The organism is Actinacidiphila glaucinigra, from assembly GCF_900188405.1.
GTDB classification, from domain to species: domain Bacteria; phylum Actinomycetota; class Actinomycetes; order Streptomycetales; family Streptomycetaceae; genus Actinacidiphila; species Actinacidiphila glaucinigra.
On sequence record NZ_FZOF01000027.1, the window covers coordinates 57,546 to 115,216 of the forward strand.

The following is a 57,671-nucleotide window of genomic DNA, read 5'->3' on the forward strand; positions in this document are numbered from 1 at the left end:
CGGGCCCATGGGCTCTTCGAATGAGCCGGGCAGGGTCCTCGCGTCTGCGATGCGGTCGAGCCGGAAGGTCCGGTCCTCACCGATCTGGGCGTCCTCGCCCGTGACGTACCACCGGCCCGCGTGGGCGACGATGCCGTACGCGTGCAGCGTGCGTTCGCTGCGTCGTCCGTCGCGGTCGGTGTAGCGGATCGACAGTGGTCGGCGGTGGCGCACCGCATCGGCAATGGCGAGCAGCACCTCGGCGTCCGGGGTGTCGAACTCGCCGGGCTGATCCGTGAAGGCGAGAGTCTCCAGGAGGAGGTCGAGCCGACGGGCGAGGTGCTTGGGCAGCACCCTGCGGATCTTCGCCGATGCCGTCTCGCTTGCCGTGCGCTCCGTCGTCGTCAACCCTGCCCGGCGACCGGCGACCAGGCCGAGCAAGACGGCCAGCGCCTCGTCGTCGCTGAGCATGAGCGGGGGCAAGCGGTATCCGGGGGCGAGCCGGTATCCGCCGTAGCGGCCGCGCACCGATTCCACGGGCACGTCCAGGTCGATCAGCTGGCCCACGTATCGCCGCACGGTGCGCCCTTCGACACCGAGCCGGTCGGCGAGTTCGGCCACCGTCCGGGTGCCGCCCGACTGCAGCAGCTCCAGGAGTGTCAGCACGCGGCCGGTGGGGCGAGGCATGTTCGCAGTCTAACGACTATAGAGGACCGATTCTGTCCACTATTTCTCCTAGTCTGCGGGCTGTACGCCTCCAGCACAGCCAAGGAGATCCCATGGACTTCGTCTCTGTCCGCATCATCACCAGCGACATGACGCGCCTCGTCGAGTTCTACGAGCGAGCCACAGGGGCACGGGCGACGTGGGCCACCGCGGACTTCGCCGAACTCAGGACCCCGGGCGCCACGCTCGCCATCGCGAGCACCCGCACCGTTCCGCTGTTCGCCCCGGGCTCTGCCCGTCCGGCGGACAACCACAGCGTGATCACCGAGTTCCTCGTCGACGACGTGGACCGCGTTCACCAGAACCTGAGCGGCTTCGTCACCGACTTCGTCACGGAACCCACCACGATGCCCTGGGGAAATCGGTCGCTGCTGTTCCGCGACCCCGACGGCAACCTCGTCAACTTCTTCACCCCCGTCACCCCGGCGGCGATCGAGAAGTTCGCACGATGACGCCCGGCACAACCGCTCACGCGGGAGCCCTGAGACCCCAGGGCTCCCGCTGAACGCGGCCGCCTGATCCGAGAGCGCCACCGGCAAAAGACACCGGAACGGTCTTCTTCCGTCGACGCCGTACTTTCCAGGCCGGTACTGAGCGCCGTCTCAGCGCAGTGCGCTCTCCACGACGGGGAGCGCGAGATCCCACAGGCGGTCCGCCGCCTCGGGGTCGGCGGACCACTCGGCAACTCCCGTGGCGGGCTCCGGGCCGCCCTGGACCACCGACTGCTCCTGGTTGTCCTCGAAGTAGCCTCCCGTCACGCCGTCCAAGAGAGGGGATGCGGCCAGCAGGACGATGGTCGCCGCTCCCTGTTCCGGGGTCTTGGCGTAGTCGGGGATGATCAGGTTGCCGTCCGCGTCCATCACACCGATGGCCTTCAGGACTTCGGGGGAAATGTGGCGCCCGAGGTTCGTGTAGGGGATGGCGCCGGGCGCGCAGGAGGTCGCCGCGATGCCCGCATCGCCCCAGTGACGGGCAATGCCCACCGCCAGGAGCACATCGGCGGTCTTGGACTGCGCGTACGCGAGGAACGGATCGTAAGGCCGGCTCTCGAACTGGGGATCGTCGAAGTCGACACCGGCCCGGAGCTGCGCGCCGGAACTGACGACGACGACACGCGACCGACCCTTCGCCGACAGCGCGGGCCGCAGTCCGAGGGCCAGCGCGAAGTGGCCGAGGTAGTTGGTGGCCAGCTGCATCTCCCAGCCCTGATCGCTGCGCTCGAGCGTGGGGAGCATCATGATCCCGGCGTTGGCGACGAGCATGTCCAAGGGGTCCTCCCAGGCACGGCAGAACGCCCGCACCGACGCCAGGTCGGCGAGATCGATGGGCAGCGCGTCAACCTGGGGGAACTCCTCGAGGATCTCCTTCGCCATGCCCGGGTCACGCGTCGCGATCGTGACACGGGCGCCCGCCGCGGCCAGGGCCCGGACCGTTTCCGCGCCGAGCCCGGAAGCACCGCCCGTGACGATCGCACGCCGCCCCGTCAGGTCGACGCCCGCTATCACCTCCGTAGCGGTGGCCCTCGGCCCGAACGGCGTGGTGATGAGTGACATGTCAATGCCTTTCACAGAAGGGACAAGACAACGGCGCCCCGATCGGACAGCCGTCGCCTGGCCGTTCCGGCGCAGCGGCGGAGGCGTCGACGACATGAGGCACGACCCGGGGACCCGGTCCATCCCGCCATAGGAGGACCAGGCTGCCGAAGAGCACGCCTTTCGTCGCTGTGCACGGACGCGTTACGCGCCTGCCGGCCACCGGTGACCAGCGTTTCGCCGATCGGATCCGGAAGGCAGAGTCGGCTTATCCAGGGATCGACGGTCTCTGGCTGCCGCTCCGACCGTGACGCGGACTCGAAGGCTGGACAGCAGACAGTTGGGAATCTACTGCGCGTGCGCAGGGAAGCGCTCACCACCGGTGACGTCGCGCTCCCGGGCACGGGGCGCCGGTGCCGGGTCCGCCCGGATGCGGCTACCACCGCAGCGCCGCGGCCACGCGCCGTGTCCTCCGTCACATTTTCCAACCTCACGGTGGCCGGGGCGTCTCTAGGTATGGGCGGGGCACCGACCCCCGCGGACAGCACGTCCACCAAACCGGCATCGCACGCTCAGGAGGAACTCCTTGTTCTGGAATCGCCGAGCCCGTCACCGCACGGCAGCACTGTCCCTGGCCGCCGCGGCTGTGCTACTCAGCGGATGCGCCTCGACCGCCCCGGTGACGGTGGACGGGAGCCCGTCTCCGCTGCAGTCGCCGGCTGCCCACCCGCGGGAAACGAGGGCCGTCGTCACCGAGAAGCCGGTGTCCTACGTGCCGGCGGACCCCAAGTACACGGTGCGGACGCCGTCAGGGCATCTTGTCAACGACTGCGTTCCCCGGCGACTGCACCAGTACGTCACAACACTGACCACGGAGGACGGCAAGCACCTCTCCACGCTGATCTTGGGCAAGGGGCCGAACGTCGTCTACTTCGGCCACCAGTACGGAGGCCAGATCTGCAACTTCCTTGATCTTGCGGAGGAGATCGCCGGGCGCGGCTACCGGGTGATGCTTCCGGAGTTCCGCAACCATGTGGCCTCTGAGAAGGCCGCCGCCTCCAGCTCCCTCGATGCGAAGGCCGCGTTCGACAAGCTGAAGGACCTCGGGACGAAGCGGGTCTTCCTGGCGGGAGCCTCCTGCGGCGGAACCACCGCGGCCGTGCAGGGCGTGGAAAGCGGCATACCCATCGTCGGCCTGACCCTGCTTTCCTCACCGGCACGGTGCGACGGCGACGCTGTGGCGGCCGTGAAGAAGATCCAGAAGCCCTCGCTGTTCATGGTCGCGCACGACGACATGCAGGGAGGGCACGAGCGGCAGATCCGGGAGCTCTACGCGGCGTCCGCGGCAACCCACAAGCGCCTCGTCGCGATCGACGGCGAAGAGCACGGGACATTGATGCTGTACGGATCCAAGGAAGCCGACGAGCGACGCGCCATGGTCATCAGCTTCATCCTGAACGCCCTCACGGCAGACAACGAGGTCGGCGTACAGGACTGACGGGACAGCTCACGACACTGGTCGCAGCGGACCTCGCCGGTGAGGGCACTGCGGGCACTGCCGGTCCTGTCGGTTGGCCATGGAGATCAGGCCGTCTCGACGTACCGCTCCCCCGCATACGCCCGCAGCACCGGCACGACCGCCTCCGCGCCCCCCGGCAGCCGGTCGATCCGGTCCAGGACGTAGGCCCGATGACCATCCATCAAGTGCTCGGGATGGGCGGAGGCATGCGCGCCCGGCAGCACCCACACCGTCAGTGAGGGGTGGGGGTCGAGACCGCGCGGCTGCCGTCCGACCGTGACGGTGGCGATCTGAGCCCACCGGAAGAACCTCTCCTCGCCGGCCACCTCGCGCATGCCGATGCCGGTGGCACCGATCCGCAGTTCCATCGGCTTGCGCCAGCGGACGTACGCGAAGCGCACCTGGATCCAGCAGATGAGAGTGCCGAGCATCGACACCGTGATGGGGATCCCGATTCCGGATTCGCCGTCCAACCGGTCGTGGTTGAAGATCACGTACAGGTAGACCGACACGAACAATGCGCTGAATGACAGCGCCCACACCGTCCGGACACGCGTACGCCGGCCGTCGCCCAGGTCGGCTGTGAAGCTCCGTTCCCCACCGGGGACGCTCAGTTCGGGCCCCGCGACGGTCACCGGGATCGGCGGTCGTACGGCGCGCGGTGCCGTCTCGAAGCGGTCGCCGGCGTACTCGGCGAGGGCAGCGGTGAGCCGGCCGACACTCTGGTCCAGGTCCGCGCAGTTCACCAGGGTGTAGCGGTTCCAGGCGTCCAGGCTCCGGTCCTGTCGGCGGGGCAGAGTCACCCCCGGGACCGTCCACAGCAGCAGGCGCGGCGGCGGTGGCGTGGTGTCGCTGTCCGCCGCCTTCTCGTGCCACAGGGAGACCGCGCGGATCTGCTCCCAGGACAGCATGGCGTCGTGCAACGTGAGCCCGTGAGCGTCGATACGCAACCGGAACGGCCGCCGCACCCTGCGCAGTTGAGTCCACCCGTACCCAGCCACCGGGACGGACAGAACTCCCAGCAGCGCCTGACCGGGTTCGGCGCTACGGGAGGCGGACAGCCACACGAGCGCGCCCGTCACCAGGACGATGCCCCAGCCCACCCATCGCCTTCCGCGTCTTCTCAACGTCCGCTCTACCGTGAATTCCACTGGTCCCCGACCCCCTTGTCGTTCCCCGCCAGCGCCATGATGCGTCTCGGCCGCCCGCCGCTCCATCCCCGCGGGCAAGCGGTTGCCCTTCCGTGACGACCATGGGACATCGGCTCCCGCCGGTCATTCCCCCGCCCCGATCCGTTCATCACCGGCCGCCCAACCACCCGCCGACGCAGCACCGCCGACACAGCCCCAGCACGCGAAACACCTACGCCCCGCGCACCGTGAGCCTGCCCCACCGCAGCAACGGGAAGTGACCCTCGGCCGGAACGTAGACGGACAACACGCGGTCGAAGAGCCCAAGCCCCGCGACAACCCTCGTGCCCAGCAACCACGCGCGCCCCGGTGTCGCCCTCGGCGTGAGTCCCAGCGGCCTGCGCCGGAACTCTCCGTTCCGCGATCCGGTGCAGCAGCTCAGTCAGGGCCTGCCTCGCCCGGGCGACGAAGCGGATCCACCGTCACCGGCCACCACAAGATCATCCCGGTGCAGACCAGAAGTAACTCCGCGTTTGCTTGCGATCTCTACATTCCGCTGAAGTAAAGCTCGGTAAAGCACAGGCAATCTGCGCAAATATCAGAAGGCGCCCAACATGACGAACCCTTTCGAGGACCAGGAAGCCACATACCTGGTGCTGATCAACGCAGAAAAGCAGCACTCGCTTTGGCCGACCTTTGTCGACGTCCCCGAGGGCTGGGAAATCGCATTCGGCGAGGCTTCGCGACAGGACTGCCTGGACTACGTTGAACGTACATGGACCGACATGCGGCCCAAGAGCCTGGTCGATGCAATGAGTGGCAACTGAACGCACCGACGTCTGCGGTCCGTTGAATCGCGGCGGACCGCACTCGGGGTCGAGCAGTCGCGAGCGGAGGCCGTCGCGCGCGCTTCACGTCTTCGCCGCTCCCCGAACTCCGATACGGCCCCTCGGTCCGCCGACCGAGGACTGAACATGGACCACAGGTAACCCGACAGGCGCCGCACCGTTCACCCGGGTCGGATTCAATGCGGCCACTCGTTCTTCTGATATCAGCGAGAACGCACCACATCTTCAAAGAAGGTTAAAGGACTCCCCCGGCCGTCACCCGGGCGGTCCACCATTGCACCGCGCCCGCGGCCGGACTCCGAAAATCGAAAGAATCCGGGTCTGCGTGGCGCAGGATTTTGCGCTGATTTCTCGCCGAATATCAAGTACACGGGATGTTCAATATGCCGAACCACGCCAAAATGGCCCTGACCGCGGCCCAAAAAGGCATCTGGTACGCACAGGCACTCGATCCGGAGAGCCCGGCCCAGAACATGGTGGAGTATCTGGACATCGCCGGACCTCTGCAACTCGCATTGCTGCAGCAGGCGTTCGGCCAGGCACTGGCCGAGGCCGAGCTGTCGCATCGGCGGTTCGGGCAGGGCGACGACGGGCCGTGGCAGGTGGCCGAACCGCTGCTTGAGTACCGGTTGCCCGTGATCGACTTGCGGGAGGAGCCGGAGCCGGTGGCGGCCGCTGAGGCATGGATGCGTGCCGACGCGGCCCGCCCCGCCGATCTCGAACGCGGCCGAATCATCACCTTCACCGCGCTCCCGGTGGGCGAGGACAGGACCGTGGTGTATCTGCGGGCCCACCACATCGCGGTGGACGCCGTCGGGTACGGGGTGTGGCTGAACCGGGCGACGGAGATCTACACCGCCCTCGAGGAGGGGCGGGACTGCCCGTTCACGCCGTTCGCGACCCTCGAGGAGATCGTGGCCGACGATGAGGCGTACCGCGGGAGCGAGCAGTTCACACAGGACCGGGCGTACTGGGCGGAGCGGATGGGGGACGCTCCCCAAGCCGTAAACCTGGCCTCACGGACGGCGTCGGCGTCCCATCATGCTCACCGCCGGACCGCCGTGGTTTCGGCTGAGGTCGCGCAGTCCCTCCGGCAGGTGGCCCGTGCGTCGGGCGTCGCCCTGCCCGCCCTGCTGATCGGGGCCGCCGGGCTGTACGTGCATCGGATGGCGCAGGCACAGGACGTCGTCCTGGGACTGACTGTCACGGCACGCAAGGGGTCACGTGTGCGGGGGTCCGTGGCGAGCATGGCCCAAGCGCTGCCGCTGCGCCTGCGCATCGCGGCGGGCATGAGCCTCCGTGAGCTCGCTCGGGAGGCGTCCGCGGGAAGCCGGGGGGTTCTCCAGCACCAGCGCTACCGGTACGCGGACCTGTACCGCGACCTGAAACTCGCCGGTACGGACAGCCACATGTTCGGCCCCGAGATCAACTTCCTTCCCGACGACCGGACACTCCCCCGGTTCGGGCGATGCGAGACCACCGCGCGCACCTACCTGGCGAACGGCGCGGTGGACGACCTGACGATCCTCATCTACGAGCGCGACGCAGGTCTGCGGCTGGACTTCCTGGCCAACCCCGCGCTCTACACCGTAGAGGAGAATGCCGCCCACCAGGCGCGCTTCATTCACATGCTCGCGGCCCTGGCCCGCCTGGAGCCCGATGCGCCGATCGCCCGGCTGGATCTGGCCACCCCGGTCGAACACCACCGCATGCTGGTGGACTGGAACGACACCACCCGGGACGTTCCCCTCGCGACGCTTCCCGAGCTGTTCCAGGCGCAGGCCGCGCGTATCCCGGACGCGACCGCGGTCGTGTTCGAGGACACCCGGTTGACCTATGCGGAGCTGAACGGGCGGGCGAACCGTCTGGCGCGGCTGCTGGTCACCAGGGGTGCGGGGCCGGAGCGCCGGGTGGCCGTGCTGATGGACCGCTCGGCTGACCTCGTGGTCGCCCTGCTGGCGGTGGCCAAGACGGGCGCGGCGTACGTGCCGATCGACCCGGAGTATCCGGCGGAGCGGGTGGCCTATGTGCTGCAGGACGCCAAGCCGGCGCTGGTGATGACCACCGGTGCGGTGGCGCCGGTGCTGCCCGAGGGCACGGCACAGCTGATCGTGGACGACCCGGGGACCGTCGAGGCGATCTCACGCCTCCAGGGCGGAGACCTGACCGACACCGAACGCGGCGCGGCGCTGTTGCCCGCCCACCCCGCCTACGTCATCTACACCTCGGGCTCCACCGGACGGCCCAAGGGCGTGGCGGTCCCGCACGCGGGTGTCGTGAACCGGCTGGCGTGGATGCAGGACGCGTACCGGCTCACCCCGGACGACCGGGTGGTACAGAAGACCCCGTTCGGGTTCGACGTGTCGGTGTGGGAGTTCTTCTGGCCGCTACTCGAGGGCGCCACCCTCGTCATGGCCCGCCCGGGCGGGCACCGCGACCCCGAATACCTCGCCGAGCTGATCCAGCGCGAACACGTCACCATCGCCCACTTCGTCCCGTCGATGCTGCAGGTCTTCGTCACCGAACCCACCGCCCAGGACTGCACATCCCTGCGGGCCGTGGTCTGCAGCGGCGAAGCGCTGCCGGCCTCCTTGCGCGACCAGTTCCACACGGTGCTGCCCATCCCGCTGCACAACCTTTACGGACCGACCGAAGCCTCCATCGACGTCGCCGCCTTCACCTGCGAACCAGGCGCCGACACCACCGGTGTGGTGCCCATCGGACGCCCGATCTGGAACACCCGGACCTTCGTACTGGACGCAGCGCTGCGACCCGTGCCCCCCGGCGTGGCGGGCGAGCTGTACTTGGCTGGTGTCCAGTTGGCCCGCGGCTACCTCGACCGACCGGGCCTGACCGCCGAGCGGTTCGTCGCCAACCCCTACAGCACGTCCGGCGAACGCATGTACCGCACAGGCGACCTCGCCCGATGGACCACCGACGGACACCTCGAATACCTCGGCCGCACCGACCACCAGGTCAAAATCCGCGGCTTCCGCATCGAACTCGGCGAAATCGAAACCGCCCTCCTCACCCACCCGACGGTGGGTCAGGCGGTTGCGGTAGTGCGCGAAGACCAGCCCGGCGACAAGCGCCTCACCGCCTACATCGTGCCAGCGAGCGAACCAGACGGCGGTGCGGACATCGCGGACGTCCGCGCCGGCCTGTCAGCCGTCTTGCCGGAGTACATGGTCCCGGCCGCGATCATGGTGCTCGACGAACTGCCGCTGACGGTCAACGGCAAGCTCGACCGGAAGGCATTGCCTGCTCCGGAATTCGCTGCGGGAGCCACCGGGCGTGGGCCGTCGACGGTGCAGGAGGAGATCCTGTGCGCGCTGTTCGCCGAGGTGCTCGGGCTGCCCTCCGTGGGTGTCGATGACAACTTCTTCCACCTCGGCGGCCACTCTCTGCTCGCGACCCGTCTGGTCAGCCGCATCCGCTCGGCGTTCGGGGTGGAGCTGCCGATCCGGACGCTGTTCGAGACCCCCGCCCCGGCCGCCCTCGCGGGCCGGCTGACCGCTTCCGTTGCGTCCCGGCCCCGGCTGGCGCCGGCCCAGCGACCGGAACTGGTGCCGTTGTCGTTCGCCCAGCAGCGACTGTGGTTCCTCGGCGAGCTGGAAGGCCCGTCGGCCACCTACAACATCCCGATGGCACTGCGGCTGACCGGCAAACTGGACACCGACGCCCTGCGGGCCGCGCTGCACGATGTCGTGGGCCGGCACGAAGTCCTGCGCACGGTGATCACCACCGTGGACGGCCAGCCGCACCAGCGAGTCCTTCCGACCGAAGAAGTCCACATCGCATTGCCGGCCGTCCCCGTAACCCAAGACGCTCTGGAGTCGTGGGTGACCGAGACCGCAGGCCACCGGTTCGACCTGACCAGCGATATCCCCGTGCGCATGTCGCTGGCCGAGGTGGAGCCGGATGAACACGTCCTGGTCATGGTGCTGCACCACATCGCCGGTGACGGCTGGTCACTGGCCCCACTGGCGCGCGACGTGTCGGCCGCCTACACCGCCCGCTCCACCGGCGAGATCCGCGCGTGGGAGCCATTGCCCGTGCAGTACGCCGACTACAGCCTGTGGCAGCGCGACCTCCTCGGCGACGAGACCGACCCCAGCAGCCTCCTCACCGAACAGCTCGCCTACTGGCGCCGCGCACTGGACGGGGCACCCGAGGAACTGGCGCTCCCGACAGACCGGCTGCGTCCGCCCGTCGCCTCCCACCGCGGCGGCACCGTCGACCTGCGCATCGACGCGGAGGTGCACCGGGCGCTGGTCGAGCTGGCCCGAGCGCACGACGCGACCGTGTTCATGGTGGCCCAGGCCGCACTGGCCGTCCTGTTGAACCGCCTTGGCGCCGGCGATGACATCCCCATCGGCACCCCGATCGCCGGGCGAACCGACGAGGCGGTGGAGGACCTGGTCGGATTCTTCGTCAACACCCTCGTCCTGCGCTCGGACCTGACCGGCGATCCCACGTTCCTGGACATGCTGGGTCAGGCGCGTGAGAAGGCCCTGGGCGCGTACGCGCACCAGGACGTGCCGTTCGAACGCCTGGTGGAAGAGCTCGCCCCCACCCGGTCGATGGCCCGCCACCCCCTCTTCCAGGTCATGCTCACCCTGCAGAACAACACCACGCCGGATCTCGAGCTGCCTGACCTGAACGTCGACGTGCTGGCCACCGGCGAGGTACCGGCCAAGTTCGACCTCGACTTCCAGCTCCACGAGAGCGACACCGGCGGCCTGATCGGCTCCATCGTCTACGCCGCCGACCTGTTCGATCACAGCACGGTGGAGTCACTGGCGGAGCGGTTCGTCCGCGTCCTCGACACGGTGAGCGCCGACCCCGCACGGCACGTCACGGACATCGACCTGCTCGGCCCGGACGAGCGTCACATGTTGCTGGCGGAGTGGAACGACACCGCGCACGAGGTGCCGGCGGCGACGCTTCCCGAGCTCTTCGAAGCGCAGGCCGCGCGCACGCCGGACGCGACCGCGGTGGCGTTCGAGGACACCCGGTTGACGTATGCGGAGCTGAACGCCCGGGCGAACCGTCTGGCGCGGCTGCTGGTCACCAGGGGTGCGGGGCCGGAGCGCCGAGTGGCCGTGCTGATGGACCGCTCGGCCGACCTCGTGGTCGCCCTGCTGGCGGTGGCGAAGGCGGGCGCGGCATATGTGCCGGTCGATCCCGGTCATCCGGTCGATCGGATCGCCTACGTGATGGCCGACGCCCGGCCCGCGCTGGTGGTCACCACCCGTGCGGTGGCGTCGCTGCTGCCCGAAGGTACCGCGCGGCTTGTCGTGGACGCCCCGGAGACCGTCGAAGCGATCTCACGCCTCCAGGGCGGGGACCTGACCGACACCGAACGCGGCGCGGCGCTGCTGCCCGCCCACCCCGCCTACGTCATCTACACCTCGGGCTCCACCGGACGGCCCAAGGGCACGGTGGTCTCTCACCACGCGCTCGGCAACTTCGTCGCTGCCATGCGCGATCACCTGACGCTGGACGCCGACGACGCCCTCGTCGCGGTGACCACGGTGGCATTCGACATCCACACCCTCGAGCTGTACGTACCGCTCGTGTCGGGCGCCCGCGTGGTGCTCGCCGACCGTGACACCACTCGGGACCCGCGCGCGCTGGCCGAACTGATCCGCCAGTCGGCGGCCACGGCGCTGCAGGCGACGCCCGCGGTATGGCAGGCCCTGACGGCAGAGGCCCCGGACGCGATCAGCGGGCTGCGGGCACTGGTCGGCGGTGAGGCGCTGCCCCCGTCGCTCGCCCGGCAGTTGACGGCGACGGCAGTGTCGGTGACCAACCTGTACGGCCCCACGGAAACCACCGTGTGGTCGACGCTGGCGACCCTGCGTCCCGGACACGCCAGTCGTGTACCGATCGGACAACCCATCTGGAACACCCGGGTATACGTCCTGGACGCCGCACTTCGGCCGGTGGCGATCGGCATGCCCGGGGAGCTGTACGTCTCCGGAGCCGGCCTGGCCCGGGGATATCTCGACCGGCCCGCGCTGACCGCGGAGCGGTTTGTCGCCAACCCCTACCGCGGGGCAGGCGAGCGCATGTACCGGACCGGGGACCTGGTCCGGTGGAACGCCGGCGGGCAGTTGGAGTATCTGGGCCGCACCGACGACCAGGTCAAGATCCGCGGCTTCCGCATCGAACTCGGCGAGGTCGAATCGGCCCTCGCCTCGCACCCGGCCGTCGCCCAGGCCGCCGTCGTCGTCCGCGAGGACCAGCCCGGCGACAAGCGCCTGATCGGCTACGTCGTCCCCACCGGGGGCTCCGTCCCTCAGACTGACGGCGCCGCACTGCGCGCACATGTCGCCGGCTTGCTGCCGGACTACATGGTCCCGGCGGCGGTGATGTCGCTGGACGCACTCCCGCTCACGGCGAACCGCAAACTCGACCGCAAGGCCCTCCCCGCCCCCGACTACAGCACCGGCGTCACCAGCCGGGGTCCGGCGAACGCCCAGGAGGAAATCCTGTGCGCCTTGGCCGCCGAGGTACTCGGCCTGCCGTCCGTCGGAGTCGACGACAACTTCTTCGAAGTCGGCGGGCACTCCCTGCTCGCCACACGCCTGATCAGCCGGATCCGGTCGGTATTCGGCGTGGAGGTCCCGATCCGGACGCTGTTCGAGGCGCCCACGCTCCGTGAACTGGCCGCCCGGCTGACCACCTCCAGCGCGTCCCGGCCCGCGCTGCTACCGGCGCAACGACCGCAGCTGGTGCCGTTGTCGTTCGCCCAGCAGCGGCTGTGGTTCCTCGGCGAGTTGGAAGGCCCGTCGGCCACCTACAACATCCCGATGGCGCTGCGACTGACCGGCAAACTGGACACCGACGCCCTGCGGGCCGCGCTCCGCGACGTCGTGGGCCGGCACGAGGTGCTGCGCACGGTGATCACCGCCGTCGACGGCCAGCCCTACCAGCGGATCCTCTCGGTCGAGGAGGCCGGCGTCGCACTGCCGGTCGTCCCGGTGACGGAGGGCGCCCTGGAGTCGTGGGTGACCGAGGCCGCGGGCTACCGGTTCGACATGGCCACCGACATCCCCGTGCGCATGTCGCTGGCCGAGGTCGGGCCGGATGAGCATGTGCTGGTCGTGGTGGTGCATCACATCGCGGGTGACGGCTGGTCGCTGGGCCCGCTGGCACGTGACGTGTCGGCCGCGTACGCCGCCCGCTCCACCGGCGAGATCCCCGCATGGGAGCCGTTGCCCGTGCAGTACGCCGACTACGGCGTGTGGCAGCGTGACCTCCTCGGCAGCGAGACCGACCCCAGCGGCCTTCTGACCGAGCAGCTCGCCTACTGGCGCCACGCACTGGAGGGGGCACCCGAGGAGTTGGTGCTCCCCGTCGACCGGCCGCGTCCACCGGTCGCCTCCCACCGCGGTGGCACCGTCGACCTGCACATCGACGCCGACGTCCACCAGGCCGTCGTGGACCTGGCACGCACTCACGGTGTGACCGTGTTCATGGTGATGCAGTCGGCACTGGCCGTCCTTCTGAACCGCCTCGGCGCCGGGGAGGACATCCCCATCGGCACCCCCATTGCCGGACGAACCGACGAAGCACTCGACGAGCTGGTCGGATTCTTCGTCAACACCCTCGTCCTGCGCTCGGACCTGACCGGCGATCCCACCTTCCTGGACATGCTCAGTCAGGCGCGAGAAAAGGCCCTGGGCGCGTACGCGCACCAGGACGTGCCGTTCGAACGCCTGGTGGAAGAGCTCGCCCCCACCCGGTCGATGGCCCGCCACCCCCTCTTCCAGGTCATGCTCACCCTGCAGAACAACACCCAGGCCCGAGTGGAACTGCCCGGCCTGGCCATCGAGACCCTGCCCACCGGCGACGGTCCCGCCAAATTCGACCTGGACGTCGAGCTCAACGAACACCTCACCGACAGCGGGACCCCCGCCGGCCTGCACGGTGCGATCACCTACGCCACCGACCTCTTCGACCACCACACCGCCTCCGGCATCGGCGAACGATTCCTCCGGGTCCTGCAAGCGGTCACCGCGCATCCGTCTGTCCTTGTGAGCCGAATCGACATCCTCAGTCCGGCGGAACACCACCGCGTCCTGGTGGAGTGGAACGACACCACCCGGCAGCTGCCGCAGACCACGGTCACGGAGCTGTTCGAGACCCAGGTCACGCGTACCCCTTCGGCGCCGGCCGTGGTGTTCGACGGCGCCGAGGTGTCCTACGCGGAACTCAACGCCCGCGCCAACCGGCTCGCCCGGCTGCTGGTCGAGCACGGGGCGCAGCCCGAGCAGCTGGTCGCCCTGGCACTCCCCCGCTCCGTCGACCTCATCGTCGCCATCCTCGCCGTACACAAGGCAGGGGCTGCCTACCTCCCGATCGATCCCGGTCACCCGGTCGATCGCATCGCGTATCTGCTCTCCGAGGCACAGCCCTCGGTCCTCATCGCCGACGATGCGATGTGGGAGGGTCTGCGGGGCGTCGACGTGGCTCGCTTGTCACTCGACGATCCCCTGGTGCGGCAGGACCTGTCGGCCCGGGCCGCTCATGATCTGTCCGACGTGGAACGGCGCAGCCCGCTGCTGCTCGACCACCGCGCGTACGTCGTCTACACCTCCGGTTCCACGGGACGTCCCAAGGGCGTGGTGGTCACGCATCGTTCGCTCGCGAACAACATCACCGCCGCCGCGCCGGAGTACGGGATCGACGAGCGTTCGCGGGTGCTGGGGGCGACGGCGTTCAGCTTCGATGTGTCGGTTCAGGACCTTTTCGTCACCCTGACCTCCGGTGCGGTCTTCGTTCTGGCCGCCGATGAGGATCGCGTCGACCTCGAGCGCCTGCAGGCTTTGATGCGTGCGCAGGGCGTGTCGGTGGCGCATGTGACACCGGGGGTCGCACGGCAGCTGGACCCCGCGCGGTTGCCGGAGCTGCGGATGCTCGTGGTGGGGGGTGAAGCGCCGGACTCGGGTCTCGTCGACCGGTGGGTCACCGCCGATCGGGAGTTCTACAACAGTTACGGGCCGACGGAGACGACCATCGGGGCCACGCTGATGCGGTGTGCCGCGCCGTCGTCGGGCCGCACGCCGCCGATCGGCCGTCCGCTGGCGAACACCCGGGCCTTCGTGCTGGACCGGTCGTTGCGTCCGGTACCTCCAGGCGTGGCCGGGGAGTTGTACCTGGCGGGTGTTCAGCTGGCGCGGGGATACCTGGACCGTCCCGGGCTGACGGCGGAGCGGTTCACGGCGAACCCGTTCGGGGCACCGGGCGAGCGGATGTACCGGACCGGTGACCTGGTCCGGTGGAACGCCGAGGGTCGACTCGAGTTCCTGGGCCGTACCGACGACCAGGTGAAGATCCGCGGCTTCCGCATCGAACTCGGCGAGATCGAGGCGGCCCTGCTCGCCCACCCGTCCGTCGCCCAAGCGGCGGTGGTGGTGCGGGAGGACCGGCCCGGCGACAAGCGCCTGGTCGGATACCTCGTCCCGGCGAACGCTACGGACGGTGTGGACGTCGTGGACGTCCGTGCCGGCCTGTCAGCCGTACTGCCGGACTACATGCTGCCGTCCGCGATCGTCGAGTTGGACGCGCTCCCGCTCACGGTGAACCGCAAACTCGACCGCAAGGCGCTGCCCGCCCCCGACTACACCGCCACGAGCCCGGGCCGGGAACCACGGACCCTCCAGGAACACCTCCTCAGGCAGGCGTTCACCGACGTCCTCGGCCTCCCCAGCGTCGGGGTCGACGACGACTTCTTCGACCTCGGCGGCCACTCCCTCCTGGCCACCCGCCTGGTCAGCCGCATCCGCACCACCCTCGGGGCCGAGATCCCGATCCGGGCCCTGTTCGAAACCCCCACCGTCGCCGGACTCGCCCTCCGTCTCGCCAAGACCGGCGCCGACGTCGCACGCCTGCCGCTGACCGTCCGGCCGAGGCCCGAAACTGTGCCGCTGTCGTACGCGCAGCAGCGCCTGTGGTTCCTGGAACGGCTGGAAGGACCGTCCGCGCTCTACAGCATCCCCATCGCCCTCCGCCTCACCGGCGACCTCGACCCCGAGGTCCTCCGCACCGCTCTCAACGACGTCGTCACCCGCCACGAGGTCCTCCGCACCGTCTTCGGGCATGTCGACGGCGCACCCGAGCAGCGCGTCCTCGCCCATCAGGTGATCGACCCGCCGCTCCTCCCGGAAGCGATGCCGGAAGGGGAGTTGGCGCAGGCAGTGGCCGAGGAAGCACGTCGCCCCTTCGACCTCACCAATGAAATCCCGCTCCGGGCACGGCTGTTCACTGTGGCACCACAGGAACACGTTCTGGTCCTGGTGCTGCACCACATCGCCGGCGACGGCTGGTCCCTGGCACCACTCGCCCGCGACGTCTCCGCCGCCTACACCGCCCGAGCCGACGGCCGGACGCCGGACTGGGAACCGCTCCCGGTCCAGTACACGGACTACACCCTCTGGCAGCGCGACCTCCTGGGCGAGGACCACGACGCGGCGAGCATCCTCAGCCACCAGCTGGACCACTGGCGCGAGGCCCTCGCAGGTCTGCCGGAGGAACTCACCCTGCCCACCGACCGGCCCCGGCCGCCGGTGGCCACCCACCGCGGCGGCACCGTCGGCGTGCGCATCGACGGCGAACTCCACCAGCGGATCGCCGGCCTGGCCCGCGCCGAAGGCGTCACCGTGTTCATGGTGCTCCAGGCCGCCCTCGCCACCCTGCTCTCCCGCCTCGGCGCGGGTGCCGACATCCCCATCGGGACCTCGCTGGCGGGCCGCACCGACGAGAGCCTGGACGAGCTGGTCGGCTTCTTCGTGAACACCCTGGTCATCCGCACCGACGTGTCGGGCGAACCGTCCTTCCGCGAACTGACGCACCGCGTGCGCGATCGGGGTCTGGACGCCTTCGCCCACCAGGACGTGCCGTTCGAACGGCTGGTGGAAGACCTGGCCCCCACTCGGTCCATGGCCCGCCACCCCCTCTTCCAGGTCATGCTCGCCCTGCAGAACGCCGCTCCCGCGAGCCTCGCCATACCCGGCGTCGAAGCCCACCTCCTGGACACGGGTGATCAGCCCGCCAAGTTCGACCTCGACTTCCAGCTCCGCGAGACCGACACCGGCGGCCTGATCGGCTCCATCACCTACGCCGCCGACCTGTTCGATCACGGCACGGTGGAAGCCCTGGCCGAGCGGTTCGTCCGCGTGCTCGACACCGTGACCGCCGACCCCGCACGCCCCGTCACGGACATCGAGCTGCTCAGCCCGGACGAGCGTCACCGCGTGCTCGCGAAGTGGAACGACACCGCGCATGACGTGCCGGCGGCGACGCTTCCCGACCTCTTCCAGGAACAGGTCGCGCGCACCCCCGACGCCACCGCCGTGGTCTTCGAGGACCTCCGCCTCACCTACGCGGAACTGAACGCGCGCGCCAACCGGCTGGCACGGTTGCTCGTGGCCCGTGGTGCGCGTCCCGAACGCCGGGTGGCGGTCATGATGGACCGCTCGGCCGATCTCGTCGTCACTCTGCTGGCCGTGCTCAAGGCCGGCGCGGCGTACGTGCCGATCGACCCGGAGTACCCGGCGGAGCGCGTGGCCTACGTGCTGCAGGACGCCAAGCCGACGCTGGTCGTGACCACGCACCAGCTCCGGGACGCGCTGCCCGAAGGGGTGGCGCGGGTGGTGCTCAACGACCCCGCGACCATGACCGAACTGGGGACGTTGGCCCACGGGGAACTGTCGGACACCGACCGGGGCGGGGCACTGCTGCCCGCCCACGCGGCGTATGTCATCTACACCTCGGGATCCACCGGACGACCCAAGGGCGTGGCGGTCCCGCACGCGGGTGTCGTGAACCGGCTGGCGTGGATGCAGGACGCCTACCGGCTCACCGCGCACGACCGCATCGTGCAGAAGACCCCGTTCGGATTCGACGTGTCCGTCTGGGAGTTCTTCTGGCCGCTCATCGAAGGTGCGACGCTGGTAGCCGCCCGCCCGGGCGGACACCGCGACCCGGGATACCTCGCCGACCTCATCCGGCGCGAACAGGTCACCATCGCCCACTTCGTCCCCTCGATGCTGCAGGTCTTCGTCACCGAACCCACCGCCCAGGACTGCACATCGCTACGGGCCGTGGTCTGCAGCGGCGAAGCGCTGCCGGCCTCCCTGCGCGACCAGTTCCACACGGTGCTGCCCATCCCGCTGCACAACCTCTACGGGCCGACCGAAGCCTCCATCGACGTCACGGCCTTCACCTGCGAACCTGACGCCGACACCACCGGCGGGGTACCCATCGGACGCCCGATCTGGAACACCCAGGAGTTCGTACTCGACGCCGCCCTGCGACCCGTACCCCCCGGCGTGGCAGGCGAGCTGTACCTCGCCGGCGTACAACTGGCCCGCGGCTACCTCAACCGACCCGGCCTGACCGCCGAACGCTTCATCGCCAACCCCCACAGCACGTCCGGCGAACGCATGTACCGCACCGGAGACCTCGCCCGCTGGACCACCGACGGACAACTCGAATACCTCGGCCGCACCGACCACCAAGTCAAAATCCGAGGCTTCCGCATCGAACTCGGCGAAATCGAAACCGCCCTCCTCACCCACCCCTCCGTCGCACAGACAGCCGTGGTCGTCCGGGAAGACCAGCCCGGCGACAAGCGCCTGGCCGGTTACGTGGTGGCAGCCGGTGTCACGGACGTCGCCGAGATCCGCGCACACTTGGCTAGGGTGCTGCCCGAGTACATGGTCCCGGCCGTGATCGTGGTGCTCGACGAACTGCCGTTGACGGTCAACGGCAAGCTCGACCGCGGGGCCCTGCCTGCTCCCGATTACGGTGCCGGCGTTATCGGGCGTGGGCCGTCGACGGTGCAGGAAGAAATCCTGTGCGCGCTGTTCGCCGAGGTGCTCGGCCTGCCCTCCGTCGGTGTCGATGACGACTTCTTCGAGCTGGGCGGGCACTCACTGCTGGCGGTGACGCTGGTGGAGCGAGCCCGGGCGGCGGGCGTCGCCGTTGATGTGCGGACGCTGTTCACCAGCCCGACCGTGGCCGGCCTGGCGGCGCTGCAGGGCACTCCGCAGGTGGTGCTGCCGGCCAACGGCATCCCCGCCGGTGCCACGGTGATCACTCCGGAGATGGTGACGCTGGCCGACCTCACGGCGGAGGAGATCGCCGGAATCACCGCGGAGGTGCCCGGCGGCGCGGCCAACATCGCCGACATCTACCCGCTGGCCCCGCTCCAGGAAGGCATCCTCTTCCACCACCTGCTGGAAGGCGAGAACGGCACCGACCTGTACACGCTGCCGTACGTCCTCCGCTTCGACTCCCGGCAGCGGGTGGACGCCGTTCTCGCCGCAGTGCAGGAGGTGGTCGACCGGCACGACATCCTGCGTACGGCCTTCCTGTGGGAAGGACTCCGGGAGCCCGTCCAGGTCGTCCTGCGCACCGCCCCCGTTTCGGTCAGGACCCTCCAACTGGTGGGCGCGGAAGATGTCGTGGGCCGCCTGCTGGCCACGCGCACCGCGCCGATGGACGTCCGGCGGGCCCCCCTCCTGCAGGCCGGGGTCGCGCAGGACCCTGACGACGGGCGGTGGTACGTCCTGCTCGAAGTGCATCACCTCGTGCAGGACCGCACGTCCCTCGCCCTGGTCTTCGAGGAGATCCGCGCGATCCTCTCCGGAGGCGGGGACACCCTGCCGGCGCCGCTGCCGTTCCGTGAGTTCGTGGCGCGGGCACGGCTCTCGATCTCGGCGCAGGAGCACGAGCGGTTCTTCGCGGGACTTCTGGGTGACGTGAGCGAGCCGACCGCGCCGTACGGGCTGCTTGACGTGCATGGCGACGGACGAGGCGTGTCCGAGGTGCGCATGCCCGTCGACGCGGATGTGGCGCGGCGATTGAGGGAGCAGGCGCGACGCATGAGTGTCAGCCCGGCGACACTGTTCCACGTCGCCTGGGCACGCGTCGTGTCAGTCACCTCGGGCCGTGACGACGTGGTGTTCGGCACCGTGCTGTTCGGCCGGATGAACGCCGGAACCGGCGCGGACCGGGTGCCCGGCCTGTTCGTCAACACGCTGCCCGCCCGCCTCGACGTCGGCTCCGTCAGCGTGCGCGACGCCGTGTACGCGATGCGTGGGCAGCTCGCGGACCTGCTGGTGCACGAGCACGCGCCTCTCATCCTGGCCCAGCGGGCCAGCGCCCTTCCCGCGCGGACACCGCTGTTCACCTCGCTGTTCAACTTCCGCCACAGCGAGGACACCGCCGCACCGACGCCCGACGGGGTCGAACTGCTGCACGGGCACGAGCGCACCAACTATCCGCTGGAATTCGCGGTCAACGACCAGGACCCCCTGTTCACCTTCACCATCCAGTCCGTGGCCCCGGTCGATCCGCGGTCGGTGGGCGCCTTCATGCACACCGCGGTCGAGGATCTCGTCACGGCGCTGGAGGAGGATCCCGGGCGGCCGTTGCGCACGGTCGACGTTCTGGACGACAAGGAGCGCCGTCTTCTGGTCGACTGGAACGACACCGCCCGCGATGTTTCTCCCGCGACGCTTCCCGAGCTGTTCCAGTCGCAGGTGGCCCGGACCCCGGACGCGTCCGCCGTGGTGTTCGAGGACCTCCGGCTCACGTACGCGGAACTGGACGCGCACGCCAACCAGCTGGCACGGTCGCTGGTCGCGCGTGGCGCGGGTCCGGAACACCGGGTGGCGGTCATGATGGACCGCTCGCCGGAACTCGTCATCACCCTGCTCGCCGTGCTCAAGGCCGGCGCCGCGTACGTGCCGATCGACCCGGAGTACCCGGCAGAGCGAGTGTCCTACGTGCTGCGGGACGCCAAGCCGGCGCTGGTCGTGACCACACGTGAGGTCGGGGGCGTACTGCCCGAAGGGGTGGCACGGGTGGTGCTCGACGACCCCACGACCATGACCGAATTGGGGACGTTGGCCGGCGGGGACCTGTCGGACACCGACCGCGGCGCGGCGCTGCTGCCCGCCCACCCCGCCTACGTCATCTACACCTCCGGGTCCACCGGACGACCCAAGGGCGTGGCGGTCCCGCACGCGGGTGTCGTGAACCGGCTGGCATGGATGCAGGACGCCTACCGGCTCACCGCGCACGACCGCATCGTGCAGAAGACCCCGTTCGGGTTCGACGTGTCGGTCTGGGAGTTCTTCTGGCCGCTACTCGAGGGCGCCACCCTCGTCATGGCCCGCCCGGGCGGACACCGCGACCCCGAATACCTCGCCGACCTCATCCGGCGTGAACACGTCACCATCGCCCACTTCGTCCCTTCCATGCTGCAGGTCTTCCTGGCGGCGGCCGAGACGTCGCAATGGGCCCTGCCATCGCTGCGCGCCGTCGTGGCCAGCGGTGAAGCCATGCCGTCCGAACTGCGGGACCGGTTCCTGGAGTCGTTCGGTATCCCGCTGCACAACCTGTACGGGCCGACCGAAGCCTCCATCGACGTCACCGCCTTCACCTGCGAGCCAGGCGCCGACACCACCGGCGGGGTACCCATCGGACGCCCGATCTGGAACACGCAGACGTTCGTACTCGACGCCGCGCTTCGACCCGTACCCCCCGGCGTAGCGGGCGAGCTGTACCTCGCCGGAGCCCAACTCGCCCGGGGCTACCTCGACCGGCCCGCCCTGACCGCCGAACGCTTCATCGCCAACCCCCACAGCTCGTCCGGCGAACGCATGTACCGCACCGGCGACCTCGCCCGCTGGACCACCGACGGACAACTCGAATACCTCGGCCGCACCGACCACCAGGTCAAAATCCGAGGCTTCCGCATCGAACTCGGCGAAATCGAAACCGCCCTCCTCACCCACCCGGCAGTCGGCCAAGCCGCGGTGATCGTCCGGGAAGACCAGCCCGGCGACCGCCGCCTCACCGGCTACATCGTGCCCGCCGGTGAGTTGTCCGCCGAGGACGTCAACGCCTTCCGGGCGGCGGGCGGTGCGCTCCGAACCCATGTCGCCACCCTCCTGCCGGACTACATGGTCCCCTCCGCGATCGTCGTCCTGGACGAGCTGCCGGTCACGGTGAACGGCAAGCTGAACCGTTCCGCCCTCCCCGCACCCGATTACGCCGGCCAGGGCGAGAGCAGGGAACCCGCCACAGCCGAAGAGGCGGCTCTCTGCGGCATCTTCGCGAAGGTGCTGGGCCTCCCCGACTTCGGAGTGGACGACAACTTCTTCGACCTCGGCGGGCATTCCCTCCTCGCGACCCAGCTCGCCGGTCACATCCGCGCCGCCCTCAACAGAGAAGTCCCGATCCGCGCGATCTTCGAAACGCCCACCCCCGCCGGACTGGCGAAGCGGCTGGGACCGGAGAAGCACAGCCGGCCCGTCCTGCGTCCCCGGCAGCGCTAGGGCCGCCGCGCCCGCGCTCGATCCCACGCAGTTCCACCTGTTCAGTCCGTCATTTGTCGTAGAGAGCTCCAATGATTCCTCTGTCCTTTGCCCAGCAGCGTTTGTGGTTCCTCGGCGAACTGCAAGGACCCAACGGGATGTACAACATCCCGATCACTCTGCGGCTGGCCGGTGACCTGAACCACGACGCCCTGCACACGGCACTGGTGGACCTGATCGAGCGACACGAGGCGCTGCGCACGGTGATCGCGACCGTTGACGGCGTCCCCGAGCAGCGGATCCTCACCTCCGACGACGCCGGCCTGCGGCTGCCGGTGATCAAGGTGACGGAAGACGAGATCGCGCGGGTGGTGGCCGAGGAGTCCGTCCGCCCGTTCGACCTCTCCCGCGAGATCCCCTTGCGGGCGTGTCTTCTCGCGGTGGGACCGCGGGACCACGTGCTGCTCCTGGTGGCTCATCACATCGCCAGCGACGGATGGTCCCTGGCGCCTCTGGCGCGGGACGTCTCCACCGCGTACACCGCCCGGTGCGGCGGCCAGGCCCCCACCTGGGAACCACTCCCGATCCAGTACGCCGACTACGCCCTCTGGCAGCGTGAACTCCTCGAGGGCGAGGACGACCCGACGAGCTTCCTGAATGGGGAACTGTCCTACTGGCGGGCGGCCCTGGCCGACCTGCCGGAGGAACTGCCCCTGCCGTTCGACCGTCCGCGCCCGTCCGTGCCGAGCCACCGCAACGGCAGCGCGGACCTCGACGTCCCCGCCGACCTGCATCGGCGGATCGCCGCCCTTGCCCGGGCCGAGGGCGTCACCATGTTCGCGGTGCTCCACGCCGCGCTCGCCACCACCCTCTCCCGTCTCGGCTCCGGCACGGACATCCCCATCGGCACTCCGGTGGCCGGGCGTACCGAGGTCGATCTGAACGACCTCGTCGGCTTCTTCGTGAATACCCTGGTGATCCGCGGTGACCTGTCGGGACGCCCCTCCTTCCGTGATGTGCTGGCCCGGGTACACGAACGGAATCTGGACGCGCTCACCCACCAGGAACTGCCCTTCGAGCGGCTGGTGGAGGACCTCGCGCCCGCCCGGTCGCTGGCCCGTCAGCCGTTGTTCCAGGTCATGCTGGCGTTGCAGGACAACGTCGAACCGGCCCTCGCGCTGCCCGGCCTCGACGTGACCGTGCTGGCGAGCAGGGAGGCGCCGGCCAGGGCCGACCTTGCCGTCTCCGTCAGGGAGACCTTCGGCCCCGGCGGCGTCCCGGCGGGCCTCATGGGCGGCATCGGCTACGCCGCGGATCTGTTCGATCACGGCACTGTGCGGACGCTGATCGAGCGGTTCGTCCGGGTACTGGACGCGGTGACCGCCGACCCGGCACAGCCCGTCGACGACATCGACCTGCTCAGCCCGGCCGAACGCCGGCAGGTCCTGGCCGGGTGGAACGACACCGCGCACGACGTCCCGGCGGCGACGCTGCCCGGACTCTTCCAGGCGCAGGTGGTTCGCACCCCCGACGCGGCGGCGGTGATGTTCGAGGACACCGAGGTGTCCTACTCCGAGCTGAACGCCCGCGCCAACCGGCTCGCCCGCCACCTCGTCGGCCACGGCGTCGGCCCGGAATCCCTCGTCGGGGTGCATCTCGAACGCTCCGCCGATCTGGTCGTCACCCTCCTGGCGGTGCTGAAGGCCGGCGGCGCCTACCTCCCGGTCGACCCCGACCACCCCGCCGACCGGATCGCCCACCTGCTCTCCGACGCCCGGCCCGCCGTCGTCGTCACCACGGGCGCTCTCCACCCGCGTCTCCCCGCTAGCGGGAAGACGCGGCACCTCGTCCTCGACGACCCGGACACGGCGCTCGCCCTCGCCGGCCTGTCCCCGGCCGACCTCGGCGACAGTGACCGCCGCGGGGTGCTGCTGCCCGCGCACCCGGCGTACGTCATCTACACCTCCGGCTCGACCGGACGGCCCAAGGGTGTCGCCGTACCGCACCAGGGCGTGGTCAACCGGCTGGAATGGATGCAGCACCAGTACCCGATCGGAGCCTCGGACCGGGTACTGCAGAAGACCCCGTTCGGATTCGACGTGTCCGTCTGGGAGTTCTTCTGGCCCCTCCTCCAGGGGGCCGTCCTGGTCGTGGCCCGCCCCGGCGGGCACCGCGACCCCGCCTACCTGGCCGACCTCATCCAGACCCGGCACGTCACCGTCAGCCACTTCGTGCCCTCCATGCTGAAGGCCTTCCTCATCGAGCCCTCGGCCTCGCACTGCACCACCCTGCGCGCCGTCCTCTGCAGCGGCGAAGCCCTCAGCCCCGAGCTCCGCGACAGGTTCCTGCGCACGCTGAGCACTCCCCTGCACAACCTCTACGGCCCCACCGAAGCCTCCATCGACGTCACCCACGCCTCGCATCTCGCTGGTGACGACCCGACGGTCCCCATCGGCCGGCCGGTGTGGAACACCCGCACCTACGTCCTCGACGCCTCCTTGCGGCCCGTTCCCCCCGGCGTCCCAGGCGAGCTCTACCTCGCCGGCGCCCAGCTCGCCCGCGGCTACGTCGAGCGCCCCGGTCTGACCGCCGAGCGCTTCGTCGCCAACCCCCACGGCCGGCCCGGCGAGCGGGTGTACCGCACGGGCGACCTCGTCCGCTGGACCACCGACGGTCAGCTGGAGTACCTGGGCCGCACCGACGACCAGGTCAAGATCCGCGGCTTCCGCATCGAACTCGGCGAGATCGAAGCCGCCCTGGCCTCCCACCCGGCTGCCGCCCAGGCCGCCGTCGTCGTCCGCGAGGACCACCCCGGCGACAAGCGCCTCATCGGCTACGTCGTCCCCAAGACCGGCATCGACGCCGCCGACGTACGCGCCCACGTCGCCGGCCTGCTGCCCGACTACATGGTGCCCTCGGCCGTGGTCGTCCTGGACACCCTCCCCGTCACGGTGAACGGCAAGCTCGACCGGGCGGCCCTGCCCGCGCCCGACTACGCCACGGGACACACCGGCCGGGGGGCGCGCACCCCCCGCGAGGAGCTGCTGTGCGAGGCCTTCGCCGAGATCCTCGGCCGGCCGCACGTCGGGGTCGACGACAACTTCTTCGACCTCGGCGGGCACTCGCTGCTGGCGGTGACGCTGGTGGAACGGCTGCGCGCCCGTGGCCTGTCGGTCGACGTACGGTCCCTGTTCACCACGCCCACCGTGGCCGGTCTCGCGGCGACCACCGGTCGGGCCGAGGTACAGGTTCCCGCGAACCGCATCCCGGCCGGTGCGCAGGTCATCACGCCGGACATGCTTCCCCTGGTCGACCTGGACGCCGGGCACATCGCGGAGATCACCGCTCGCGTCCCCGGCGGCGCCGCGAACGTGGCGGACGTGTACCCGCTCGCCCCGTTGCAGGAGGGCATCCTCTTCCACCACCTCATGGGCGGCGAGACCACGGACGAGGACGTCTATGTGCTGCCCACCGTTCTCCGCTTCGATTCCCGCGGCAGGCTCGACGAGTTCGTGACCGCCTTGCAGAAGGTGGTGGACCGGCACGACAACTTGAGGACGGCGGTGCTCTGGGAAGGGCTGCCCGAGCCGGTGCAGGTGGTGCTCCGGCACGCCGCGCTGCCGGTGCGGGAAGTCGTGCTGACCGGCGACGCCGATGCTCCGGCGGACGACCAGGAACTGGTCGCCCGGCTGCTGGCCGCGTGCCCCGCGTCCATGACCGTGAGCAGTGCTCCTCTGATCCGTATGCACGTGGCCGCGCAGCCGGGCGGCGCACAGTGGCTGGCACTGGTGCAGGTCCACCACCTGATCCAGGACCACACCGCGCTGGACGTCATCCTGGGCGAGGTGCAGGCGTTCGTCGACGGAAGCGACGACGAGCTGCCCGCGCCCGCGCCGTACCGCGACGTCGTCGCCCAGGCACGGGGCCAGGTGTCCCGGCAGGAACACGAGGCGTACTTCGGTCGCCTGCTCGGCGACGTCGTCGAGCCGACCGCCCCGTTCGGGCTGGTGGACGTCCATGGAGACGGCAGGGGGGCCACCGAGTCCACCGCCCGTATGGATCCGCGGCTGGCCGAAAGGCTCCGTGAGCAGGCACGGCGCCTCGGCGTGAGCCCGGCGACGTTGTTCCACGTCATATGGTCCCGGGTGCTGGCCGCGACCTCGGGCCGCGACGACGTGGTCTTCGGCACGATCCTGTTCGGCCGGATGGGCACGGGGGCCGAACGGGTCGTGGGTCTGTTCATCAACACCCTTCCGGTCCGCGTCAGCACCCGCGGCTCCGGCACGCGCGACGTCGTACGTGCCGTCCAGGCCCAGCTGGCCGAGTTGCTGCTGCACGAGCACGCGCCTCTCGCGCTGGCGCAGCGGATGAGCGGGATACGCGGGGACGCCCCGCTGTTCACCTCGCTCCTGAACTACCGTCACAGCGGGACGGATTCCGAGCAGGCGCGTGCCGGGCTCCCGGGCGTGGACGTGCTGTTCATGCAGGAGCGGACGAATTACCCCGTCGGCATGATCGTCGACGACACCGGCGACGATTTCGTCCTCACGGCCCAGGTGGTCGCGCCCGGGTCGCCCGACGTCCTGTGCGCCATGATGGAGACGGTCGGCGAAGGGGTGGTCGCCGCGCTGGAAGCGGCACCGGACGTACCCCTCGGCGACATCGAGGTGCTGGGTGCCGATGAGCGCCGGCGTGTCCTGGTGGAGTGGAACGACACGGCGCGGGACGTGCCGGCGATGACGCTGCCCGAGCTGTTCCAGGCCCAGGCAGCCCGCACCCCGGATGCGCCCGCGGTGGTGTTCGGCGACACCGAGCTGACCTACGCCGAACTCAACACACGCGCCAACCGGCTCGCCCGCCACCTGGTCGAGCACGGCATCGGACCCGAACACCTGGTCGCCGTGGCACTGCCCCGATCCGCAGACCTCATCGTCGCCATCCTCGCCGTCATGAAGGCCGGCGGCGCCTACCTGCCCGTCGACCCCGCCTACCCCGCCGACCGGATCACCTACCTGCTCACCGACGCCCGGCCCGCACTCCTCATCACCAACGAAGCAACCCAAGAACAGCTGAGCGCGGGCGACGTCACACAGCTGTCCCTGGACGACCCCCGGCTCCGACACGCCCTGACGGCCCTCTCCGACAACGACCTGCAGGGCACCGACCGACACGGCCCCCTGCTGACCGCCCACCCCGCCTACGTCATCTACACCTCCGGCTCCACCGGCCGCCCCAAGGGCGTCACCGTCACCCACCACGGCCTGGCGAGCCTCATCACCGCACAGGCGGAGAAGTTCGCGATCACAACCGCGAGCCGAATACTGCAGTTCGCCTCACCCAGCTTCGACGCCGCCATCGCAGAGATCGCCGTGACGCTGTGCACCGGCGCCACGCTCGTCACCGCCACCCGCGACGACCTCGTCCCCGGCACGGCGCTGACCCGCCTGATCGCCCACCAGAACGTCACCCACGCCACCCTCCCCCCGGCCGTCCTCCCCCACCTCGACCCCCACGACCTGCCCCACCTCACCACCCTCATCACCGCGGGCGAAGCCCTCCCCGCCCACCAGGTCACCCCCTGGGCGGCCGACCGCAGCCTCGTCAACGCCTACGGACCGACCGAAACCACCGTCTGCGCCACCACCGCCGAGCTCACCCCGACCACCGACGTCCACATCGGCGCCCCCATCACCAACACCCGGGTGTTCGTGCTGGACGCTGCGCTGCGGCCGGTGCCGATCGGCGTGGCCGGGGAGCTGTACGTGTCCGGGGCCGGCCTCGCCCGCGGCTACCTGAACCGCCCGGGCCTCACCGCCGAGCGGTTCGTCGCCAACCCCTACGGCACGCCCATCGAGCGCATGTACCGCACCGGCGACCTGGCCCGCTGGACCACCGACGGACAGCTGGAATACCTCGGCCGCACCGACGACCAGGTCAAGATCCGCGGCTTCCGCATCGAACTCGGCGAAGTCGAGGCGGCCCTGGCCTCCAACCCGGCCGTCGCCCAGGCCGCTGCCGTCGTCCGCGAGGACCAGCCCGGCGACCACCGCCTCACCGCCTACGTCGTCCCCACCACCGCGGACGTGGACAGCGCCGCGGTCCGCGCCCACGTCGCCGGGGTGCTGCCCGACCACATGGTGCCCTCGGCCGTGGTCGTCCTGGACGCGCTCCCGCTGAGCGTGAACGGCAAGCTCGACCGCAAGGCCCTTCCCGCGCCCGCGTACGGGACAACCGAGGAGAGCCGGGAGCCGCGAACCCCGCAGGAGCAACTCCTGTGCCAGTTGTTCGCCGACGTCCTCGGCGTGCCGACGGTCGGGGTGGACGAGAACTTCTTCGACCTCGGCGGCCACTCGCTCCTGGCGACACGTCTGGTCAGCCGCATCCGCACCACCCTCGGGGTGGAACTCCCGATCCGGGCCCTGTTCGAGACCCCCACCGTCGCCGGGCTCGCCGGCCGCCTGACCGATGCCGGGACGGCGCGCCGGAGGCTGACCACCGGGTCGCGTCCCGAGGTCGTCCCCCTGTCCTTCGCCCAGCAGCGGCTGTGGTTCCTCGGCGAACTCGCGGGATCTTCGGGGCTCTACAACATCCCCATCGCCCTCCGGCTCACCGGCGACCTCCACCCCGAGGCCCTTCACGCCGCCATCCACGACGTCGTCACCCGGCACGAAGTCCTCCGCACCGTCTTCCCGAGCGCCGACGGCTCGCCCAGCCAGCGCGTCCTCGGCCCGGATGCGACCGACCTCCGCCTGCCCGTGATCGACGTCGCCGAAGGTGACATGGCCCGGGCCGTCGGGGAGGAAGCCGTACGCGCCTTCGACCTCGGCCGCGAGATTCCGCTGCGGGCACGGCTGTTCGCGGTGACGCCGCAGGACCACGTCCTGGTCGTGGTCCTCCACCACATCGCCGGTGACGGGTGGTCACTCGCACCGCTGGCGCGGGACATCTCCACCGCGTACGCCGCCCGGGTCGGCAACCAGATCCCTGCCTGGGAGCCCCTCCCGGTCCAGTACGCCGACTACACGCTCTGGCAGCGTGAGCTCCTCGGGGACGAGGACGACCCCGCGAGCCTGCACGGCACGCAGCTGGCCTACTGGCGTGAGACCCTCGCCGGCCTGCCGGAGGAACTCACCCTGCCCGCCGACCGCCCCCGTCCGCCGGTGGCCTCCCACCGCGGCGCCACGGCCGGCATCCGCATCGACGCGGACCTGCACACACGGCTGACCGCCCTGGCCCGCGCCGAAGGCGTCACCATGTTCATGGTGCTCAACGCCGCACTGGCGACGCTGCTCTCCCGCCTGGGGGCAGGCACCGACATCCCCGTCGGCACTCCGGTCGCCGGACGTACCGACGAGAATCTGAACGACCTCGTCGGGTTCTTCGTCAACACCCTGGTGATCCGCACCGACGTGTCGGGCACCCCTTCCTTCCGGGAGGTGCTGCGCCGCGTCCGCGAGCAGAGCCTGGGCGCCCTCGCCCACCAGGACGTGCCGTTCGAACGGCTCGTGGAGGACCTCGCCCCCGCCCGGTCCCTGGCCCGCCACCCCCTGTTCCAGGTCCTGCTCGCCCTGCAGAACACCACCGACCCGGCACTCGACCTGCCCGGCCTGGACAGCCGCCTCCTGCCCAACGGGGACCAGCCCGCCAAGTTCGACCTCGACCTCCAGCTCCGCGAGACCCACACCGACGGCCGGCCCGCGGGCCTGACCGGCACCATCACCTACGCGACCGACCTGTACGACCGCACCACCGTGGACACTCTCGTCCAGCGGCTCATCCGCGTGCTCGACACCGTGACCGCGGACCCGGCGCTCCCGGTCACCGCCGTCGACCTCCTCAGCGAGACCGAACGCCGCCAGGTGCTCGTCGAGTGGAACGACACCGGCCGGGAGGTGCCGCCAGCCACGCTGGCGGAGTTGTTCGAGGCCCAGGTGGCCCGACGGCAGGACGCCACGGCGGTCGAGTTCGACGGCGTCGCGTTGTCCTACGCGGAGCTGAACGCGCGGGCGAACCGTCTGGCGCGGCTCCTGGTCTCCCGCGGCGTGAGGCCGCAGGACCGGGTGGCGGTGATGATGGACCGCTCGGCCGATCTGGTGGTCGCGCTGCTGGCCACGGTCAAGGCGGGGGCGGCGTACATGCCGATCGACCCGGCCTATCCGGCGGACCGGATCGCCTTCATGCTGGCGGACGCCCGGCCGGCCCTGCTGGTCACGCAGCGGGCCCAGGTCCGTGCGGACGTCGCTGGGGAGCGCGTGGTGGTCGACGATCCCTCCGTGGCCGCCGAGTTGGCGGATCTCGGCGGGCTGGACCTGTCGGACGCGGACCGGCTCGGAAGGTCGCTCGCCGTCCACCCGGCGTACGTGATCTACACCTCCGGGTCGACGGGGCGTCCCAAGGGCGTGGTCGTACCGCAGCAGGCGGTCGTCCGCCTCGTTCGGCAGGCGAACTACGTCGCGTTGGGCGCGGACGACGTCGTCGCTCAGGCGTCGTCGGTGTCGTTCGACGCGGCCACCTTCGAGATCTGGGGTGCGCTGGTCAACGGCGCGACGCTGGTGGGCGTCGACCGGGACGTGCTGCTGGCGCCCGAACGGCTCACCGCGCAGATCGAACGCAGCGGGATCACCACGATGTTCGTCACCACCGCGCTGTTCAACCGCCTGGCGGCGGAGTCGCCCGAGGGGCTCGGACGCCTGCGGAACCTGCTGTTCGGCGGCGAGGCGGTCGACCCCGCGAGCGTCCGGCGGGTCCTGGAGGTCGCCGCGCCGAAGCACCTGCTGCACGTGTACGGGCCGACGGAGACGACGACGTTCGCGACCTGGCAGCTGGTGGAGCGGGTCGAGGGCGGTTCCGTGCCGATCGGCAGAGCGGTCTCCGGCAACCGGCTGTACGTCCTGGACCGCGCCTTGCGGCCGGTGCCGCCGGGGGTGGCCGGGGAGCTGTACGTGTCCGGGGCCGGACTGGCCCATGGATACGTCGACCGGCCCGCGCTGACCGCGGAGCGGTTCGTCGCCAACCCCTTCGACGGGCCGGGCGAACGGATGTACCGCACGGGAGACCTGGTCCGCTGGACCGCCGACGGACAACTCGAATACCTCGCCCGCACCGACCACCAGGTCAAGATCCGCGGCTTCCGCATCGAACCCGGCGAGATCGAGGCGGCCCTGCTCGCCCACCCGTCCGTCGCCCATGCCGCCGTGGTGGTCCGCGAGGACCACCCCGGAGACAAGCGCCTCGTCGGCTACGTCGTCCCGGGCGGCAACGCGGACGACGCGGCCCTCGACGGCGTGGCGGTCCGGGAGTACGTGTCCCGGCTGCTGCCCGAGTACATGCTGCCCTCTGCCGTGGTGGTCCTGGACGCGCTCCCCCTCACGGTCAACGGCAAGCTGGACCGCAAGGCGCTGCCCGCCCCCGACTACACCGCCACGAGCCCGGGCCGGGAACCACGGACCCTCCAGGAACACCTCCTCAGCCAGGCGTTCGCCGACGTCCTCGGCCTCCCCCAGGTCGGGGTCGACGACGACTTCTTCGACCTCGGCGGCCACTCCCTGCTGGCCACCCGCCTGGTCAGCCGCATCCGCACCACCCTCGGGGCCGAGATCCCGATCCGGGCCCTGTTCGAGACCCCCACCGTCGCCGGGCTCGCCCGGCGCCTGACGGATTCCGGGCCGGCACGCCAGAGGCTGAACGCCGGGCCGCGCCCCGCGCCGGTGCCGCTGTCCTTCGCCCAGCAACGCCTGTGGTTCCTCGGCGAACTCGAAGGACCCTCCGGGCTCTACAACATCCCCATCGCCCTCCGCCTCACCGGCGACCTCGACCACGACGCCCTCCGGACCGCCCTCACCGACGTCGTCGCCCGGCACGAAGCTCTCCGCACCGTCTTCGCCGTCGCCGACGGCACGCCGGAACAGCACATCCTCGGCCCCGACGCGATCGACCTCCGGCTGCCCATGACCGAGGTGCCGGGAGGCGGGCTCGAGCAGGCGGTGGCCGACGAGTCCCACCGCCCCTTCGACCTCGCCCGCGACATCCCCCTGCGCGCACGGCTGTTCGCGGTGACGCCGCAGGAGCACGTCCTGGTCCTGGTCCTCCACCACGTCGCCGGCGACGGCTGGTCACTCGCCCCCCTGGCGCGCGACATCTCCACCGCGTACGCCGCCCGCTCGGACGGCCACGCCCCCACCTGGGAACCTCTCCCTGTCCAGTACGCCGACTACGCCCTCTGGCAGCGTGACCTCCTCGGCGACCCCGACGACCCCGCAAGCCTGCACAACGCGCAGCTCGCCTACTGGCGGCAGGCACTCGCCGGCCTGCCGGAGGAGCTCGCCCTGCCCGGCGACCGCCCCCGGCCCTCCGTGGCCACCCACCGCGGCGGCACCGCGCGCCTGCACATCGACGCCGACCTGCACCAGCGGCTCAGCGCCCTGGCCCGCGCAGAGGGCGTCACCATGTTCATGGTGCTCAACGCCGCGGTGGCGACGCTGCTGTCCCGCCTCGGCTCGGGAACCGACATCCCCATCGGCACGTCGGTGGCCGGCCGCACCGACGAGAACCTGGACGAGCTCGTGGGGTTCTTCGTGAACTCCCTGGTGATCCGCACCGATGTGTCGGGCGACCCGTCCTTCCGGGAGGTGCTGCGCCGCGTCCGTGAGCAGAGCCTGGGCGCCCTCGCCCACCAGGACGTGCCGTTCGAACGGCTGGTGGAGGACCTCGCCCCCGCCCGGTCCCTGGCCCGCCATCCGCTGTTCCAGGTGATGCTGGGCCTGCAGAACACCACCACGCCCGTCCTCGACCTGCCGGGGCTTGCCGCCGCCCCGCTGCCGGCCGGCGAGCAGCCGGCCAAGTTCGACCTCGACGTCCAGCTCCAGGAGATCTTCGCTCCCCACGGCCGGCCGAGCGGCCTGACCGGCGTCATCACCTACGCGGCCGATCTGTTCGACCACGCCACGGTCGTCACGCTCGTCGAACGGCTCGTGCGGCTCCTCGAGGCCGTGGCCGGCGACTCCGCACGGCCCGTGACCGGCATCGACCTGCTCAGCCCGGCCGAGCGCCGCCAGGTCCTCGTGGAGTGGAACGACACGGCACACGAGGTGCCGGCGTCGACGCTCCCGGAGCTGTTCCAGGCGCAGGCGGCCCGCACGCCGGACGCCACCGCCCTCGTGTTCGAGGACAGCGAGGTGTCATACGCCGACCTCAACGCGCGCGCCAACCGGCTCGCCCGCCTCCTGCTCGCGCACGGCGCCGGCCCCGAACAAATCGTCGCCCTGGCGCTCCCCCGCTCGGCCGACCTCATCGTCGCCCTCCTGGCCGTACTGAAAACAGGCGCCGCCTACCTCCCCATCGACCCCGACCACCCGGCCGACCGGATCGCCCACCTGCTCACCGACGCACAGCCCGCGCTCCTGGTCACCACGGAAGCCGTCGGCCCGGAGGGGAACGTCGGCCGGCTCCTCCTCGACGCCCCGGACACGGCACGCGCCCTCGACGGCCTGCCCGGCGGCGACCTCGACGACGCCGAGCGGCACGGCCCGCTGCTGCCCGCGCACCCGGCGTACGTCATCTACACCTCCGGCTCCACCGGACAGCCGAAGGGCGTGGCCGTCACCCACCAGGGCGTGGTCAACTACATCGCCCGTACCTGGCACGCCTATCCCGACCTCAGCGGAAGCACCCTGCTCCACGCGTCCATAGCCTTCGACCTCGGCGTCACGGCGCTGTACGGCGCGCTCACCAGCGGCGGACGCCTCCACATCGCCACCTGGGACGAAACGCTCCCCGCCACCCTGGCCGGCCACGAGATCACCTTCCTCAAGGCCACACCCAGCCACCTGGCGTTCCTCCAGACCCTCCCCGGCAACTGGGCACCCACCGGCCGGCTCATGCTCGGCGGAGAACCCCTGCGCACGGCGCAACTCCAGCAGTGGCACCGTGACCACCCGGACGTGCCCGTCGTCAACCACTACGGACCGACCGAGACCACCGTCGGCTGCACCGACCACCCCGTGAACGCCGCCGGCGACACCGGCCGGGGGATCACTCCCATCGGCCGCCCGATGTGGAACACCCAGACCTACGTGCTCGACCCGGCCCTGCGGCCGGTTCCCCCCGGCACCCCCGGCGAGCTGTATGTCGCCGGCGCCCAGCTCGCCCGCGGCTACCTGAACCGCCCCGCTCTCACCGCCGAGCGGTTCGTCGCCAACCCCTACAGCGGGCTCGGCGAGCGGATGTACCGGACCGGCGACCTCGCCCGCTGGACCGGCGACGGCCGGCTCGAATACCTCGGCCGGGCCGACGACCAGGTCAAGATCCGCGGCTTCCGCATCGAACCCGGCGAGACCGAAGCCGCCCTCACCTCCCACCCCGCCGTCGCCCAGGCGACCGTGGTCGTCCGCGAGGACCACCCCGGAGACAAACGCCTCATCGGCTACATCGTCCCGGCAACGGACGTGGACGGCGCCACCGTCCGCGCCCACGTCGCCGGTCTGCTGCCCGACTACATGGTGCCGGCGGCAGTGGTGGTCCTGGACGCGCTCCCGCTCACCGCCAACGGGAAGCTCGACCGCCGCGCCCTCCCCGCACCCGCGTACGAGACGACCGAGGGGAGCCGGGAGCCGCGAACCCTCCAGGAACAGCTGCTGTGCCAGGTGTTCGCCGGCATTCTCGGCCTGCCGCACGTCGGGGTGGACGACGACTTCTTCGACCTCGGCGGCCACTCCCTGCTCGCCGTACGCCTGGTCAGCCGCATCCGCACGGTGCTCGGGGTGGAGGTCCCGATCCGGGCCCTGTTCGAAAGCCCCACGGTCGCCGGACTCGCGACTCGGCTGGGGGACATGGACAACGAAGCACGGCCTCAGATCAAGCCCAGGCCGCGGCCGGAGGTCCTGCCGCTGTCCTTCGCCCAGACACGGCTGTGGTTCCTGCGCCAACTGGAAGGCGGAAACGCCAACTACAACATCCCGGTGGCCCTGCGCCTGACGGGCGCCCTGGACGCCGAGGCCATGGGTGCCGCCCTGCGCGACGTCCTCGTACGGCACGAAGCACTGCGGACCGTCTTCCCGGCCACCGACGGCACACCGCAGCAATTGGTCCTCCCGTCGGAGTCCGTGTCCTTCGACGTGCCGCTGATCGACGTCGCCGAGGCAGACCTGCGCGAGGAGATAGAGCGGGCCTCGCGCGCCGCGTTCGAGCTGCGCACCGACATCCCGCTGCGAGCCCGGCTCTTCAGGCTGAGCCCGCAGGAGCACGTGCTGGTGATCGTGGTGCACCACATCGCCGCCGACGCATGGTCGCTGGGCCCACTGGCGCGTGACGTGTCGGACGCCTACAGCGCCCGGTCCAACGGCCGGCCTCCCCTCTGGGAAGCCCTTCCGGTCCAGTACGCCGACTACACCCTCTGGCAGCGTGACCTCCTCGGCGACCCCGACGACCCCGCCAGCCTGCACAGCACCCAATTGACCTACTGGCGGGAGAGGCTGGCCGGGCTACCGGAAGAACTCGCCCTGCCCGCCGACCGCCCCCGGCCCCGGACGGCCACCCACCGAGGCGGCACCTCCGGCGTGCACATCGACGCCGCCCTGCACCAGCGGCTGAACGCTCTGGCCCAGGCCGAAGGCGTCACCATGTTCATGGTGCTCAACGCCGCACTGGCGACGTTGTTCTCCCGCCTCGGCGCGGGCACCGACATCCCCATCGGCACCCCCATCGCGGGGCGCACCGACGAGAACCTCGACCAGCTCGTCGGCTTCTTCATCAACACCCTCGTCATCCGCACCGACCTGTCCGGCGACCCCACCTTCCGCGACATGCTCCATCGCGTCCGCGACGAGAGCCTGGGCGCCCTCGCCCACCAGGACCTGCCGTTCGAACGGCTGGTGGAAGACCTCTCCCCCGCCCGGTCCACGGCCCGCCATCCCCTCTTCCAGACCATGCTGGTGCTGCAGAACGTCGCGCCTGCCACCCTCGATGTGCCCGGACTGGGCATAGAGAGGATCGACGTCGGCGACAATCCGGTCTTCGACCTGTCCTTCGTCGTCGCGGAGGCATTCGACGCCGGGGGCGGTGCCGCCGGTGTGAACGGAATCGTCACGTTCGCCGCCGATCTGTTCGACCACGCGACCGTCGACGGGCTCGTCGAGCGACTGGTCCAGGTGCTGGAGGCGGTGACGGCCGATCCGGACCTTCCGGTGGGCCGCATCGAGGTGCTGGGTGCCGATGAGCGCCGGCGTGTCCTGGTGGAGTGGAACGACACGGCGCGGGACGTGCCGGTGATGACGCTGCCCGAGCTGTTCCAGGCCCAGGCCGCCCGCACCCCCGACGCGACCGCGGTCGTGTTCGGCGACACCGAACTGACCTACGCCGAACTCAACGCACGCGCCAACCGTCTCGCCCGCCACCTGGTCGAGCACGGCATCGGACCCGAACACCTGGTAGCCGTGGCACTGCCCCGCTCGGCCGACCTCATCGTCGCCATCCTCGCCGTCATGAAAGCCGGCGGCGCCTACCTGCCCGTCGACCCCGCCTACCCCACCGACCGGATCACCTACCTGCTCACCGACGCCCGGCCCGCACTCCTCATCACCAACGAAGCAACAAAGGACACGCTGCCCGCAGCCGACGCGACACAACTGAACCTGAACGACGTGGAGTTGGGTCAGGCCCTGACGGTCCTCCCCGACAACGAACTGCAGGACACCGAACGACACGGCCCCCTGCTGACCGCCCACCCCGCCTACGTCATCTACACCTCCGGCTCCACCGGCCGCCCCAAGGGCGTCACCGTCACCCACCACGGCCTGTCCAGCCTCGTCACCGCACAGGCGGAAAAGTTCGCAATCACAACCACGAGCCGAATCCTGCAGTTCGCCTCACCCAGCTTCGACGCCGCCATCGCAGAGATCGCCGTGACGCTGTGCACCGGGGCATGCCTTGTCCTGGCGGCTCAGGAGGACCTGGTGGACGGAGCGGCGCTGCCCCTTCTCCTCACCGCCGGCAGGGTGACTCATGTGACCCTGCCGCCCGTCCTGTTGGCCGGGCTCCATGCGGACAGCCTGCCCACGGTGACGACGCTGGTGACCGCCGGTGAGTCGCTGCGGCCCGATCTGGTCGGCCCGTGGGCGGCGGGGCGGCGCCTGGTCAACGCCTACGGCCCGACGGAGTCGACGGTCTGCACGACGATGGCGGTGTTGACCGGTGACAGCGCGGTGCCGTACATCGGGGAACCGATCGCCAGCACCCGGGTGTTCGTCCTGGACGCGGCGCTGCGACCGGTGCCGATCGGGATCGCCGGCGAGCTGTACGTCTGCGGAGCCGGCCTCGCCCGCGGCTATCTCGACCGACCCGGCCTCACCGCCGAGCGCTTCGTCGCCAACCCCTACGACGGGGCGGGCGAGCGCATGTACCGCACCGGGGACCTGGTCCGCTGGAACGCCGAGGGTCAGCTGGAGTACCTGGGCCGCACCGACGACCAGGTCAAGATCCGCGGCTTCCGCATCGAACTCGGCGAGATCGAAGCCGCCCTGGCCTCCCACCCGGCCGTCGCCCAGGCCGCCGTCATCGTCCGCGAGGACCACCCCGGCGACAAACGCCTCATCGGCTACGTCGTCCCGAGCGGCAACGCGGACGGCCCCGAACTGCGCGCCCACGTCGCCGGCCTGCTGCCGGACTACATGGTCCCGGCGGCGATCGTCGCACTGGACGCGCTCCCGCTCACGGCGAACCGCAAACTCGACCGCAAGGCCCTCCCCGCCCCCGACTACGGTGCCCGTGTCACCGGCCGGGCTCCGGCGAACGCCCAGGAAGAAATCCTGTGCGCCCTGGCCGCAGAGACACTCGGCCTGCCGTCCGTCGGAATCGACGACAACTTCTTCGAACTCGGCGGCCACTCCCTCCTCGCGACACGCCTGATCAGCCGCATCCGATCGGCATTCGCAGTCGAGATGCCGATCCGGACCCTGTTCGAGGCACCCACCCTCCGCGAACTCGCAGACCACCTGACCACCACCACCGCGTCCCGGCCTGCCCTGGTCCCGGCGCAGCGGCCGGAACTCGTGCCGCTGTCCTTCGCCCAGCAGCGCCTGTGGTTCCTCGGCGAACTCGAAGGGCCCTCTCCCACCTACAACATCCCCATGGCCCTGCGGCTGAGCGGCGCGCTCGACACCGACGCCCTGCACGCCGCGCTCCACGACGTCGTGGCCCGGCACGAAGTCCTGCGCACCGTGATCACCACGGTCGACGGCCGGCCCTACCAGCGCATCATCGACACCGACGACGTCGCTGACCTGCTCACGGCGATCCCGGTGACGGAAGACGGGCTGCGGGCGTGGGTGAGTGATGCCGCAGCGCACCGCTTCGACATGGCCACCGAGATCCCCGTTCGCATGTCGCTGGCCAAGGTCAGTCCGGATGAGCATGTGCTGGTCGTGGTCCTCCACCACATCGCCGGTGACGGCTGGTCCCTGGGCCCGCTGGCACACGACGTGTCGACCGCCTACACCGCCCGCACCACCGGCACCGCCCCCACCTGGGCACCGCTACCCGTCCAGTACGCCGACTACGGCCTCTGGCAGCGGGAGTTGCTGGGCGACGCCTCCGACGCCGGCAGCCTCCTGACCGAGCAACTCGCCTACTGGCGCCACGCACTCGACGGAGCGCCCGAGGAACTGCCGTTGCCGGCCGACCGGCCCCGTCCCCCCGTGGCCTCCCACCGCGGCGCCACCGTCGACCTGCACATCGACGCCGACGTCCACCAGGCCGTCGTGGACCTGGCACGCGCACACGGTGTGACCGTCTTCATGGTCGTCCAGGCAGCACTGGCCACCCTCCTGCACCGCCTCGGCGCCGGCGACGACATCCCGATCGGCACCCCCATCGCCGGACGGACCGACCAGGCGCTCGACGACCTCGTCGGATTCTTCGTCAACACCCTCGTCCTGCGCTCGGACCTGTCGGGCAACCCCGACTTCACCCAGCTCCTCGAACGTGTTCGTGAACGGGCACTCAACGCGTACGCCCACCAGGACGTGCCCTTCGAACGCCTGGTGGAAGAGCTCACGCCCACCCGGTCGATGGCCCGCCACCCCCTGTTCCAGGTGATGCTCACCCTGCAGAACATCACACAAGCCACGCTGGAACTGCCCGGCCTGACCATCGAAGCCCTGCCCACCGGCGGCAGCCCCGCCAAGTTCGACCTCGACGTCCAGCTCAACGAACACCTCACCGACGACGGCAGGCCCGCCGGCCTCCGCGGTGTCATCACCTATGCCACCGACCTCTTCGACCACCACACCGCCGCCGCCATCGCCGAACGCTTCACACGGGTCCTGCAAACCGTCACCGCGGATCCGTCGGTACCGGTCAGCCGTACGGAGGTCCTGGACGCCACCGAGCGGGACCGGATCCTGGTCCGTTGGAACGACACCGCGCGCGACGTTCCCCTCGCGACGCTTCCCGAGCTGTTCCAGTCCCAGGTCGCCCGCACCCCGGACGCGACCGCGGTGGTGTTCGAGGACACCGAACTGTCCTACGCCGAACTCAACACCCGGGCCAACCGGCTGGCCCGCGTTCTCATCGACCGCGGCGTACGGCCTGAAGACGTCGTCGCTCTGGCACTGCCTCGGTCGATCGACCTCGTGGTCGCCATCCTGGCGGTGATGAAGGCCGGGGGCGCCTACCTGCCGATCGATCCTCGCTATCCCGCGGATCGGATCGCCTACATGCTCACCGACGCCAGACCCGCGGTTCTCATCACCGGCCAGGCGGCACAAGACGAACTGCCGCCCACCGATGTGGTGCACCTGTCGCTGGAGGACGCAGGGCTGCGGGAAGACCTGGCGGGCCGACCCGGCCATGACGTGACCGACGCCGAACGCCGTGGTCCGCTGCTGCTCGGCCACCCCGCCTACGTCATCTACACCTCAGGCTCCACCGGCACTCCCAAGGGTGTCCTGGTCACCCATCGAGGTGTGCCGAACCTGGCCGCCGACCACATCGACCGACTCCGGATCGGACCGGAGAGCCGGCTGCTCCAGTTCGCCTCGCCCAGTTTCGACGCCTCGGTGGCCGACATGTGGCCGGCGTGGCTGGCAGGTGCGGCCGTGGTGCTGGCTTCGGCGGACGAGACGTCCCCCGGCGCGCCGTTGGCACGGCTGGCCGCCCGGCAGCGCGTCACACACGCGACCCTGCCCCCCGCGACGCTGCCGCTGCTCGCCTCCGCGGGCGGTCTCCCGGAGGGGATGACCCTGGTGGTCGCCGGTGACGTGTGCCCGCCGGAGACCGCGGAGCGGTGGTCGCGCGGCCGGCTCATGCTGAACATCTACGGGCCGACGGAAGCGACGGTCGCCTCCCTGGCCAGCACTCCCTTGTCCGGCGCCGGCGTTCCGCCCATCGGCGCACCCCTGTGGAACATGCGCGCCTACGTGCTGGACGCCGCGATGCGGCCGGTACCCCCGGGCGTCGCCGGCGAGTTGTACCTGGCCGGCGTGCAGTTGGCCCGGGGGTACGTCAACCGGCCCGCGCTGACCGCGGAGCGGTTCGTCGCCAACCCCTACGGCGGGGCGGGTGAGCGCATGTACCGCACGGGTGACCTGGCCCGGTGGAACATCGGCGGGCAGTTGGAGTATCTGGGCCGCACCGACGACCAGGTCAAGATCCGCGGCTTCCGCATCGAACTCGGCGAGGTGGAAGCCGCCCTGGCCTCGCACCCGGCCGTCGCCCAGGCCGCCGTCATCGTCCGCGAGGACCAGCCCGGCGACAAGCGCCTGGTCGGCTACGTCGTCCCGAGCGGCAACGCGGACGGCCCCGAACTGCGCGCCCACGTCGCCGGCCTGCTGCCGGACTACATGGTCCCGGCAGCCATCGTCGCACTGGACGCGCTCCCGCTCACGGCGAACCGCAAACTCGACCGCAAAGCCCTCCCCGCCCCCGACTACGGTGCCCGTGTCACCGGCCGGGCTCCGGCGAACGCCCAGGAGGAGATCCTGTGCGCAGTGTTCGCCGAGGTGCTCGATCTGCCGTCGGTCGGGGTCGACGACAACTTCTTCGAACTCGGCGGCCACTCCCTCCTCGCGGTGACGCTGGTGGAGCGGGCGCGCGAGCGGGGCATCGCCGTGGATGTCCGCTCGCTGTTCGTCAGCCCGACGGTGGCGAAGTTGGCCGCGGCCGTCGAACAGACGGCCGGACGGGTCGCCGTCCCGCCCAATGGCATCCCGGCCGACGCCACGGCGATCACGCCGGAGATGGTGACGCTGGTCGACCTCACAGGCGAGGAGATCGCTCGGATCGTCGCCGCCGTTCCTGGAGGGGCGGCCAACATCACCGACATCTACCCGCTGGCCCCGCTGCAGGAGGGCATCTTCTTCCACTCCCTGATGGAGAGCGACAACGACAGCGACCCCTACGTCCTGCCGATCGCGCTGCGCTTCGATTCCCGGGCACGGGTGGATGCGTTCCTCGCCGCCGTGCAGCGGGTCGTCGACCGGCATGACATCCTGCGCACCTCCTTCGCCTGGGAGGGTCTGCGCGAACCGGTCCAGGTGGTGGCGCGCCAGGCAACGCTTGCCGTGCGGGAGGTGGATCTCGCCGCAGGGACGGACCATGACGGCTCGGACATGGCGGACCGGCTCCTTGCGGCATGCCCGCCGCGCATGGACCTCTCCCGGGGACCGTTGCTGCGCGCCCATGTGGCCCGGCGGCCGGGCGGGAACCACTGGATGGTGGTCCTGCAGGTCCATCACCTGATCCAGGACCACACCGCGTTGGACGTGGTCATGGGTGAGGTGGCCGCCTTCCTCGACGGGCGGCAGGACACCCTGCCGGAGCCGCTGCCGTTCCGGGAGTTCGTCGGTCAGGCCAGGTTGGGAGTGTCCTCCCAGGAACACGAGGCGTTCTTCGCGGCTCTGCTCGGCGATGTGAGCGAGCCGACCGCGCCGTACGGCCTGCTCGACGTGTTCGGAGACGGCCGTGACGTGTCCGAGGCACGGACGCCACTGGACGCGGACCTCGCGGCGCGGCTGCGGGAGCAGGCCCGGCGCCTGGGTGTCAGCCCGGCGACGCTGTTCCACGTCGCCTGGGCGCGCGTCGTATCGGTCACCTCGGGCCGTGACGACGTGGTGTTCGGCACCGTGCTGTTCGGCCGGATGAACGCCGGAACCGGTGCGGACCGGGTGCCGGGACTGTTCATGAACACCCTTCCCGTCCGAGTGAACGCGAGTGCCGGGGGTGTGCTGGAGGCGGTGCGAGGGATGCAGACGCAGCTCGCGGAGCTGCTGGTGCACGAGCACGCTCCGTTGGCGGTGGCGCAGCAGGCCAGTGGGGTCTCCACTCAGACCCCGCTGTTCACCTCGCTGTTCAACTACCGCCACAGCGAGGCTGCCGCTGCCGGCGCCGGGCTTGACGGTGTCGACCTTCTCCGGGCGCACGAGCGCACCAACTTCCCGGTCGCCGTCAGCGTCGACGACACCGGTGAGGGCTTTGCCGTGAAGGCTCAGACGGTGTCCCCGATCGACCCGCGCGCCCTTGCCGCGATGGTGACCACGGCGGCCGAGGCCGTGGTGTCGACGCTGGAGACGGCTCCGTCGACCGCGCTCGGCCAGGTCGAGGTGCTCGAAGGCGCCGAGCGGAAGCGGATCCTGGTCGAGTGGAACGACACCGCCCGCGATGTTGCTCCCGCGACGCTTCCCGAGCTGTTCCAGTCGCAGGTGGCCCGGACCCCGGACGCGTCCGCCGTGGTGTTCGAGGACCTCCCGCTCACCTACGCGGAACTGAACGCGCGTGCCAACCGGCTGGCACGGTTGCTCGTTGCCCGTGGTGCGGGTCCCGAACGCCGGGTGGCGGTCATGATGGACCGCTCGGCCGATCTCGTCGTCACTCTGCTGGCCGTGCTCAAGGCCGGCGCGGCGTACGTGCCGATCGACCCGGAGTACCCGGCGGAGCGCGTGGCCTACGTGCTGCAGGACGCCAAGCCGGCGCTGGTCGTGACCACCAGTGGGGTCGGGGGCGTACTGCCCGAGGGGGTGGCGCGGGTGGTGCTCGACGACCCCACGACCATGACCGAACTGGGGACGTTGGCCGGCGGGGACCTGTCGGACACCGACCGCAGCAGGGCGCTGCTTCCGGCCCACCCCGCGTACGTCATCTACACGTCCGGCTCCACCGGACGTCCCAAGGGCGTGGCGGTCCCGCATGCGGGTGTGGTGAACCGGCTGGCGTGGATGCAGGACGCCTACCGGCTGTCGTCGGACGACCGGGTGGTGCAGAAGACACCGTTCGGGTTCGACGTGTCGGTGTGGGAGTTCTTCTGGCCGCTGATCGAAGGCGCCACCCTCGTCATGGCCCGCCCGGGCGGTCACCGCGACCCCGCATACCTGGCAGAGCTGATCCGGCGCGAGCAGGTCACCGTCGCGCACTTCGTCCCGTCGATGCTGCAGGTCTTCGTCACCGAGCCCACCGCCCGGGACTGTACGTCCCTGCGGGCCGTTGTCTGCAGCGGCGAGGCCTTGCCGGCCTCCTTGCGCGACCAGTTCCACACGCTGCTGCCCATCCCGCTGCACAACCTCTACGGACCGACCGAAGCCTCCATCGACGTCACCGCCTTCACCTGCGAGCCAGGAGCCGACACCACCGGCGCGGTACCCATCGGACGCCCGATCTGGAACACCCAGGCGTTCGTACTCGACGCCGCCCTGCGACCCGTACCCCCCGGCGTGGCAGGCGAGCTGTACCTCGCCGGTGTCCAGCTGGCCCGCGGCTACCTCGACCGACCCGCGCTGACCGCCGAACGGTTCGTCGCCAACCCCCACAGCACGACCGGCGAACGCATGTACCGCACCGGCGACCTCGCCCGCTGGACCACCGACGGACAACTCGAATACCTCGGCCGCACCGACCACCAGGTCAAAATCCGAGGCTTCCGCATCGAACTCGGCGAAATCGAAACCGCCCTCCTCACCCACCCCTCCGTCGCACAGACAGCCGTTGTCGTCCGGGAAGACCAGCCCGGCGACCAGCGCCTCACCGCCTACCTCGTCCCGGCGAACGGACCGGACGGCGGTGTGGACATCGCGGAGATCCGTGCCGGCCTGTCAGCCGTCTTGCCGGAATACATGATCCCGGCCGCGATCGTGGTGCTCGACGGACTGCCGTTGACGGTCAACGGCAAGCTGAACCGTTCCGCCCTCCCGGCGCCCGATTACGCCACCGGACCCACAAGCTGGCAACCGCGCACCACCGACGAACACCTGCTCCGCGAGATATTCGCCGGCGTCCTCGGCCTTCCTGCGGTCGGAGGGAACGACAACTTCTTCGAACTCGGTGGGCACTCGCTGCTCGCCGTGCGGCTGCTGGGTGAGATCCGCAACGCCACCGGTACGCAACTCTCACTCATGAGCGTGTTCCAGAACCCGACCGTGGCGGGCCTGGCATCGCTGCTCGGCACCGGCGACGGCACCGAGGAGGATCTCTTCCAGCCGGTGGTCGCGCTACGTAGGCACGGAGACCGGCCGCCGCTGTTCTGCCTGCCCCCCGCCAGCGGTTTCGGCCTGTCCTACATCGGTCTGGTGCGGCACCTGGACGCCGACCAGCCCGTGTACGGACTGCAGGCTCCGGGCGTCACCCGCGCGCAGACGGCCCCGTCCGACCTCGACGCGCTGGTCACCTGGTACGTCGACCACATCACGAGCGTCCAGCGGAGCGGCCCCTACCACCTGCTCGGCTGGTCCATGGGCGGCAACCTCGCGCACGCCGTCGCCGTACAGCTCCAGCAGGCCGGACAGGAGGTGGCTCTGCTGGCCATGATGGACGCCTACCCGCCGGACACCGAAGCCCCGCATGCGGAGGCCGACGACCACACCGTCATGGTTCAGCTCCTGCGTGCCCTCGGGCGCACGGTGGCCATCCCGGACCACCCGCTCACCGTGCCCGAGACGCTGAAGATCATCAAGGAGGAGATCACCGACCTGCCGGAGTTGACCGAGGACCACCTCCGAGGGGTCATCCAGAACACCCGGGACAACTGGCGGATGGTCCGGCGTACGACGCCGGGACACTTCACCGGCGACATCCTCCATTTCCCGGCGACCGAGAGCGGGTTCTCACGCGAGGAGGTCGTCCAGCGGTGGGCACCGTACTTCACCGGGCGCCTGCACAGCCATCCCGTCGCCTCCGCGCATAACGACATGACCCAGCCCGAGCCCCTGCGTCAGGTGGGGACAGTGCTGGCCGGCGTCTTGGCGAGGCGTTCGCGGTGACATCGGGGCCCACGCGCGAGATCGCGCGTGGGCCCCGACAGTCACCAGGGCGGCAGGCGCGGGATCTCGATGTGACGGGGGCGACGCGAATCAGTTCGAGATCGGGAGTCGTGAGAGCAGGTCCTGCACGAGGCTGTCGGCCTCGTCCACGAGGTAGAAATGACCGCCGTCAAAGGAGCGGTGATGAAAGCCTGACCGCGTGATGGCCGACCAGGCCATGACGGAGTCGTGATCGAGGTCCGCTTCACCGTCTCCGTAGTACGCGACCACGGGAACATCGAGGAGGGAGTCCGCGTCCGGGATGCGAGCGTCGTAGCGTTCCAGCAGGCGGTAGTCCGCGCGGATCGCGGGTAGCACGAGCTCGCGCAGTTCGACGTCGAGGAACACCTCGGCCTGGGTGCCGCCCATCTCGGACAGCTCCGCGATCAGCTCCTCTTCGCCTGCATCCGCCAGCCCCGGCCTCCTCTCCGTCCCCGGTCCGCCGCGTCCTGACACGAACAGTGCGGTCGGGGTCCGTCCGTGTTCTTCCCCCAGACGAGTGGCGAGTTCGTAGGCGACGGACGCCCCCATGCTGTGTCCGAAGAACGCGACGGGAACGTCGAAAAGATCACGGGACGCATCGGCGAGATCCGCGACCAGTTCATCCATCGTCTCGGCCGGAGCGTCCAGGAAGCGGCTCTCGCGTGCCGGGTACTGGGCGGCGAGCAGTTCCACGCCTTCCGGTACGAGATCCTTCCACGCGCGGAAGAACCCGGCGTTGCCTCCCGCGTGCGGAAAGCACACGAGTCGCAGCCTGGGAGCCGGAGCGGGCCTGATGGTCCGGAACCAGCGGCTGGTCGCCGTCTGGGACGCGCCGGTCTTCTGTGGGTTCACTTGGATCCGTCCGGTTGAGTTCATCGCGGCGGCAGCGCCGCCCAGCCTTTTCTGCGCCATGCCGTCCATGGGCTTCGCCGGACCGGTGACCGCGGACCTTCGAAGAGCGTCCGTATCGCAGTCACGGCACCATGCGCGTGCGGAACCGGGCGACGGGCGGCGACACCTCGAGGGATCTCGGTGGTCGCCCGGCTGAGTTTATCGCTGACGGCCGGCAGCAGCGTATTGAGCACCGCCGCCGGACGGGCCGTCCGCCAGTTGCCTTCTGACTGGGCGGCCACCGGTGCAGGACGCCTCATCGCCTGCACCGGGTTCGGCCAAGTGGGCGGGAACGGTGGGGTGGGGAGCCGGCGGTTCAGGCCGAGGAGCCCTGCCTCCAGTCCTGGTCCAGGCGGTCGGCCAGGCCCGCGGCGGTGAAGGCGGCCTCCAGGTCCTCCCGGCCCTCGGTGAAGTGGGCCCAGCTGCCGTGGTGGACCGGGACGACACGGCCGGCGTCGAGGATCCGGGCGGCCTCGGCGGCCTGCGCGCTGTCCAGGACGATCAGGTTGCCGTCGAAGAGCATGGGGAAACGAGGTGCGCCGGCGAACAGGATGGCGGTGTCCACCGGGGCGAAGCGCCCGGCGATCTCCTTGACGGCGTCGAGGGAGGCGTTGTCGCCGCTGACGTAGACCGTCGGCAGGCCCTCTCCGGTCAGGACGAAGCCGACGACCTGTCCGGTGAAGGGCTCGACCTCTTCGCGCGAGCCGGGGCCGTGGATGGCGGGAACAGCGGTGACGGTGACAGTGCCGCCGCCCGGGCGCTGCAACTCGACCGTCTCCCAGTCGGCCAGGCCCTTGGCTTTCTGCCCGAGGCGCTCGCCGCCGCTCGGGGTGGTCAGGGTGAGCGGGACGTCGGCGAGCAGGGCGCGGCCGGAGGTGTCGAGATTGTCGGCGTGCTCGTCGTGGGAGAGCAGGACCACGTCGATGGGGCCGATGTCGGCGGGGCTGCCGGTGGAGGGGGCGGTCTTGGTCAGGATCGGGCGGCCGGGCCGGCCGTAGTCGCCGGGGCCGTCGAACGTCGGGTCGGTCAGAAACCGCAGGCCGCCGTACTCGAACGAGGCGGTCGGGCCGCCGTAGGTGCGGACCGGGAACGGATCGGTACTGGGCTGGGACATCACGTCTCCCCCACTTCTCACGAAAAAACTCAGCTTTTAACGTGACACCAGGCTAGGCGACCATCACGGAAAAATGCAATCGCTACCATGAGGCGCATGGACGACACCCTGGCCACCGACGCAGCGCGGACCGCCCTGCCCCCAGCTCCGGGTGCCGACCAGTACCGCTCCCTGGACTTCGCCAACACCGCCGCGACCCTGCCCGCCGGCCAGAGCTACGACCTGCTCGCCACGCCCGGATCCGCCATGCGCTGGCTCGCCGCCCACGACCTGACCACCGCGGACGTGCAGCTGTACGAGGTGTGTGCACAACGGATGCGGACGCTTCGCGCCCACATCCGCACCCTGTTCGCCGCCCGCGTCGGCAGCGCCACACCGCCCGAAGACTCCCTGCGCGCCGTGAACGACGCACTGACGGCTGTACCCACCGCACCGCTCCTCGCCTGGGACGCGGCCCAGGGACTGCGCCGCGTCCAGGCACACCCCATCGACCGGGCCGTCAACCACGCTCTGGCGACCCTCGCCGCCGACGCCGCCGACCTGCTCACCGGTCCCGACGCCGACATCCTCGCCGCCTGCGGCTCCGCCCCCTGCGACCGATTCCTCATGCGCACCCACGGCCGGCGCCACTGGTGCTCCACCCGCTGCGGCGACCGCGTCCGCGCCGCCCGTGCCTACGCGCGGCGCAGCGGCACCTCGGACTGACTCCCCGCCCAAGGCTCCTGTTCACCTCCGGCTGCGAGCTCTTCAGCGCATACTGTCGAGCACTTCGTCAGTCGACAGCAGCGCATGGGCGAAGAAACCGTAATTGATGATCGCCGCCTGATATCCGTCGCCCCAGACCGGGTGCCGTGGTCCTGCTGTCGCATCCCTGACCACGGCGACCTCGAACCCCTCCTCGACGAGGTGACGCAAATGGGATTCGACGCACATGTTTGCCAGCATCCCGCCGAGAACAATCCTTTGCATTCCCCGCTTGCGCAGCTGCAGTACCAAGTCGTTGGTTTGCGGCCCGAATACCTTGTGCGGGCTGGCGACCACCGTTCTGCCGTCCTCGATATAGGGCTTGAACCGGTCCAGCCAGTCCGCCCCGGAGTTTCGGAAGCCTGTCAGATCGAGCTGTCCCGCCCGCGCGAACGTGTGGCTCTCGAGCTCGCTCGTCTCGAGGGGCCCGTTCATTCGCCATCCGCTGTCGGTAGGGTAGAAGTAATGAGGCGAAATGAAGACCTCATATCCGCCCGCCTTCGCGGCCTCGAAGATTCTCTCCATGTTCTCGACGGTCCTGTTCTCCGTGACGCTCACCCCCACCGCGTCCCAGGCCGCTCCACTCTCGCTCAGCACGTCGTTCTGCGGGTCGATGAACACAACCGCCGTGTCGGTGTTATTGATTTCCACCTGGCGCTCCTGACGCGATGACAAACCCTGCAGCGGATGCCTTTCGAAGCCCTTCCGGCCCCGTCGTTCCACCTTGCCCCAACACGCGACGTTCCGCATCGGTGAATTGCTGCACCTCGGTCGCCGCCCCCGCCTTCCCATGGCGTGTACGACCGCCCCCGGGGGCCCGGCCCACCACGCAGGCCGGTCTGGTCGCCTGCGCTCCCGACGCACCTAACCTACTCGCAGTAACCTACGATACGTAGGTTACTGCGACAGTTGCAGAGGAGCGAGAACGATGGATCTCTCGTACGTCGGCCGTGGAGCCGCGTCGTGAAGCGGGTGCTCGTGGTCGGGGGCTATGGGCTCGTCGGAGGATGGGTGGTCCGCCTCCTCTGCTCCACCTGGGATGACGTGGAGGTGGTGATCGGTGGCCGTCGCCCGGAAGAGGGCGAGACACTGGCCGAGGAATGCGGCGCGACCGTCGCGCACATCGACACCACCGATGCGGAGACAGGGCTGGCATCGCTCGGCCCCGTCGACCTGGTCGTGGCGGCGGTGCAGGACCCGGACGACGATCTCCTGCGGGCCGTACTACGGGCGGGGATCGCACACATCGGCCTGGTCCGCAAGGCGGACAACCTGGGCCCCACGGCCATCCTCGCAGCCGATCTGGCGCGAAGGCCCGCCATGGTCATGGGCCACTGGCAGGCGGGAGCCGCGACCTTCGCCGCCCTGGCGACCGCGCGGGAGTTCGGCCGCGTGGAACGCGTGGAGTTGTCCGCTCTGTTCGACTCGGCAGACCCTGCCGGCCAGATGTCGGCGGCGGACAGCGCCTCGTTCTTCACCCGGGCTCTGATGCGCGCCGACGGCCACTGGAGGTGGGTCGCGCCGGGCGACAGTGTCCGTACGGTCCGGAGAGCAGGCAGGGATCCCTTCGACGCCCAGCCGATGGGCGTGTTGGACGTGCCTGCCGTGGTTGCGGCGACGGGCGCCACTCATGTGCGCTTCGACATCGGCCTCGGCGAATCGGCTGGTACGACCGCTGGCGGGGCGGCCTCCCACGAGATCTACGTCGACATGTGGGGTCAGGACGTCCACGGCCGACCGCTCGCACGACGCACCACGATCAGCGACGGGCGTGGGCAGGCACACCTCACGGCCCTCGGTGCGCTGATCGGCGTCGAGCGTGTCCTGGGCCTGGACGGCGGCGAGCAACTCCCGGCAGGACTGACCATGCCGGAAAGGGTCATCGACCCGTCGCACGCCGTCGACCGGCTCCGGCAATTCGGGGTCACCGTGACGACGGAGTCGCTTCCGTCATGGCGATCGCCGGTGTGATCCCAGTGGCCCAGAGCCGGGAGGAGCGCGCCCGTCCCGCATCGGTCAGCCGTTCAGGGTGTTCAGCATGATGCGGCTGATGCCCCGGACAGCCGTGTCGCGCTCCAGCCGTCCCGAGGCGGCCTCACGGGCGAGCGCCTCGGTCGCACCGATCACCCCCAGTACGAGGACGTCGGCGTCCGCCGGCATCGCCGTGAAACGCTCCACCGCTTCGCGAAGAATTCTCGCGTAACGTCGCCGGCCGGCCAGCAGCACACTCTCCGCACCGGCAATGGAACCAAGCGCGGCAGTGACCGTGCCGAACTCCTTGCCGGTGCCGAGCGTGCAGTCGACATAGGCCTCGGCAGCAACCTGTACCGCTTCCTCCAGGGTGGTCGCCCGGGAGTCGAGTGCTGCCCGCGCCGCCTCTGCCTGTTCGTCGTCGATCCGTGCGTAGAGCATGGCCAGCAAGTTCGTGCGCGTTTCGAAGTGCTCGTACGCGACAGGCTTCGAAACGCCGGCCCCCTCGGCGACGCGGGCGAGAGTCAGAGCGTCGGCGCCCTCCGCGCGCACGATCGCGGCCGCGGTGTCGAGCAACTGGACGTGGCGATCCGCGTACGACATACGGCGCTCGGCCATGACTTCGGCTCCCTCCCGAGCAAGTTACTGAAAGTAGCTTAGAGGACGTCTCACGCGGCACGTTTCGCGAGCTTCTTGTAGCAGGTCAGGGCAGCGGCCAGGCCGAGGAAGGCGAGGAAGTGCGAGCTCTTTCGTTCGTATCAGACGGTCAGGCGGCGGTAGCCGAAAAGCCAAGCGATCGACCGCTCGATCTTCCAGCGGTGCCGACCGAGGCGTTCGCCGGACTCGATGCCTGGCCGCGCGATGCGCGTGACGAGCCCACGCTCGCGCAGCCAGATGAGGTGTTCGGCGGAGAAGTACGCCTTGTCCGCACGGGGTTTGGCGGGCCGGCGCCGCCGGGGTCCCCGGCGGGACCGGACGGCGGGGATGCCGAGGATGAGCGGCTTGAGGGCAAGACTGTCGTGCATGTTCGCACCTGACACGGCGACGGCGAGCGGGATGCCCTGAGCATCGGACAGCACGTGCAGCTTGCTGCCCTTCTTGCCGCGATCGACCGGGTTCGGCCCTGTCGGCGATCCCCCCTTTCGGCGCACGGAGGCCGCGTCGACGATCGCCGAGGTCCAGTCCACTTCGCCCCGAACCCCGAGTTCGTCCAGCACCGCCCGATGCAGCCGACGCCACAGGCCGACCTCGGTCCAGACCATGAAGCGGCGATGCGCGGTGGCGGAGGACGTGCCGAACGTCGGCGGCAGATGCCGCCGGGCACAGCCACTGGTCAGCACGTACACCACTGCGGTGAACACGGCCCGCTGGTCGCGGGGAGCGGTGCCGCCACCTTGCGGTCGAGCCGCGAACGACGGCAGGAACGGGGCGACCAGCCTCCAGAGCTCATCAGGAAACAGACGCTTCGACAGATCAGCACTCGCGGCCGGCATCATGCCGCTCGAACATCAAGCGACAAGTCACGGGGGACAGCCTTCTATGCCTCGACTGATGCGGCCGATCTGGCGGCCTGCTCGATCTTCGCGCAGTAGGCGGTGCGGGCGTCCTCATCGATCTGCATCTCTTGTTCGGGTCGCATCCCGGTTCGGCCGTCCACGCCTTCGCGCAGGATGTCGGCGTGCCCGGCATGCCGGTTGGTCTCGCCGAGGACGTGGACCAGGATGGCGAACAGGTTCGTGTTGTGAAAAGGCTCCGGCCACCACGGCACGTGGCCCGGGGCATCGAGGGCAAGCTCGTCGATCGTCGCATCTGAGTGTTCCCACGTGCGCCGGTAGGACTCGATGATCTGATCGCGCGTCTCGTCCTCAGCCGCCCACAGATCGCTGCCGTCGTGGTCCTGCCACCGGGGCAGCGGTTCTGGGGACGGCCGGTCAAAGACCTCGCCCAAGTACCTGGCCTCGACGCCGGCCACGTGTTTGACCAGGCCGAGGAGGTTGGTCCCGGTCACTGTCAAAGGTCGGCGGGCGTCGTATTCGGACAGGCCGTCGAGCTTCCAGAGCAGCGCCTTGCGGTCCCGCCGCAGTCGCCCGTGCAGGGTGCCCTTCGCGAATTCATCGATCATGCGGCATGAGCCTGCCATGGGCTACTCGTGGCCTCAAGATCCCGTACGTGGACCGCAACGACGGGCAGTGCTGAAGCCCGGCCATGGCCACTCTCCCGAGCCACTGAAGAAGCTCGCGGAACTTGCCACGTGAGACAGCCTCTTGAACCGTGTCCTGCAGGCCGGGGGGGGACGAGCCTCTGCCAGCAGCGGAGGGCAGTTGCGAGACCGACCGCCTCGTGGCTGGGTCAGTCGTCAGGTTGCGAGGTGGGTCCCAGGGGTGTGGCCGAAGGTGCGGCGGAAGACGTCGATGAAAGTACTGGCCGACGACCATCCGCACTGGTGGGCGACGGTCGTCACGGGTGCTCCGTCGGCCAGGAGGATCAGGGCGCGATGGAGGCGCAACTGGGTACGCCATTGAGGGAAGGTCATGCCGAGGTCGCTGCGGAAGAGCCGGGAGAGGGTTCGGTCACTGGCTCCGATCTGCTGGCCGAGTTGGTTGAGGGTGCGGTTGTCGGCAGGGTCGTCGCGCAGCAGGTCGTACAGGGCGCGCAGCAGTGCGGAGGCGGGCGTCGGCAGATAGAGCGGTGTCTCGGGGGAGGTCCGCAGTTGGTCGAGGAGCACCGCGTGCAGGCGGTCGCGCTCGGGGCTGCGGTCCTCGGGGGTGCGGGTGTAGGCGATGATCAGTTCGCGTAGCAGGGGGCCGACGGCCAGTACCGCGGGCGTGTCCAGCTCCAGCGGGTTGTAGCCCACCGCGATTCCCAGGAGGTGGAGCTGGGTGTCACCGTGGGCGTAGTGCTCGTGGAGGGTGCCGGCCGGCACCCAGATGGCGCGCGTGCTCGGGGCGATCCATGTGCCGGCCTCGGTCGTCACCGACAGGACGCCCCGGGCCGCGTAGACCACCTGGTGATCGTCGTGACGGTGGGCGTCGATCCCGCTGCCCGAGGGCAGCTGCTGGGTGTACGTCGGCGTGTCGACAGAGTGGCGGGTTTTCCTCATCATGTGGCAACTTATCGAAAGCGCGACACGTAGGGCGGCTCGCAGCATGGCTGCATGCGAAGGAACACATCCATCAATCTGCTGTCCGTCGGCCACGCCTGTGTCGATGTCTACCAGGGAGCCGTGGCGGCCTTGGTGCCGTTCTTCGTCTCCGAACGTGCCTACACCTACGCGGCGGCGTCTGGTCTCATCCTCGCCGCCTCGCTGCTGTCGTCGATCGCGCAGCCCCTGTTCGGCGCACTGACCGACCGGTGGGCCATGCCCTGGCTGCTGCCGATCGCCACGGTGCTGGGCGGGGTCGGTGTGGCCCTGAGCGGGCTCAGCCATTCCTACGCGTTGACCCTGGTGTTCGTGGCGGTCTCCGGGATCGGGGTGGCCGCCTACCACCCAGAGTCCGCGCGGGTCGCCCGGCTTGCCAGCCTGGGCAGTCACCGGGCCATGGGCTGGTTCTCCACCGGTGGCAACGTCGGCTTCGCCCTGGCTCCGCTGCTGGTTGCGGCGGTCGTGGCCACCGGGGGGCTGCGTTGGACACCTCTGCTGGTGCTGCCGGCGCTCGCGGGCAGCGTGCTGTGTCTCCCCGCGCTGCGGGCGCTGCGGCGTATGCACGCCGACGGGACGATCAAGGCGGCGCCGGTGGGAAGCGATGACGCGGCGTCGTTCGTGAGGCTGTCGCTGGCGGTGGTGTTCCGTTCGATCGCGTTCGTCGGCCTGAGCGCGTTCGTCTCCCTCTACGCCGCGCAGCGCATGGGCGGCAGCTCCCTGGCGGGCTCCGCGGCGTTGTTCGTGCTGTATGCCGGCGGCGTGGTCGGTTCGGTGCTGGGAGGGAGCTGGGCGCACCGGTGGGACCGGGTGACGATCTCCGCCTGGTCCTACCTCGTGAGTGTGGCCGCGGTGGCGGGCGTGGTGTTCGTGCCGGGACCGGCTCTGTATGTGTTCGTCGCGCTGACCGCGGTGGGTCTGTACGTCCCGTTCTCCCTCCAGGTCACGCTCGGCCAGGACTACCTCCCGTCACGGGTGGGCACCGCGAGCGGGATCACGCTCGGCCTGGCGGTCAGCATCGGGGGTCTGGCCGGTCCCGCGATCGGCGCCCTCGCCGACGCGACGTCCCTGCAGACCGCCCTGGCCCCGCTGATCGTCATGCCCGCACTCAGCTGGCTGATGTTCCGCACACTGCCGGAACCCGCCGTCCATCAGCACGACAGCGACAGGGCCCTGCAGCCGGCGCATTCCGAAGGCTGAGCCAACCCGCTCCGCGTCGCACTGAGACGATAGGGCGATGCGATCACTCCGTGCGCCGGGCTGTGCCGTGCCGCTGCTCGCCATTGGTAGGGAGAGGCTGCGGCGTCCGAGGGGGAATCGTTGAGCATTCAGCGGCTGGAGGGCGCGGTATCCGACCTTCGTCAGCATCGACGTGCTCAGCCTCGCGGCATCAACTGGGAGTTGGTGAGTCAGTTGCTGGGGACGACCCTGCCGAGCGACTACACAGAGCTGATCGACTGGTACCCCGATTTGATCATCTCGGACTTCATCGCCATCACCCGACCTGGGCCAGGTCGTGAAGAACGCTTCGTGGACTCCCAGCGGGAGGAACTCGAGGACCTGCGAGGTTTCCGGGACGAGGGCTGGACCGGTGGCCATGAGGTCTTTCCGACGCCGGGTGGTCTCCTCCGCTGGGGCGGCTCCGACGAAGGAGACGGCTTCTACTGGCGCACGGCAGGAGGTACTCCCGATGAGTGGACCGTGGTGGTCGGATCCCGCAACGGCCACTGGGCCGACCTTCACTGCGGCCTGACGGAGTACCTCGCCCGCCTTCTGTCAGGGCAGGCGGAGCCCCACGGGTTGCCTGCGAACATCGAAGAAGGGGGCGGAACCGTCGACTACGAGATGGACGACGACAACAGGTAGATCCTCGGGCGACGGCGGGGCCACTCTCTCGGTCGTGAGGCGGCCGCTCCGGCAAGCAGTCCCCCTGACCAGAGACTCTCCGCCCAGCTCTGCCGACTGAGACACTGCGACCGTGCCGACAACGACCCAGGATGAAGAACGGCTACTTCATGGCGGCAGCACTTGGAGCACAGCCCTCCGCCGGCATGCGGGCACCCCGGAAGCCGGCCCTTCCTGCTCGTAGCCACCCTCGATGGGAATCTCGGTACCGCCACGCGCCGACGGGTCCGAACGACGGCCTACTCCTTCTGCGGCAACTCTTCGAGCGCCGAGACCGTGCGCCCACCGCGGACCACGGGCAGCCCCCGCACCATCCGGCAGCTGGTTCAACTCCGACGCATGCGAGGCCATCCCGAAGGGAAGGACGGGGAACGGAGGACACAATGGAAGCGATCGCGGGCGAACTTCTCATGGCGCTGGCCGGTGGCACGGCAGGCGCGGCGGGGCAGCAGGCATGGATGTCACTGCGCGACCTCGTGCGGCGCCCCACCGCACCGGACACCGGTCCCGAAGGGCCCGGGGAAATCCCGTCAGGCGAAGAAGAATTCGCTGCCCTCGACGAGGAGGCCGAAAGCGCGGAACGCGCGCAGGCGCTCGCCCGCGCGCTGGCGCTGCGAGCCACATACGACGACGCCTTCCGGGAGCACTTCGCGGCCTGGCGGAGCGCCGCGCAGGACACTGTGGCGCGCCCCGGTGGGGGCAACGTCGACAACAGCGTCACGGGCGGCCGCCAGGGCACCGTCATCATGGGGCGGGACTTCCACGGCCCCATCACATTCAACCAGCCATGACGCGGCGCCTGCCCTGTCGCACTGTGACATCCTGCTACGGCTCCACCAACCCGCTTCCATGTGGTCGCATGCCCCGGGCCGGCCGCCCGGTAGCGGGTGGGGGGAACCGCCGCACGGGCACGACGGGGGTGTACGAGGTGGAGCTTTCCCGCAGGCCGCAGAGACGGTCCGGTTGAGCGGCATGTCGGAGCAGGCACAGGGCGACGTGCACAATGTGTTCTCCGGTGGAAGTGCGACATATGTGATCCAGGGCCGGGACTTCGGCGACGTGCACCTGCATCTGCCGACGCCGCCGACCTCGCCGGACCGCGCCGCCGTCGAACTGGCACGCGTGGTGCTCGCCCAGTGGCGTGACGAGGCGGGGGCCCTGGGCCTGGCCGGAAACGCCAGGCTCGCGGTGGGCTGGCGGGCCGACTGGACGGTCGCCGACCACCGTGAGCACATCGGCGCAGACGTGGCCGGCAGCACCGCCGGCCTCGCCGACCTCGCCGCCGGATTCCGGGCTCTGCCCGCCCAGCGCCTGGTGATCATCGGCGGCCCCGGTACGGGCAAGACGTCCCTGGCGATCCTGCTCACCCTGCAGTTGCTCAGCCTGCACGATGCGACGCAACCCGTCCCCATACCTCTGCTGGTCTCGTCCTGGGACGCGAACAAGGAACACTTCGACGTCTGGCTCGCGCGCCGTATCCACGAGGAATACAACGGCCTGACCACGGACCTCAACCGGGCCCGGATCCGCGAACTGGTACGCGACCGGCGGGTACTGCCGGTTCTCGACGGCCTCGACGAGCTACCGCCCCTGCTCCGGTCCGCGGCGCTGGCCGGGCTCAACAAGGCGGGTACCGATGGCGCGCCGCTCATCCTCACGTCCCGCACAGCCGAGTACACCGAACTCGTCGAGGAAGAGGATGTGCTGCAGGCGGCGGCCGTGATCACGGCACAGCCCGTGGACGGGGCCGCGGCGGCGAAGTACCTGCGCGACTCCTCCCATCCGCAGCGCACCCAGCAGTGGCAGGTACTCCTCGACCACCTCACATCCCACCCGGAAGCCGCGGCGGCCAGAGCCCTCTCGTCCCCCCTCATGCTCTGGCTGGCCCGCACGGTGTACGCCCGAGCGGGTGCCAACCCCGGCGTGCTCGCCGACGAGTCCGTCTTCCCCGACGTCGTGGACATCGAGCGGCACCTGCTGGACTCCATCATTCCCGCGGCCTTCCCCTCCGGGCCGGCCTCGCCCCATCAGCCCCGTCCGGTACGCGAGTGGGGGCACGCGCAGGCGCAGCGTGCCCTCGGCTTCCTCGCAGCCCATCTCACAGCCACGAAGACGAAGGAGTTCGCCTGGTGGGAGTTGCACCGGGCGAAGCCACCGACTGTCCTCAAAGCGCCGGTACTGGTGGCCTGCTACCTCCTGGTCATGGCGGGCTCCTCGAGGTTCCAGGACTGGATCACCGGAGGCGATCCCCTCCAAGCCTTCCAGGTGGCCGCAGGAACCACGATCGCCCTGATCTGCGGCGTCTCCGGAGGCATGCTCCTGCTGCTCTCGCAACTGTGGAAGGGCCCTCTTCCCCGCCGCCTCGCCGCGTTCGGCAGGCACCGCTCCCGCATCCCGGGCCTGTTCTGGCTTCTTGTGTTCCTGGCGCCCATCGCCCTCCTCCTGACCCGGGACGAACCGCTCCTGGCGCTGGGCTTCATCGTTCCGCCTCTGCTCATGATGGTCGTCGGCGCGCCGGCCGACACCGCGCAGTCCGTCGGACCGCGGGCATTGCTCAGTGGCGAACGGGCCAGCA

Annotated in this window: 20 protein-coding genes and 1 pseudogene (2 of these 21 cut by a window edge); 11 read left to right on the top strand and 10 right to left on the bottom strand. The window is 70.2% G+C overall.

Going from position 1 to position 57,671, the window contains the following annotated elements:
• On the bottom strand, positions 1 to 666 hold the 5' portion of the coding sequence (locus CHF15_RS35295; protein WP_089228004.1) for a helix-turn-helix transcriptional regulator. 324 nt of this gene lie to the left of the window's left edge; the window shows 666 of its 990 coding nt (coding positions 1-666); it begins with the start codon at positions 664 to 666; its stop codon lies beyond the left edge, outside the window.
• Between the two features lie 92 nt (positions 667 to 758).
• On the opposite strand from CHF15_RS35295, the gene CHF15_RS35300 reads away from it, so the two are divergent.
• Entirely contained in the window at positions 759 to 1,157 is a 399-nt protein-coding gene (locus CHF15_RS35300; RefSeq protein ID WP_089228005.1) for a VOC family protein, read from the top strand.
• Positions 1,158 to 1,307: 150 nt separating this feature from the next.
• On the opposite strand, the gene CHF15_RS35305 is transcribed toward CHF15_RS35300, so the two are convergent.
• Complete coding sequence (locus tag CHF15_RS35305; protein WP_089228006.1) at positions 1,308 to 2,258, bottom strand: SDR family NAD(P)-dependent oxidoreductase; 951 nt, start codon at positions 2,256 to 2,258, stop codon at positions 1,308 to 1,310.
• Positions 2,259 to 3,000: 742 nt separating this feature from the next.
• On the opposite strand from CHF15_RS35305, the gene CHF15_RS35310 reads away from it, so the two are divergent.
• Entirely contained in the window at positions 3,001 to 3,735 is a 735-nt protein-coding gene (locus CHF15_RS35310; protein WP_089228007.1) for an alpha/beta hydrolase family protein, read from the top strand.
• Between the two features lie 86 nt (positions 3,736 to 3,821).
• Here the strand turns inward: CHF15_RS35310 and CHF15_RS35315 are convergent, their stop codons facing one another.
• Positions 3,822 to 4,907, bottom strand: coding sequence for a hypothetical protein (locus tag CHF15_RS35315; RefSeq protein ID WP_089228008.1), 1,086 nt, complete (start codon positions 4,905 to 4,907; stop codon positions 3,822 to 3,824).
• Between the two features lie 593 nt (positions 4,908 to 5,500).
• Between CHF15_RS35315 and CHF15_RS35320 the strand changes: the two genes are divergently transcribed.
• From CHF15_RS35320 to CHF15_RS35330, 3 genes are all read left to right on the top strand, one after another.
• Positions 5,501 to 5,713, top strand: a complete 213-nt coding sequence (locus tag CHF15_RS35320; protein WP_089228009.1) for an MbtH family protein — start codon at positions 5,501 to 5,503, stop codon at positions 5,711 to 5,713.
• 404 nt (positions 5,714 to 6,117) lie between these two features.
• A complete protein-coding gene (locus CHF15_RS35325) occupies positions 6,118 to 22,095 on the top strand; it encodes a non-ribosomal peptide synthase/polyketide synthase (RefSeq protein WP_265737419.1) in 15,978 nt (5,325 codons plus the stop codon).
• A gap of 71 nt (positions 22,096 to 22,166) precedes the next feature.
• Positions 22,167 to 45,311: a non-ribosomal peptide synthetase gene (locus CHF15_RS35330; protein WP_089228011.1), complete on the top strand. Its 23,145-nt coding sequence runs from the start codon at positions 22,167 to 22,169 to the stop codon at positions 45,309 to 45,311.
• 90 nt (positions 45,312 to 45,401) lie between these two features.
• Here the strand turns inward: CHF15_RS35330 and CHF15_RS35335 are convergent, their stop codons facing one another.
• Together CHF15_RS35335 and CHF15_RS35340 are read right to left on the bottom strand one after the other, a co-directional pair.
• The gene (locus tag CHF15_RS35335) at positions 45,402 to 46,253 is read right to left on the bottom strand and encodes a thioesterase II family protein (protein WP_220093364.1); all 852 of its coding nucleotides are present in this window, start codon (positions 46,251 to 46,253) and stop codon (positions 45,402 to 45,404) included.
• Between the two features lie 286 nt (positions 46,254 to 46,539).
• Positions 46,540 to 47,337: an MBL fold metallo-hydrolase gene (locus CHF15_RS35340; RefSeq protein WP_089228012.1), complete on the bottom strand. Its 798-nt coding sequence runs from the start codon at positions 47,335 to 47,337 to the stop codon at positions 46,540 to 46,542.
• A gap of 96 nt (positions 47,338 to 47,433) precedes the next feature.
• Between CHF15_RS35340 and CHF15_RS35345 the strand changes: the two genes are divergently transcribed.
• Positions 47,434 to 48,042 carry an ABATE domain-containing protein gene (locus CHF15_RS35345; RefSeq protein ID WP_089228013.1) on the top strand — a complete coding sequence of 203 codons (609 nt, stop codon included), beginning with the start codon at positions 47,434 to 47,436 and terminating at the stop codon, positions 48,040 to 48,042.
• Positions 48,043 to 48,084: 42 nt separating this feature from the next.
• Here the strand turns inward: CHF15_RS35345 and CHF15_RS35350 are convergent, their stop codons facing one another.
• On the bottom strand, positions 48,085 to 48,831 hold the full coding sequence (locus CHF15_RS35350; protein ID WP_245939204.1) for a cysteine hydrolase family protein: 747 nt from the start codon (positions 48,829 to 48,831) through the stop codon (positions 48,085 to 48,087).
• 213 nt (positions 48,832 to 49,044) lie between these two features.
• On the opposite strand from CHF15_RS35350, the gene CHF15_RS35355 reads away from it, so the two are divergent.
• Positions 49,045 to 50,052 carry a hypothetical protein gene (locus CHF15_RS35355; protein ID WP_089228015.1) on the top strand — a complete coding sequence of 336 codons (1,008 nt, stop codon included), beginning with the start codon at positions 49,045 to 49,047 and terminating at the stop codon, positions 50,050 to 50,052.
• Between the two features lie 45 nt (positions 50,053 to 50,097).
• Here CHF15_RS35355 and CHF15_RS35360 read toward each other — a convergent pair whose 3' ends face one another.
• The 4 genes and pseudogenes from CHF15_RS35360 to CHF15_RS35375 all read right to left on the bottom strand — a co-directional run bounded on the left by CHF15_RS35360 (position 50,098) and on the right by CHF15_RS35375 (position 53,152).
• On the bottom strand, positions 50,098 to 50,670 hold the full coding sequence (locus CHF15_RS35360; protein ID WP_089228016.1) for a TetR/AcrR family transcriptional regulator: 573 nt from the start codon (positions 50,668 to 50,670) through the stop codon (positions 50,098 to 50,100).
• Positions 50,671 to 50,720: 50 nt separating this feature from the next.
• Positions 50,721 to 51,545: pseudogene (locus tag CHF15_RS35365) on the bottom strand (IS5 family transposase).
• A 44-nt stretch (positions 51,546 to 51,589) separates the two neighbouring features.
• The gene (locus CHF15_RS35370; protein WP_089228017.1) at positions 51,590 to 52,174 is read right to left on the bottom strand and encodes a DinB family protein; all 585 of its coding nucleotides are present in this window, start codon (positions 52,172 to 52,174) and stop codon (positions 51,590 to 51,592) included.
• A gap of 234 nt (positions 52,175 to 52,408) precedes the next feature.
• Positions 52,409 to 53,152, bottom strand: a complete 744-nt coding sequence (locus CHF15_RS35375; RefSeq protein WP_245939207.1) for an AraC family transcriptional regulator — start codon at positions 53,150 to 53,152, stop codon at positions 52,409 to 52,411.
• Between the two features lie 54 nt (positions 53,153 to 53,206).
• Between CHF15_RS35375 and CHF15_RS35380 the strand changes: the two genes are divergently transcribed.
• From CHF15_RS35380 to CHF15_RS35395, 4 genes are all read left to right on the top strand, one after another.
• The gene (locus CHF15_RS35380; protein WP_089228019.1) at positions 53,207 to 54,391 is read left to right on the top strand and encodes an MFS transporter; all 1,185 of its coding nucleotides are present in this window, start codon (positions 53,207 to 53,209) and stop codon (positions 54,389 to 54,391) included.
• A 120-nt stretch (positions 54,392 to 54,511) separates the two neighbouring features.
• On the top strand, positions 54,512 to 55,057 hold the full coding sequence (locus CHF15_RS35385; RefSeq protein ID WP_089228020.1) for a hypothetical protein: 546 nt from the start codon (positions 54,512 to 54,514) through the stop codon (positions 55,055 to 55,057).
• Between the two features lie 422 nt (positions 55,058 to 55,479).
• A complete protein-coding gene (locus CHF15_RS35390; protein ID WP_089228021.1) occupies positions 55,480 to 55,887 on the top strand; it encodes a hypothetical protein in 408 nt (135 codons plus the stop codon).
• A gap of 181 nt (positions 55,888 to 56,068) precedes the next feature.
• Positions 56,069 to 57,671 carry the 5' portion of an NACHT domain-containing protein gene (locus tag CHF15_RS35395; protein ID WP_179280107.1) on the top strand. 959 nt of this gene lie beyond the right edge of the window, so the window shows 1,603 of its 2,562 coding nt (coding positions 1-1,603); its start codon is at positions 56,069 to 56,071; its stop codon lies beyond the right edge, outside the window.

What these genes read in the sequence shown, in the direction of transcription:
- CHF15_RS35300 (WP_089228005.1), top strand. Translation starts at nt 759, where the DNA reads ATGGACTTCGTCTCTGTCCGCATCATCACCAGCGACATGACGCGCCTC.
- CHF15_RS35305 (WP_089228006.1), bottom strand. Translation starts at nt 2,258, where the DNA reads ATGTCACTCATCACCACGCCGTTCGGGCCGAGGGCCACCGCTACGGAG.
- CHF15_RS35320 (WP_089228009.1), top strand. Translation starts at nt 5,501, where the DNA reads ATGACGAACCCTTTCGAGGACCAGGAAGCCACATACCTGGTGCTGATC.
- CHF15_RS35325 (WP_265737419.1), top strand. Translation starts at nt 6,118, where the DNA reads ATGCCGAACCACGCCAAAATGGCCCTGACCGCGGCCCAAAAAGGCATC.
- CHF15_RS35330 (WP_089228011.1), top strand. Translation starts at nt 22,167, where the DNA reads ATGATTCCTCTGTCCTTTGCCCAGCAGCGTTTGTGGTTCCTCGGCGAA.
- CHF15_RS35335 (WP_220093364.1), bottom strand. Translation starts at nt 46,253, where the DNA reads ATGGACGGCATGGCGCAGAAAAGGCTGGGCGGCGCTGCCGCCGCGATG.
- CHF15_RS35340 (WP_089228012.1), bottom strand. Translation starts at nt 47,337, where the DNA reads ATGTCCCAGCCCAGTACCGATCCGTTCCCGGTCCGCACCTACGGCGGC.
- CHF15_RS35345 (WP_089228013.1), top strand. Translation starts at nt 47,434, where the DNA reads ATGGACGACACCCTGGCCACCGACGCAGCGCGGACCGCCCTGCCCCCA.
- CHF15_RS35350 (WP_245939204.1), bottom strand. Translation starts at nt 48,831, where the DNA reads ATGCGGAACGTCGCGTGTTGGGGCAAGGTGGAACGACGGGGCCGGAAG.
- CHF15_RS35360 (WP_089228016.1), bottom strand. Translation starts at nt 50,670, where the DNA reads ATGGCCGAGCGCCGTATGTCGTACGCGGATCGCCACGTCCAGTTGCTC.
- CHF15_RS35370 (WP_089228017.1), bottom strand. Translation starts at nt 52,174, where the DNA reads ATGATCGATGAATTCGCGAAGGGCACCCTGCACGGGCGACTGCGGCGG.
- CHF15_RS35375 (WP_245939207.1), bottom strand. Translation starts at nt 53,152, where the DNA reads ATGAGGAAAACCCGCCACTCTGTCGACACGCCGACGTACACCCAGCAG.
- CHF15_RS35380 (WP_089228019.1), top strand. Translation starts at nt 53,207, where the DNA reads ATGCGAAGGAACACATCCATCAATCTGCTGTCCGTCGGCCACGCCTGT.
- CHF15_RS35390 (WP_089228021.1), top strand. Translation starts at nt 55,480, where the DNA reads ATGGAAGCGATCGCGGGCGAACTTCTCATGGCGCTGGCCGGTGGCACG.